Origin of the sequence: Bacillus sp. CGMCC 1.60114 (assembly GCF_042676365.1) — a bacterium.
GTDB classification, from domain to species: domain Bacteria; phylum Bacillota; class Bacilli; order Bacillales; family Bacillaceae_G; genus Bacillus_A; species Bacillus_A rhizoplanae_A.
The window spans coordinates 1-42,703 of sequence record NZ_JBHTHG010000003.1; the positions used below are offsets into that span (position 1 = coordinate 1).

Genomic DNA, 42,703 nt, shown 5'->3' on the forward strand with positions numbered 1-42,703 from the left:
CTCAGGTCGGCTACGCATCGTCGCCTTGGTGAGCCGTTACCTCACCAACTAGCTAATGCGCCGCAGGTCCATCTATAAGTGACAGCCGAAGCCGCCTTTCAATTCCGCACCATGTGGTGCAAAATGTTATCCGGTATTAGCCCCGGTTTCCCGGAGTTATCCCAGTCTTATAGGCAGGTTACCTACGTGTTACTCACCCGTCCGCCGCTAACTTCTTAAGAGCAAGCTCTTAATCGGTTCGCTCGACTTGCATGTATTAGGCACGCCGCCAGCGTTCATCCTGAGCCAGGATCAAACTCTCCAATAAAGTGTTTGTCTAGCATCATAAATAAAAATTGACGTTTCACGTTGTTTGTTTCGTTCAGTTTTCAAAGAACTTGTCTGCCACTTAATTGCGACTTCCTTATGTTAACATCTCTGTTTTTCAATGTCAACATTGTTTTTTATTTCTTTTTTTCGCTTTCTGCTTTCGTGCATCAGCGACGTTTATTAATATAGCATGTTGAAAATCGGAATGCAACACCCTTTTTAATTTTTTTTTATAAAAACTGTCCAACTTTCCTTACTTGTACCATATACATAAAATATAAACTTGTCTGTTACGACAATTTACAGGGAGGGATACAAATGGAACACTTTGATTTATTACTTAAGTTAGGCCTCTCTGCCGTTTTAGGATTTGCGATTGGTTTAGAACGGGAATTAAAACGGAAACCACTAGGTCTCAAAACTTGCTTAGTTATTTCTATTATTAGTTGTTTACTTACTATTGTCTCAATTGAGGCTGCTTATAACTTACCAAGTTCCACCTCAAACAGAATCGGCATGGATCCTCTCCGCTTAGCAGCTCAAGTTGTATCAGGAATCGGTTTTTTGGGAGCAGGTGTTATTTTACGAAGAGGTAACGATAGCATCGCAGGCCTTACCACTGCTGCAATGATATGGGGAGCATCTGGAATTGGCATCGCAGTCGGAGCTGGTTTTTATCTAGAAGCAATCTTTGGTATGTGCTTTCTTATGGTTAGTGTAGAACTTATTCCTTTGGCAATGAGTATTTTAGGACCAAAGTCACTTCGTCAACGCGAGATTGCTGTAAAACTCGTTGTGAATAGTATGGAAAGCATCCCTACAGTTATAGAAGACATCAAAAAAATGGATATAAAAGTTAAAAACATGAAACTCAAAACGTTAGAAAATGAGGCTCATTTTCTCCAAATGAAAATATCTGTTGATCAAAAAATGCATACAGCTGATGTGTACTATGCCATTCAGCACCTTGAAAGTGTACGACAAGCAGAAGTGGAAAGCATGTGAAGACTCCCTCATTCCTATGAGGGGGTTTTTCTTCTTTTTATAATGGTAACACTATAACCATATTGATTTGGGAGGAGCTGCAGACATTGAATGCAAGAAGTAGTATTTTAGACACATTTCGCAACTCTATCATTTTGCGATTGGTCACCTTAATTGGTTTATTCATTCTATTCTTTGGATTTCTCATATACAAATTAGAACCCGTTCACTTTCAAACATGGTTTGATGGTATATGGTGGGCACTTGTTACGACATTCACTGTTGGATACGGCGATTACGTTCCTCATAGTGTACAAGGAAGAATCCTCGCAATTATTCTCATTTTGTTAGGAACCGGATTCGGTTCTTATTATATGGTCTCATTTGCTACAGAAATGATCAGTAAACAATATATGAAAATAAAAGGTGAAGAGGCTGCCTCTTGTCATAAACATATGATTGTTGTCGGTTGGAACGAACGTGTGAAGCATGTAGTAAGTCAACTACACGTATTACAACCAAATCTTGATATTGTTCTTATAGATGAAACGCTTCCTCTACTCCCAAAGTCATTTCATCATTTACAATTTATTAGAGGCTGCCCTCATCATGATCATATTTTACTCAAAGCAAATATTCGTACTGCACATACAATTTTAATTACAGCTGATAAAGAAAAAAGCGAGAGTTCCGCTGATACACAATCTATCCTAACCATTTTAACAGCGAAAGGGTTAAACCCAACTATTTATTGTATCGTCGAAATGCTAACTTCCGACCAAATCCATAACGCCAAACGAGCAGGTGCAACAGAAATTATCGAAGGAAATAAATTAACAAGTTATGTGTTTGCCGCTTCTTTATTATTCCCTTCAATTTCAGAAGTGCTGTTTACAATTTACAATGAAATTACTGCAAATAAATTACAACTCCTGAATATTCCCGAGCAATATGATGGTGAAACATTCGAATATTGTAACTGTGCTTTATTAAAACAAAACATACTCTTACTCGGCCTACAACGTGATGGACACTATCATATAAATCCTAACCATTCATTTACTCTGAAAAAAAATGATTTACTGATTGTAATTAAACATTAAGCAAGTATCCTTCCAATTCCCGAACTAAAGCTTTCCCAATATCAATATATTTTGCTTGAATGTCTCCATCTGGATCTTTCGGTTCTGCAAATTGATCAAAAGACGTTACCCCTGATGTAAATGTATTCACCTCATCATCTAGTTCGTCTTGATACACATGCGACAGGAGGTACGGTGTATCAAGACGAACGATAACTCCATTTACATCGAGCTCTCCTTCAACAGCTGTAAACGGTAATCGTAAAAATTGATACCCTTCCTCTTCATCTATTTTATAATCGAAACATCCTTTCTCATAATCCCAATTCCCGCCGATTGTATAACCGAGCGGCTTTAATATTTCTTCTAACTGGAAAAGAGCGAATGTTTGTCCTTCTAACTTTGAATGAATCCCAATCAAATGTATCATCCTTTCTAGATTTTTTTTAGCATACCCATTTCGCGCTCCATATATCGGTGCTTCGATATGATCAAGTGAAATTTCCATCAGTGGGGTTTTCTTCATCCCCACTGATGGAAAGCCCAACCAATCGGACTTTTACGGGCAGTTGCCCCACCTATCTCCTTCGTTTCTCTCTGCATCTTGAGGTGGGGGGGATTACTACCCGTGAATAGCGAGATACAAAGACCTTGCAACACCATTCGACACACATTCATCAAAAAAAAGCTGTTGGGATGATCCCAACAGCTTTTCTTATTGTCTAGCTCCACCGGCCTAAACAGTCGGCTCCGCTTTTCTACTATCCAGCTTCAATAGCTAGAATGGTCGGTGGCTTCGCTTCTTCCACCGAGGCAAAGAGCGCCTCTATGTCAGAAGCTCCATCCCCCTCCCATTCTGAACGAGCCATTTCCGCTTTCCCTATTTCAAGCGTTCTTCCAGCTCTGCTTTTAGTTCTTCGAATCCTGGTTTTCCAAGTAGAGCAAACATGTTTTTCTTATATGCTTCTACGCCTGGTTGGTCAAATGGATTTACGCCTAATAAGTAGCCGCTCATCGCACATGCTTTCTCGAAGAAGTATACAAGATAACCGAATGTATACTCATTTAGTTCAGGAATATTTACGATTAAGTTTGGTACACCGCCATCGCTATGTGCAAGCAATGTTCCTTCGTATGCTTTTGTATTAACGAAGTCCACTGTTTCACCAGCAAGGTAGTTTAATCCATCTAAGTCGTTCTCATCTAATTCAATTTTTAGTTCATGTGTAGATTTTCCTACTTTTAGAACTGTTTCAAATAGGTCACGGCGTCCTTCTTGAATGTACTGACCTAAAGAGTGCAGATCAGTTGAGAAGTTTGCAGAAGATGGGAAAATACCTTTTTGATCTTTTCCTTCACTCTCACCAAATAATTGTTTCCACCATTCAGCAAAATATTGAAGTGCTGGTTCGTAGTTAACAAGCATTTCAATTGTTTTACCTTTATTGTATAGTGCATTACGTACAACTGCATATTGATAAGCTGGATTTTCTTCAAGCTCTGATTTAGCAAAATCATCACGAGCTACAGCTGCCCCTTGCATCATTTCTTCAATATTTAAACCACTTACTGCAATCGGTAATAAACCAACTGGTGTTAATACAGAGAAACGGCCACCAACATCATCTGGAATCACGAATGTTTCGTATCCTTCTTCGTTAGCTAATGTTTTTAAAGCTCCGCGCGCTTTATCTGTCGTTGCATAAATACGTTTACGTGCTTCTTCTTTTCCGTATTTCTCTTCTAATAGCTTACGGAAAATGCGGAATGCAATTGCAGGCTCTGTTGTTGTACCTGATTTGGAAATAACGTTAATAGAGAAGTCCTTACCTTCTAATACATCCATTAAATCTTTCATATAAGTCGAGCTAATGTTTTGTCCAACAAATAGCACTTGTGGAGTTTTGCGTTGTTCTTTAGACAGCGTATTGTAGAAAGAATGGTTTAACATTTCAATTGCTGCTCGCGCACCTAAATAAGAACCACCAATCCCAATAACAAGTAAAATGTCAGAGTCATTTTTAATTTTCTCAGCGCTTTTTTGAATGCGAGAAAATTCCTCTTTATCGTATGCAAGCGGAAGTTCTACCCAACCTAAGAAGTCATTTCCTGCTCCTGTTTTTTCATGAAGTGCATGGTGTGATACTTTTACTGCATCACGTAAATATGTTAATTCTTGTTCACTGATGAACGATAACGCCTTTGAATAGTCAAACGTTACATGTGTGCTCATCTTTTTCCCTCCAATACAATATGTATATGTATTTCTGTCTTCACTTTAGCGAAACCACAGTTGTAAATCAAGCGAACTACAAATTGTAAGCGTAGCCAATTTGTTTTTTTTACAAAATCGCCATAACTTCCGTTCCTGATGGTATAGACAAGTATACAATAATAAATTTAAATTTTTTTGGTATAAGAACAACAAAAGGTATCCATTCTATAAAGGAAGCTTCATTAAACGAGTGAATATATCTCGTTTTTGCTTCATCATTTAAGGAGGGACTGCTTAAAATGAGTACATTACAACGCATTGCTTTAGTATTTACGATTATCGGAGCAGTAAACTGGGGACTCATTGGCTTCTTTCAATTCGATTTAGTAGCAGCTATCTTCGGAGGGCAAGATACAGCACTTGCTCGAATCATCTACGGTATTGTAGGTATTGCAGGTTTAATTAACCTTGGTTTATTATTTAAACCTTCTGAAGAACTTGGAACACACCCAGAAGCACGTGAAGTACGATAAAGCGAATAGCATTCTAAAATGATACTATAAAACATGCATCTTTACTTGTTTGCAAACAGGTGAAGATGCATGATGCTTTACTAACTTCCGACATACGGACGTTTTTTTATACTGATTAAAATGCAGCAAAAGAAACGTTTGATTATTTTATATCATAATGTATTACATTCACCGACTACTTGGTGAACAAAAAATAAAAGCAGGGAGCTATGCTCCCTGCTTTTATTTTGTAATCTGAGATTCTTCAATCCACTCTTTTAATTTTTCTCGTAGTGTGTTAAATCCATTTGCAGACGGATTCGGTATACGCACTTTTCCTTGTTTACGTTTGGCAGCCTTCAATGATAAACTCATTTTCCCGTTCTCTTTATTAACTGAAAGCACCTTTACTTCTACTTCATCTCCAACTTTTAAAAAATCATGAATATCCTTCACATATCCATTTGTAATTTCAGATATATGCACAAGACCTTGCGTTTCTTCATCTAATGCAACAAATGCACCGTAATCTTGAATTCCTGTCACTTTTCCCCTAACAACCACTCCTGTTGTATATTTGTCTGACATAAGAAACACTCCCATATGTTTTACCTATTGTATTAGTAAATTATACCACTTACTAGCATTTCATTCAAAATTCATGAAAAAATTTCCTTTAACATGTATAAATCTTCAAATATCAGGATAAAATACTAACACATGGCTTTCTAGTATTCCCCCCCTTTTATGGACAAAACGTATTATGTTTTGTCCTTTTTTCATTCTTTATAAAGCGTTTCATACGTTTCATCGCTTCCATAAGCTGTTCAAGTGATGTTGCGTACGAACAGCGAATAAATCCTTCACCGCTCTCCCCAAACACACTTCCAGGTACAACAGCGACTTTTTCCGATAATAATAAACGTTCAGCAAACTCCGCCGAAGATAACCCCGTTGAACGAATGGAAGGAAATACATAGAATGCTCCGCCTGGCATATGACACTCTAATCCCATTTCATTAAGAGAAGTCGTCATAAAGTTTCGACGTTGTTTATAGCTCTCACGCATTCGAACAACTTCTTGTTCTCCAGAGCGAAGTGCTTCTAGTGCTGCAAATTGCGACATCGTCGGGGCACACATCATAGAATATTGATGAATCTTCAACATCAATTCCGAAAAATGTTGAGGAGCTGCAATCAAACCTAGGCGCCAGCCTGTCATCGCAAATCCTTTTGAAAAACCAGAGATTAAAATTGTATGATCACGCATATGTTTCACACTCGCAAAGCTTGTATATGTCTCATCATAGACAAGCTCTGCATAAATCTCATCAGATAGTACGATTAAATTGTATTTCTCTATAATGACCGCAAGTTTTTCTAACTCTTCCTTATTTAAGAGCGTTCCTGTCGGATTGTTTGGCGAACATAATACAACCGCCTTCGTTTTCGCTGTAATTGCAGCTTCAATCTGCTCCGGCTGCACTTTAAATTCGTCGGTTGGAGATGTAGAAACAGGTACAGGTACCCCACCAGCTAGCGTAACAAGCGGTGCATATGATACAAAGCTCGGTTCAATAATAATAACTTCATCACCAGGATTTACAATTGCACGCATCGCAACATCCAACGCCTGGCTTGCTCCAACCGTTACAATAATTTCTTCTTTCGGGTCATAAGATACTGCAAATTGTTTTTCTAAATATTTCGCAATTTCTTCGCGAAGCTCTAATAATCCAGCATTCGCCGTATATGCCGTATACCCTTCTTCTAATGAACGAATGCAAGCTTGTCTTACATTCCAAGGCGTTACAAAGTCAGGCTCTCCAACACCTAGCGAAATAACTCCTTTCATGCCGGCCGCTAAATCAAAGAACTTACGAATACCGGACGGTTGTAAAGATTGTGCAACTTTCGATAATTCAAATTTACTCATGGTGTCACCACAATTCGCTTATCATCATCTTTGTTTTCATATATAATTCCATCATGTTTATACTTTTTCAAAATAAAATGCGTTGTTGTTGATACGACAGATTCAATTGTCGCTAACTTTTCTGCTACAAATGTCGCCACTTCCCCCATCCCTTTTCCTTCTACGGTAATGGAAAGGTCATACGTACCTGACATTAAATAAACCGACTTCACCTCTGGATATCGGTAAATTTGCTCCGCTACTGCGTCAAATCCAACGCCATGCTTCGGTGTAACTTTCACATCAATCATTGCTGTTAAACCTGTATGCTCTTTTACTTTTGTCCAATCAATCAGCGTAACATAATCTACAATCACTTTTTCTTTTTCCAATTTTTCAAGGATCGCGATTACTTCTTCTATATCTATGTTTAACATTTTGGCTAATGTTTCTTCAGATAATCGGCTATTCTTTTCAAGACAAGCTAACAATTCTAATTCTTTTTCTGTCATCATATTTGCCCTTCCCTTTTTGTATATTTTCTAAATTATACAGACTTCTTTTCCTATTTGAAAAGAAGATTTTTTCAGAGAATTATGTAACAATAAAGTGAAACTTCCTTTTGGAGCGTTCTTCTCCAAAAGGCTAGTTGAACCAATCGGGCTCTTACGGACGCTCCTTCCACGAAAAGGCTTTAAGAAATAGCGTCCGTTAGAGCGGGATAAAGTGAAACTTCTATTAGTGGTTTTTTTCTTTATTCCCGACTGATGGAAGACACGCCCAATCAGTCTCTTACTGTCCAAAAGTAGTGAGTAGCGGGATAATATAGAAAGGGGATAAAAGCATGAAACAAAGAGTATACATTGCAGAACAAGTTCCCGCCTTTGTTGAAGAATATATAGCTGAACATTATGAATACGAAGCATGGAATGAAAGCGAAAAAATTCCACGCCATGTACTATTAGAAAAAGTAAAAGATATACATGGACTATTAAATTTCGGGGCAATCATTGATGAAGAATTACTTCAAGCAGCTCCGCAGTTGAAGGTAGTGAGCAATATTTCAGTCGGCTATGACAACTTCGATATCGAAGCTATGAAAAAAAGAAACATAATCGGAACAAATACACCATACGTGTTAGATGATACTGTTGCTGATCTTGTGTTTGCATTAATGCTATCTGCCTCTCGCCGTGTTTGCGAACTTGATCGTTACGTGAAATCTGGAAAATGGAATGCAGAAATTAGTAAAGAGCATTTCGGCTTAGACGTTCACCATCAAACGATTGGAATCATCGGCATGGGCCGCATCGGAGAAGTTGTTGCGAAACGCGCGAAATTCGGATTTGATATGGACGTTTTGTACTACAATCGAAGCCGTAAAGAACAAGCGGAACGAGAGCTCGGTGCAACATATTGTGAATTAGAAACGTTACTGCAAAAAGCAGATTTTATCGTTCTACTTACACCACTAACAGAAGAAACATATCATTTAATTGGGGAAAAAGAATTTGATCTTATGAAAGAAACAGCTGTTTTTATTAATGCATCCCGCGGGAAAACAGTAGATGAAGCGGCATTAATTGAAGCGTTGCAGCAAAAGAAAATTTTTGCAGCAGGTATTGATACATTTACACAAGAACCAATTGAAAAAGATAACCCGTTGTTATCTCTGCAAAATGTCGTTACGCTCCCTCACATCGGTTCCGCAACATTAAAAACGAGACAAACGATGGCAATGACAGCAGCAAAGAACTTAGTAACCGGGTTGCAAGGCGATACACCGCCGAACGTTGTGAATGAACTAAAATCATAATTGATTTTTGAAATAGAGAAGCGCCTGTTTTTTCAAAACAGGCGCTTTCTCATTCATACCCGTACTTTAATCGGTATGTATAAATCCACTTTTGCTTTCCCTTCTGAATCAGTTGCCGGGTTATTCATACAAAATTCAAGGCACGGTTTATCATCCGCATCATACTCACTATTCGGCAGCCATTGTCCAAAAACAACTTGATAAGCAATGGCAAATTTATCGATCGTATCATAAAACTGATACAAAGCGTAAGTACCGCCTTTCAAAGTTTTATATTGTATGTCATCATTCTTTTCTTTATTAAAATCTTTCGGTATTGTTACGCACGCATCATAACGACAAGCATATTCATTAACAAAATTAGGATCATCCAATGAAATTCCAATCGAATATTGACTTTGGTCAATTTCATGTTTATTCGTCCATTCTCCTAATTTACTCCATGCATGAAAAGTTTCTAAATAACTCCCCACATGTCTGACATATGCTACTTCATAGTCAGGTAATTCCTTAATCTTAATATTCATTGTCCATATCCTCCTTAAAAAGTTATTGTTACTATGATTAGCGTAACAAAGAGAATTGGACATCTCTTCTTGTTTCTTGCTTATATGTAATGAAAAATTGCTATTATGAAAATTGTTTTTCCTAACATCAGTAGGAGCGATATGAAAGTGTTTTTTAAATAGTGCATTAAATGTTGAAGCTGATTCAAAACCACAAAGATTCCATATCTCTAATATCGATTTGTTCGTTTCCGTTAAATAGTATACTGATTTTTGAAGACGTTTTTTATTTACAAAAGACATAGGAGTTTCACCCATAATAGATTTAAAAATACAACTAAAATGATACTTGGAAAAATGGGATACTTGAGCTAATGAATCAAGATCAAGTTTTTCGCTATAGTTGTCTTCAATATATCTTATTACGGTTTCCATTCGAGCTTGATAATCATGGTTCATGTAAACTCTCCTATCTTTATCCTTCGTTAATGAAAACTTTTAATTTCCCTCCAAAAATTCCGGCCGATTTTCGGCAATTGGATCCCTACAGTTTATTTTATCTCCCCTTCTTACTCGGGATAATTCCCGCCAAAAAAGGAAATCATATGAACAAAAAATAACGGAGTGATGAAGATGGAAAACGAAGTTCAACTCCCTCACTTCACCTTTTCTACAAGAGGGGTAACAATTCATTATGAGCTTTACCAGTCTTTCAACACAGAAAAAAAGCCAACCTTTGTCTTAATTCACGGTTTTCTCTCTTCAACCTTTAGCTATCGGCGTCTCATCCCACTGCTCGCTCAGCAAGGGGATGTTATCGCTCTAGACTTACCGCCATTTGGAAAAAGCGATAAATCGTATCATTTCACATATTCCTATAAGAACCTCGCAACAATTGTTATTGAACTCATAGAACATTTACAGACAAAAAACGTTATTTTAGTAGGACATTCGATGGGTGGACAAATTGCATTATTTGTAAACAGATTACGTCCTGATTTAATTCAAAAAACCGTTCTTTTATGCAGTTCAAGCTATTTATCGCGAGCAAATTTGCCGCTTATCTACACTTCTTATTTACCGTTCTTTCATTTATACGTAAAAAATTGGATTATACGACGAGGCATCATCCATAATTTAATGAATGTTGTTCATGATCATTCTTTAATCGATGATGAAATGATGCAAGGCTATGCAGCACCTTTTTATGATAATCGTATCTTTCCAGCACTAACTCGCATGATTCGAGATCGCGAAGGAGACTTAACATCAAACGAGCTACAACAAATTAAGACACCCACTTTGCTCATTTGGGGAGAAAAAGATCGTGTTGTTCCTATTGCAGTTGGACACCGATTGCACAATGATCTGCAGCATTCACAATTTATCTCTTATGAAAACACAGGACATCTATTACCAGAAGAAAAGCCGGAACACGTATATGAAGAAATTATGACCTTCTTAGCAAATTGAACATACCTGGCACATACCAGCAGTAAACCCAAAAATAGCAGGATAAAAAAAGAGGCTGATACCAAAAGTCTAACTTCAATGAACTTCTGGATGTCACCCTCTTTCTTCCGCTACTTACAAACACTATAATTAAGATCATTCTCACGGAACAAGCGTCCGTAAGTACCCAGTTGGTTCAACTAACCTTTTGGAGAAGAACACGCCAAAAGGAAGTTTCACTTTATAGCTTACAGCTTCCGCCATCTTTTAATAATAACAATTGTTCTGCTAACCATTGACACTTTTCAATAGGCAATGTTTTTTCAAATGATAGTACATAAATGTGTTGTATTTTCTTTGCAATATATTTCGCATCATCAAATGTACTTACAATGTAGACGATGTCACTTGCTTCTGTTTCATAAAATTCCGGTCCCATTTGAAACGGATCCCAATTCTTCACAAAGTCTACCATCTTCTCATATGTCCCCATGTATTTCCCGCCTTTTTCTTATTTTCCACTTTTCTTTATCGTATCATATCAGCTATGCTAGAAGAAATGGAAGAACATTCAGTATTTTTGAGTTATTATTGAAAGGAGTAACAGATATGGGGAACTTTAACGAAATGATAAATCGCCGTGGGACAGACTCCGTTAAATGGGATACACATAAAAACGAGGAACTTCTTCATGCCTGGATTGCAGACATGGACTTCCCTGTTCCCTCACCAATTCAAGATGCCTTAAAAAACCGTTTACAACACCCTATTTTCGGTTATAACACTTCCAGTGAACAAGTAAAAGAAGCAATTTGTCATTGGGTAAAAACACAATACAATTGGGTCATTGAAAAAGAATGGCTTGTCTTTAGCGCCGGCATCGTTCCTGCACTTAGTGTTTCTGTACAAGCTTTTACTGAAAAGCAAGATTCAGTGCTTGTACAGCCACCTGTATATCCACCATTTTTCGAAATGGTAAAAACGAATGGGCGCCAAGTGCTGACCAATCCACTACGACTAGAAAACGGTGTTTACAAAATGGATTTTGAACAGTTAGAGAAACAATTTCAGCAAGGTGTAAAACTGATGTTTCTGTGCAGTCCTCACAATCCAATTGGACGTGTATGGACAGCAGAAGAGTTAACAAAACTCGGCGCGCTCTGCGAAATATATGATGTAACTGTCATCGCAGACGAAATTCATGCCGATATTATCTTCAATGGCCGTAAACATATACCTCTTGCCTCTTTATCAGCAAACTTAGCAGAGCGAACTGTTACATGCATCGCTCCAAGTAAAACGTTTAATATCGCTGGACTGCAAGCATCGGTTATTATTATTCCAAATGAAAAGCTGCGAGATGCCTTTACCGCTGTGCAGCATCGCCAAGGATTTCATGGCTTAAGCACATTTGCTTATACAGCAATGCAAAGTGCATACACAGAATGCAATGAATGGCTGGCAGATCTGTTAGCTTATATAGAAGAGAATGCACGATTTGCATGTGACTTTATTAAACAGCATATTCCGAAACTATCCGTCATTCAGCCTGATGGTACATTCTTACTTTGGATTGATTGTTCTAAACTTGGGCTGACTCAAAATGAGCGAATGGAATTATTAGAGAAAAAAGGAAAAATCATTGTAGAACCCGGTGAAAAATTTGGTGCTGGCGGCGAGCAACACATTCGTTTAAATATCGGCTGTCCACGCCCTGTATTAGAAGATGCGCTCCGCCGCCTACAATGCGCATTTTCCTGTACTTCCAAGGAAGAGCTATCTATGTGACTTAAGCCTGGTTATTATACACTCCAATATTCTTTGATTGAACTACCCCCACCTACCGCTTTGCGCTTGAGATGGGGGTCTTCTCGCCAGATATGATAAAAATCCGTTGCTGCGCCAAACCAGGATCTATATGGTGATAGATTCATATAAGATCCGACGCAGTAGCGGTAATTAAAATTTTCCGAAGTCAAAAATTATAGCGAGCACAAAAAGCGCAGTAAGGAGAAAAACCAAACTCAAATAAATGAACGTACAGCGTCTGAATGCAGAAAGTGGAACACCAGAAGCTTGCGCATAATGGGAAGCAGTCAAACCAGCCAAAATACCCATAATGACAAACCACGGTTCGTAAAACAAGAGATCCCATATAGCTAAGCTATGGACATCGACTACAGTCCAGCCAGGGAAGTTAATTGTAATGACACCTGCCAAAAGCATAGCTTTTGTAATCATGCCACTGACTCCATGAGCAATTAAAAAGGCAGTTCCGATAAGAGTAGGAATTAATAAAATAAGACGATGGATCTTTCTGCCTCCAATCAACGGCACCCATTTCGGAACAACCTTTCCCCATGGTTTGATAAGTGTAAGCAAGGCAAATCCACATAACATGATGATGACACCAGCGATGTAACTTGCCATGTAAAATGATTTAGGGTCATTAAGTTGGCCCGAAAGGCCTATATTTCCCCCTGCCGCTTCATAAAATCGAACAAAAACTGCATACATAAATGCCGATAGGCAACCAACGTAACCAGGCCATACCGCTTTCTTTGTAAAGCGTTCAAAAGCATTTAATATTTGCATGGAAGATTCCCCATTATTCGTTATTTTGTTCCTATTCATGCAACTCTTTTTTTCTGCTTCAATTTTGATCGTCTCTCCCACAATGCGTACACTTACCACGCCGACGATAATAGTAAGCAATGGCAGCAAGACCAAGTGCTACTCCCCATGGCACCCAGAAAAGCATTGGTCCAATCGTCCACCCTATCTGACTGAGGAGGATGTTGTCGACTGGCATAATGTGAAATGTCACGGCAAAAAAACAAAAGGTAAAGACAAATCCGGCTGCAGTTACAGCAATGGCTACAATAGAAGCTGGAACCACTGCGAGCATGATGGGGACTCTTTTACCGCCAATGAACGGAAACCAACGGGGAAATATTTCACCCCATTTTTGAATCAAGCCAAGTGTAAGAATCCCTCCGCCTACGCAAACAAATCCAAATACCCATGCTGTTATCTGTGCCATGGGATTGACTTTTAAAAAATCGTGTAGGAATTGCGGGTCCATATTAAGTGCCCACGCAAAACGTGTGAGGGCATAAGGAATAGGTGCGAGAGCCGCGATAATGGTTAGCCATCTCCCCCAGCGTACCACTAAAAATGTATTTCCGTTCTCTATCCGCCCGCAATATTCACAAGCATCACGGGTCCTACGTTGATATGCAACAGCAGTCATGATCCAAAGCAGAGCACCTATAATACAAATAATTTGATTGAACATAATCCAGTTAAAAGCAAACTTAAATAAAAAGGCATAAGCCATGACCTCGATTAGACTAATATCAGGAACAAAAAGGAGCAGGGCAGCGGCAAAACCCCAAGCAAAAGTAAGGATTAGCCACCGAGGAAAAACATTTCTCCATGTTTTTTGCATAGCTACACCAATCACTATTCCTAGTAAACAAAGAATAACAAAAATGAGGCCACAGGCTTTGGATGGAAGATAAGTAACCATAGCCGCAAACAAATCCATTTCACCACGTTTGAAGGGATACCCCGCCCCTCCAAGTAACCAATAGAGCTGTACAGCCCCGTAGAGCAGTGACCATCCCACAGCGCCATATCCAATCCATAAGGGCCATCGTGTAAAACCTTTTCTAATCTTTTCTTCAATTATGGGTGATGAAGTCTCCATTGAAATCATCCTCTTTTCTTTACTATTGTAAACACCTACGACCTGAAGCTAAGGAACCATCCAGATAGGGTATTGGTATTTATTTATGTTTCAAAATTTAACCCCACCATCATTCTAATCAGCGAAGATTAAAATGATGGTGGGGTCTAGTTTAAATTTTGTTTAACTTTTGCCAGACGAGCTAATGCATGCCCAGTGCTTATTTCGTTTACATTTCAACTTTTTCATATAGATAAATGCGAGTGCCGTTCGTCGAACTTGTTATTTTCCATTCAAGATTCATTTCTTGGAGCATCAATGAAACAATTGATAAGCCGATCCCAGCTCCTTTTTCATTGGAGACGCTATCCATCCCAGGTCCTTTGTCCTCAATAACAATAGCAGTTCTTCCATCTAACTCTTCCAAACTTACGCCAACATACCGTCCAGCTTTTGCGTGTCTAACAACGTTCTGGAATAGATTATCTAATATACGGGTAAACCAGTGCGGATCAACATTCCACATTAAAGCTTTTTCTGCCAAATGAACTTCTACTTCAAATCCTTCCTTTTCAAATACAGGAAACCACCCTGCAGCGGAAGTCCGGGTTAATCGGATAATATCTGTCTTCTTCTGTTGCAAAGTATATTTTCCCGCCGATAATAACGTGTAGGAAAGAAGGTTTTCGAGCAATTGGCTAAGAGCATCTACCTTTCTTTCAATCAAATGAAGCGATTCTCTCCCTTTAGGAGATAAAGTTTCCTTTTGCAATGAATAGGCATGTCCACGGATGGTGGTGAGCGGCGTCCGTAAATCGTGTGATATATTAGCAATCAATTGTTTACGAAGAGCTTCCTCCTCCAGTTCACGTTTTCTACTGCTTTTCAACTCGTCAATCATATGATTGAATGCCGACCCTAGTTGCGCGATTTCGTCCTTTTTACGAATGAGAATTTTCTGAGGAATGCCGTCCTTATCGACTTCGACCATTGCGGTTTGTAGTTGAACGAGACGCCTGCGAATTTTCGAGAAAAATACCCAAGATGCAATTAAAAAAATTGCAAAGACAAGCACACCATATACTAGCAAAAACTTATCATCAATGAAGGAGAAACTAGGTGGTTGTGTAACGAAAAGAGGAACTTGAAAAACCATAAAGCCTTGGCCCTGGTCACCGCCAATAAAAGCAATAATTGTGAACAGGTCATTATCAACATTTTTTTTCATAAACTTAGTGCTTTCCTGAAACGTCCATTGGTCAGGTATACTCTTTTTTTCGGGAAGCTTGAGCTGTGTTTTTCCCGCGGCGTCAACCCAAAACATTGTCGCCATTGAATATCGTTCTTTTAACGAATGGAGTTGTTTGTCCACTTGATCCGGTGGCGCCCCGTCCAACTTTGCCGCCTCATCATTCCACATTTGTTCCAACTTTTTTGTATCTATATACTTGACCTTTTGTTGCATCTCCTTGTCTAGTGTATATTTCGGCAAGTAATAAAGAGGTAAAACAAACGGCCATAAAACGAGCGCAGCTGTAATGATCAATAAATACCTAACTAACAGCGAATGTCGGAATTTCATTGTTTCACCCTATATCCAATACCGCGAATGGTTTCAACTATTTGTGGCCGACTTGGCTCCTGCTCTATTTTTTCGCGTAAATGGCGGATATGTACCATTAAGGTTTTATCTCCTTCGATATATGGATTTCCCCATACAGCCTCATAAATTTGTTCTTTTGTTAAGATCTGGTTTGGATGACGGAGTAAATAGGTGAAAATTTGAAACTGCTTAGCCGTAAGTATGACATCATTATTCGATCTGGAATCCACAATGCGGTTCTCATTCAAATAAATGCGGAGATGTGATAGTACAATGAGCGGGGAGCATATCTTGTCAAACCGCCTGAGAAGCACTTCCACCCGTGCCGCGAGTTCATCGGGGTGAAAAGGCTTTGTCATATAATCATCTGCAAACTGCAGCCCCTGCAACTTATCATCAATCGATGATCTGGCGGATAGCATTAAAATAGGAGTCTTTGGAAATTCCTTTTTCAATCGCTGTCCAACTGAAAAGCCATCCAATCCTGGAAGCATAATATCAAGGATTACTAGATCGATTTCCGCCATATGTTCAATGGCACCTTCACCTGAAGTAATCCAAGTTACCTGATAGCCCCGTTCGAATAAATCTTCACATACCCAAGCACCAATTTCCTTATTGTCCTCAATATATAGAAGCTTCCTTTTCATGTAATCCCCTTTCTTTATCCCCCACCTAGCTTCTTCGTTTCTCTCTTAATATTGAAGTGGGGGTCTTACTGTCCGTTAATTCGGGATAAAGTGAAACTTCCATTCGAAGATGCATTTCCTTCGAATGGTTAGTTGAACCAATCGGGCTTTTACGAGCAGTTATCCCCCACCTAGCTTCTTTACTTCTCTTTCCATCTTGAGGTGGGGGGCTTACTGCCCGTTAATTCGGGATAAAATGGAAATATTATATATTAATAGGTTATATGAATACAAACTGAGGTATCAAGTAGTAAAACAAATATTTTCAGGTGATAAAGTGAAACTTCCATCAGCGGTGTTTTCTTCATGCCCCACCTAGCTTCTGTAGAAAAGTGGAAGCGGCTCGCCCAGAATCGCAGGACGCCCGCGCCCAAGGCAGAGAGGCGCCTTTTTCCTCGTCCGAGGGGGCGAAACGACGGGAGATTCTAGCCGCTAGAGCTGGACAACGCTTCTCTCAATCTTAGGGTGGGGGTCTTACTGCCCGCGAATAGCGGGATAAAATCATTTCATAATTTCAAAATTATAAAGTGGAATTTCCATGTTCGTTCTTCGACAGCTGCTTATCGTCGTGAAATTGTCCACCGTTGTAAAGGACGTGCCTTAGCGGATGTCGCACGCGAATATGAGTTGCCTTACACGAGGACCAAATTTTGTTGAAACACTTTGTGCTCGCATCCAAGAACTTGTATCGACGATTTTAACATCAAAATATATAAAGGCTGCCGAGACTTTCCCGGCAGCCTTAAAACATTTTTCTTATTTTTCTTTTTCCTTTTTTATATCCGATGCTTTTTTCACAATCACACCGCATGCAATTCGTTTTCCCGAATTTCCAGCTGGTTGTGTCATCCCGTCATCTGCATTTTCTGTAATAATAAGTGATGCACCATCTTTTCTGTGCATCGTTGTTTTCCCCTCTTTCAAAGACACTTGCGGTGCAGTAAGATCCGCTTTAATCTTTCCTTGACCATCTGCAATTACATTTGGTAAATCTCCGTTTTCAGACCCTTTCGGATGCAATAATCCATGCTTCTTTTTTTTCTCGACACTAAAATGATTTCCAGAAGAAATAAAGTCCGGTGCTTTGCATTCACCTACTTCATGAATATGCACTCCGTGTGCACCAGGCGTAAATCCTTCTGCTTTAATAGAAATCTTTACACCGCTTGTCTGCTGAGTGACCTTAGCCGTTCCAACTTTATCTCCAGAAGCATTGTAAAGCTTCACCTCTATTTCTGTCGGTTTCCCTTTCGCACATCCAGCAAAGAGAACAGCTGCGAAACATCCCAATATGAGTTGCTTTTTCATCCGTATTCCCTCCAAACTCATTCTGTTCTTATATTGTCCGAGCCTAGAAGGAAACATACAAAAACAACTCATCCCGTTACTTAGGACGCTATACTTCAGCCAATTCTCGTGGGAAAAGCGCCCATAAGAGCCCGATTGGCTTAACTAACCTTTTGGAGAAGAACACTCCAAAAGGAAGTTTCGCTTTACCGCTTCTCTTGTCCCATAATACGTTTTTCCATCTCTTTTAAATTCTCTGCTTCTCGTTCTGATGATTTAATAAACATACGCCACGTAGCAACTGCTCCGATAAGAAATAATACACATACAATAGCAGGTATAATATATTCTGTCTTGTCTTCTGGAAAGTATAAAGGCATCATAAATCTTCACTCCTTTGTTCATCCCGTTATTCGCGGGTAGTAAAAGATTCAGAGAAAATCAAAGAAGACAGGTGTGGGATAACTGCCCATAAAAGCCCCCCACTGATAGAAGTTTCACCTTATTTCCCTTATACAACCGATTATACAGAACTTTCAGTTAAAATAAAACTTCCTTCTCCTTTGACTCCTTCTCTTCCATTGCTTACTATGAGAAAGAGGTGAAAAACATGAATGAAACATTTCAAATTGGTGATGTCGTAACAGGCATTTACAAAACAGGTAAGTACATTGGCGAAATTACAAACGTTCGTCCACAACATTATCTTGTAAAAGTGCTCGCAGTTGTAAAACACCCAATGCAAGGCGACTTACATAACGTAAAACAAGCTGATGTACCCTTTTTCCATGAACGCCGCGCTTTAGCATTTCGTGAACAAACAAATATCCCGCAGCAAATGGTCAAGCGATATGAAGGGAACGTGCCTGATTATAAAGAATCGCTTCAAACAGCATTAACAGAACAAATACGACAATTACAAGAGGATGACTCTCCATTTGCAAAGCGAAGCTTACAAATGCTAGAACAATTAAAACATGATTATCAATTGTAAATTTGGTAGCGCTGAATAAACAAAACAGCCAAATTACAATTACAATTGTAATTTGGCTGTTATTGTGCACTTACCTTTTTTAATACTTTCGAAAAGTCTACAAGCTCGCCAAGCGTTGGAGGAGCGGGTTTTACTAAGTATTGTTTATCTTTCTCAACAAGTTTAAAAATGTTATATGTCGTCATCGCATCATCTAACGCACAGTGATGCTTACCTGTAGCAACCTTTCCATACGCCTCAATAGCTTTCCATAATCCCGTTTGGTTGCGATCTCCAAAAAAGCGCTTATACTCTAACGATAAATCGCGACACTGTCCCGCAAATGGATACGGAATATTAGCTACTTCGCAATTATGTTTCAGTACTCTCATATCCATATTTCCCCATGTTACAACTGTTGTACTGCAACGTTTATCATAGTTTGCTAGTTTTTCAACAAGTGTTGCAAATGAGGTTCCATTGTCCACTGCTTCTTGCTGAATTCCTAAAAATTTTTTGCACCGATCTGTTAACGATGAAAAAGTTTCCGGTTTTACATAAGAAGAATACGTATCAACTACAACATGATTTACAACCGAGACAATTCCTACTTCAATAATTTCCGGAAAAAATCCTTTTGGCTTTTTTCGATTCTGAGGCATCGTGAACTCAAAATCTAAAAATAACAATTGTTGTTCATCCATACGATCCCTTCCTTATAAATTCTTCCATATTCATCCATTATATCACAACAAATAACCACGAACACGTTTACATACACGAATCCTAATTGAGAAAGGAGAAGCCTTCATAAGAGTCCGATTGGTTCAATAAGATGTATCTTATATATATGTCAAATAGCAGCAAATATTTTCAAAAACAAGAAAATAGCTCAATTCATTTATGCAGAAAATATGACAAAATAAATGCTTTCATTTACATCTTACATTTTTCTACTTTATAATGGCTTTAATTGTGTTTATTACAGAGTTGTATCAAATAATAAGAAAAGCTACTGAGAGGAGATGGGATTTTTGCACGAAACAACACAAGAAATTGCAAACTGGCAATACTATTTTGCAATTGTTGTCTTTTTAGTTACATATGCCATCATCATTTCTGAAAAAGTTAACCGTGCTGTCATCGCGCTGCTTGGTGCGGCGGTAATGGTAATTATAGGAGTGGTTGATTTACATAACGCTTTTACGAAGCATATTGAATGGGGAACGATTACCTTACTCATCGGTATGATGATTTTAGTTAACATTACGAGCAAATCAGGGGTCTTTCAATATGTTGCGATTAAATCTGCTAAAAAAGCGAAAGGAAATCCAATTCGTATTTTAATTATCCTTTCTTTACTAACTGCAGTTGGCTCCGCTTTTTTAGATAATGTAACAACGGTTCTTCTCGTTGTACCGGTTACACTATCTATCACACGTATTTTGCAAGTAAATCCTGTTCCGTATTTACTATCAGAAATTATTTTTTCAAATATCGGTGGAACAGCTACACTTATCGGTGACCCCCCAAATATTATGATTGGTTCTGCAAATAAACATTTAGATTTTAATACTTTCTTATTAAACTTGGCTCCAATTGTAGTCATCATTATTGCAGTGACAGCAGTTATGCTGTATTTCATATATAGAAAACAACTAATAGCTGATCCAATCCAAATTAAAAAATTAATGAGCCTAGACGAAAAGCAATACATTAAAGATCCAGTGCTTATGAAAAAGTCACTAACTGTACTGGGGCTTACAATCATCGGATTCATGACACACTCTATTTTCCACATTGATGCAGCAGTTATTGCCTTAACAGGAGCAACTGTATTAATGTTAATCGGTGTAAAAGAGCATGAAATTGAAGACGTATTTGCTCATGTAGAATGGGTTACAATTTTCTTCTTTGCTGGTTTATTCGTACTTGTTGGCGGTCTTATCGATATTGGTTTAATTAAATCATTAGCACAGCAAGTATTAAATATAACTGGCGGTGACATTTCCTTCGCCGCTGTACTTATCTTATGGGTATCTGGCATCGCTTCTGCAACGATTGATAACATCCCATTCGTTGCAACAATGATCCCGCTTATTAACGATATGGCAGTCGGACTCGGCTTAACACCATCTGATGCACAAGTTGATGTACTCTGGTGGGCGCTAGCACTTGGTGCTTGTTTAGGAGGAAACGGAACATTAATCGGAGCATCCGCAAACGTAATCGTTGCAGGCATTGCAAACCGCGAAGGACATGGCTTTAGCTATATGGAATTCTTAAAGGTCGGCTTCCCAATTACAATTGTTTCATTAATCATTTCGAACATTTATATTTATGTACGTTACTTAATGTAATTGAACTACCCCCACCTACCGCTTCGCGCTTGAGGTGGGGGTCTTCTCTCCAGATATGATAAATATGGAGCTGGATAAGAAAAACGGAAGGAAACCCCTTCCGTTTTTTTCTTATCCTCAATACCTCGGTTCATTATTTCGAATTACAAATAAGTGAATCGGAAGAAAAATAGAACATGTAATAACGTGTAGCACCGTATATATTACTGCATTTGTTGTGTATCTTTCTAATAGTAAATATACGATATAAATACCTAACACAATCAATAGGACTGAAGATATCGTATACAAAAATGGAATCCATCTGATAATAAAGCAGGCAACATACACACCAAATAACTTCCACCCGGATTGAGGTTGCATAAATTGCGGTAATTTCTTTCCAATTAAATCTCCCCATATTTTACAATTTAAAAATGGAATAAACGCAAAGAAGGCATCTTCCAATCCATCTGCTTTTGCCATGTTATACAGCGCGAATGCTGTTAATAAATAAGCAGCTACAACCCAGACTAAAAAGATAATAACAAAAATAAGTCCTAACGCTAAAAAACCGGCTACAATCCCATCACTCGCTGTCCCACTTATTACAACTTGGTCACCCATCTCAATACCCCCTTTTAACTCAGTTCCGTTCTTTTTCTATATATTCGTAACGGAAAGTATTAAGAAGCGGATAAAAAAATTTTTATCTTTTCCAAAAAACGTTACAATTAAATAAAAAAATAAGAATAAGGAGGAGTGAACATATGCATCCATTCACCGAAAGCTTACAAAAACACTTTGAAGCACATCGCAACTGTGCAAAAGCAGAACCAATGGAACGTTATATGAAAAATCACTTTCCGTTTCTCGGCATTCAAACCCCAGAGCGAAAACAGTTATTTCGTGAAGTACTACAAAACAATGAAGCACCAAAAGTAGCAGACCTTCCTGTTATTCTTCATGAACTATGGACATTGCCAGAACGAGAATTCCAAATGCTCGCTTTAACTCTATTAGATAAATATCGCAAACATTTAAATGAAACGCATTTACCACTGTTAGAAGAGCTCATTACTACAAAACCATGGTGGGATTCTGTGGATATGCTTGCAAGTCATTTTGTCGGCCTCATCTTGGCGGCGCATCCTCATTTAATCGAACCATATGTGCAAAAGTGGATGGCGTCTAACAATATGTGGTTGCAGCGAACATGCCTTTTATTCCAGCTTAAGTACAAAGAAAAAACAGATACGGAACTCCTCTTCTCGTTAACCCGACAACTCAGTCACTCTAAAGAATTTTTCATTCAAAAAGCAATCGGCTGGGTACTTCGTGAATACGCAAAAACAAATCCGCAAGCTGTATGGGAATTCGTACAAACACATCATCTTGCACCGCTTAGTAAACGTGAAGCGATTAAACATATCAAAAATGTATTCGAGCAGTAAATTTTGGGCTATACTACATACTAAATACTGCATATAATACGCTAAACATGTCTCTCTATTGTGAATTAGAAAAGAACATGATAGAATATGGTCATCTATTTTTTAAATATAGTAGCGATGAAGGACAAATAAGTACTTGCAAAAATGAAGCGATTCAGGGATGGTGAAAGCCTGAAACTGCAAGGAAAAAGGCAGTCCCGAGCAATACAATATAAAGTGGACATACAATTTTGTGTGTCAACTAGGGTGGAACCGCGGGCAAACGCTCGTCCCTAGGCTGAATAAGCCTTGGGACGAGCGTTTTTTTATTGAAAAGCGGAAGCGGCTCGCTCAGAACAGGAGGACGTTGGAGCTCCTGACGTAGAGGTGCTTTTTACCTCGCAGGAAGGCGCGAAACGCCCGACTGTTCTAGCCGCTGGAGCTGGATCTATTGAAAAGCGGAAGCGGCTCGCTCAGAACAGGAGGACGTTGGAGCTCCTGACGTAGAGGTGCTTTTTACCTCGCAGGAAGGCGCGAAACGCCCGACTGTTCTAGCCGCTGGAGCTGGATCTATTGAAAAGCGGAAGCGGCTCGCTCTCCTAATCACTTCCACAAGTACTACTCTATCTTTCATCGCCAATACGTTACCTTTCAAGGAGGAATGGAAAATGGCTTCAATGGAACAAATCGTAAACTTAGCAAAGCATCGTGGTTTTGTTTTCCCTGGTTCTGAAATTTACGGCGGTCTTGCAAATACTTGGGATTACGGTCCACTTGGTATCGAATTAAAAAACAACGTTAAAAAAGCTTGGTGGAAAAAATTCATTCAAGAATCTCCGTATAACGTAGGTTTAGACGCAGCAATTTTAATGAACCCAAAAACTTGGGTAGCATCTGGCCACGTTGGAAACTTCAACGACCCAATGATCGATTGTAAAAAATGTAAAGCGCGCCACCGTGCTGACAAATTAATCGAAGATGCTTTAGATGCAAAAGGCATCGAAATGATCGTTGATGGTCTTACTTTCGATCAAATGGCTGGATTAATGAAAGAACACGAAGTAAAATGTCCAGATTGCGGCAGCGAAGACTTCACAGAAATTCGCCAGTTCAACTTAATGTTTAAAACATTCCAAGGTGTTACAGAATCTAGCACAAACGAAATTTTCCTTCGTCCTGAAACAGCACAAGGTATTTTCGTAAACTTCAAAAACGTTCAACGTTCTATGCGTAAAAAACTTCCATTCGGTATCGGCCAAATCGGTAAAAGTTTCCGTAACGAAATTACACCTGGTAACTTTACATTCCGTACGCGTGAGTTTGAACAAATGGAGCTTGAATTCTTCTGCAAACCTGGCGACGATTTAGAGTGGTTCACATTCTGGCGCAACACTTGTAAAAACTGGCTTCTTTCACTTGGTATGAACGAAGAAAGCATGCGTCTTCGCGACCACGGTGAAGAAGAATTATCTCATTACAGTAACGCAACAACTGATATCGAATTTAAATTTCCATTTGGCTGGGGCGAACTTTGGGGCATCGCGTCTCGTACGGACTTTGACTTAAACCGTCATATGGAGCACTCTACTGAAGACTTCAACTACGTAGACCCACAAACAAACGAACGTTACGTACCATATTGCATCGAGCCATCTCTTGGCGCAGACCGCGTAACATTAGCATTCTTATGTGATGCATACGAAGAAGAGCAATTAGAAAACGATTCTCGTACAGTTCTTCGTTTCCACCCAGCATTAGCGCCATTTAAAGCAGCAATCCTGCCGCTTTCTAAAAAGCTATCTGAAGGTGCACAAGAAGTGTTCGCAGAACTTGCAAAAGACTTCATGGTGGACTTCGACGAAACAGGTTCTATCGGTAAACGTTACCGCCGTCAAGACGAAATCGGTACACCATTCTGTATCACTTACGACTTCGACTCTGTTGAAGACAAAGCAGTTACAGTACGTGACCGTGACACAATGGAACAAGTACGTATGCCAATTAGCGAATTAAAAGGTTTCTTAGAGAAGAAAATCCAGTTTTAATGAGAAAACGACTGCTTGAAGCAGTCGTTTTTTTCTCTTCTCAATATGAATGCAGCACGAAAAATAAAAACGATTGCCCATATCGGCAATCGTTTTTATTTTTTCGCTTTCACTGCAACTGTACATCTTGAAATACAAATTAAAGTATTGTCTTCATCAATAATTCGAATATCCCACACCATTGTCGTCTTTCCTTTATGAAGCGGGGTTCCGATTGCTGTTACAATTCCTTCTCGTTTTGAATGTAAATGATTTGCATTAATTTCAAGACCAAAGCACAAATATTTATCTTGATCAATTAAATTATATGTACCAACACTTGCAACTGTTTCTGCTAGAGCGACAGATGCTCCTCCGTGTAAAAAGCCAAATGGTTGATGCGTACTTCCGTGTACTGGCATTGTCGCTACAACCTTCTCCTCTGTCATTTCTAATAATTCAATACCTAATGCTTCCATTAATGTTTTAGGCATACGACTATCCCCTTTCGAATTACCAAAAAATGCATAATATTATCTATTTCTTTTCAAACTATCAGTGAGTCTATAATACATGGAGGTACATTTCATGAAGAAACTATTATATATTATATTATTTTTTTGCTTCTCTATAGCTATTGTACCAAAAAGTGCAATAGCAGCCCAACCATCTAACCTTACAATTAAAATTCATACTATGACCCAAAAAGGTAAGAATCCTTATTTTGAATATCAACTCAATTATCCACAATTTCATAACATTCCTAATGAACAATTTCAAAAGAAATTAAATACCTATTATGAGAAAAGTACAAACCAGTTTAAAAAGAACTTAGAAAAAGATGCGAAAACCTATTATGAACAATCAAAAGAGACAGACGCTCCGTTCCATCCATATATCGCAAATGTTGACTACAAGGTAGGCTTAAATAAATTCCCATTGCTCAGCCTATATGTAAATCGCTATCAATATACAGGCGGCGCTCATGGTATGTACGAATGGAAAGCAAATACATTCGATGTAGAGAAAAATAAACCTCTTCGCTTAGCAGATTTATTTCAAAAAGATAGTCAATATGAAACAATCATTAAGACAGAAATCGTTAGACAAATTGAGCAAAATAAAGCAAACTTTTTCCCAGATGCTGCGGAGAAAGTAATGAACGAAAAAAAACTCAAATACGTTTTAGAGCAAGGCCATCTCATGATTTATTTTCCGCTGTACGAAATTGCACCGTACGTAAGCGGCATTCCACAATTTCGTATTCCTTATACGCTGCTTCGCGAGGTGTTAAAGCCAAAGTATCAAAATATTCTAATTGACAATGCATAGATACATTCAGTACGATAATGTTAACTACAAAACAACCAGAGGTTAACATTATGAGTAAACTTCGTGCATCAGATTTAGCTTTAGCCGCAATGTTTGTCGCACTTATGGCGATTGGAGCAAATATTACATCCTGGGCACCATTTCTACAAGTTGGAGGTGTTCCGCTTTCTATGCAACCATTCTTTGCTATTTTAGCTGGTCTCCTTCTTGGAAGCAGAATCGGAGCCTTATCTATGATTGTTTATGCACTGGTTGGAGTTGCAGGAGCACCTATATTTGCTGGCTTTCAAGCTGGATTTAGTACCCTATTGAGCCCGACTGGCGGATTTATTTTTGCTTTCATTATTGTTGCCTATGTAACAGGGAAAATCGTTGAGCAAGTCAAAAACCCAAAATTCGGTACATTTGCTACTGCTTCTGCTGTCGGAATCATTCTTGTCTATATCATTGGAACGACTTACATGTACTTAGCTATAAATAATTGGGTAGGCGGTCATATTAGCTATGCAGCCGCTTGGAAAGTTATGATGTGGTTTGCTGTAAAAGATATTGCCTTCACTGCACTTGGAGCAATGATTGCACCGCGCATTTATTACGCTGTGCGCCGCTCAGCTTATCAGCATTCCCATACTACAGTTTCTTAAGAAAAACGCCTTGTTTAGCACTGAAGCTTTTACAAGTCCTTAATTCAAAAAATCCCTTAGCCATTTAGCTAAGGGATTTTCTATCTTATGATTCTTTTGTTTGTTCTTCTAAAATCTTTCTCATCATCTCAAGCATATCATCTTTTAATTCATGATGCTGAAGCGCCATTTCAATTGTTGTCTGTACGAAGCCTAGTTTTTCTCCAACGTCATAACGCTTTCCTTCGAAATCATATGCAAATACACGCTGAATTTCATTTAATCGTTGAATAGCATCTGTTAATTGAATTTCGCCGCCCGCTCCAATTTGCTGCTCTTCTAAGAACATAAAAATTTCTGGTGTTAACACGTAACGTCCCATAATCGCTAAATTAGATGGTGCCGTTCCTTGTGCAGGTTTCTCAACGAATTGTCTTACTTGATAACGACGTCCTTCTTGCTCAAGCGGATCAATAATACCATAGCGATGTGTTTCCTGCTCTGGAACTGTTTGCACACCAATTACAGAAGAAAGTGTTTTTTCATATTCATCCATTAATTGACGTAAACATGGTTTTTCAGCTTGTACAATATCATCACCTAATAATACTGCAAACGGCTCATCGCCGATAAATTTACGTGCACACCATACCGCATGCCCAAGTCCTTTTGGCTCTTTTTGACGAATATAGTGAATATCAACCATTTTAGACGAAGCTTGTACTTTTTCAAGAAGTTCATACTTTTTCTTCTCTAATAAGTTTTGTTCAAGTTCAAACGCGTTATCGAAATGATCTTCGATTGCACGTTTCCCTTTCCCTGTAACAATAATAATATCTTCAATACCAGATTTAACGGCTTCTTCTACAATATATTGAATCGTTGGTTTATCAACAATTGGGAGCATTTCTTTCGGCATCGCTTTTGTTGCTGGTAAAAAGCGTGTTCCTAAACCAGCTGCAGGAATAATCGCTTTTCTTACTTTTTTCATGTAAGGTAACCTCTTTTCTGTTTTATTTCCTCAAACATCTCTTTCTATTATATATGTACATGTTCTAATAGTCCTATAAAAAATTTGTCATTCTAAGCATAAAAATCCATTCATTAAACCGCTTTCTTTTCTAGGAGCGAAAAGAGGAGATCGTATATATCCGCTCTCCTCTCACTTATTTACCTCTATTTTATCCCGCTATTCGCGGGCAGTAAGACCCCCGCCTCAAGGTGTAGAGAGAAGCGAAGAAGATAGGTGGGGGCTAACTGCCCGTAAAATCCCGATTGGTGAGAGCTTTCCATCAGTGGGGAATGAAGCCCCCCCACTAATGGAAGTTTCACTTTATCACAGAAGATTCATAACAGCTTCTTTAATCGCTGCTAGCTTTTCTTCACTATGTTGCAGGGAATCGCTCTTTACACCAAAATAGAACTTAATTTTCGGCTCTGTTCCAGATGGGCGTAGGCAGAACCAAGAACCATCACCAAGCTGGTATTTTAATACGTTTGATTTTGGTAAGTGAATCTCTGTTACATGACCATCTTGCAAAGATGTTGCCACGCTTGCTTTATAGTCTTCTACCGCTGTTACTGTAATACCAGCTACTTCTTTCGGTGCACTTTCACGGAATGATGTCATCATCTGTTGAATCTTCTCCGCACCATCTTTTCCTTTTAACGTAAGCGATACAAGATCCTCACGGAAATAGCCATACTTGTCAAACACCTCTAATAAACCATCATACAGTGTTTTTCCTTGCGATTTATAGTATGCTGCTACTTCACAAGCAAAGAGCACAGATTGGACTGCATCTTTATCGCGGCAGAATGGACGAATTAAATATCCGTAGCTTTCTTCATATCCGAACTGGAACTCATATTGTCCGCTTTCTTCGTATTGTCTAATTTTTTCACCAATAAATTTAAAACCTGTTAATGTATCAACTGTATCTAAACCGTATGCTTCTGCAATTGTACGACCAATTTCAGAAGTTACAATTGTCTTTAACACAACACCATTACTTGGTAATGTTCCATTCTCTTTCTTTTGCGATAATAAGTAATCAAGCATTAATGCACCTGTCTGGTTTCCAGTTAACACTTGATATTCACCGTTATGATCACGAACAGCAACACCAAGACGGTCTGCATCTGGATCTGTCGCAATTAACACATCTGCATCCGCTTCCAAACCGTAGCGAATCGCAAGTTCAAATGCCGCATGCTCTTCTGGATTTGGTGATTTTACTGTAGAGAAATTCGGATCTGGTAATTCTTGTTCTTTCACAACCATTACATTTGTAAAACCCGCTTCCTCTAAACCGCGGCGCGCTGGGATGTTCGATGTTCCATGAAGCGGTGAAAATACAATTTTTAAGTCTTTGCCAACTTCTTGTACAAGCTCTTTGTTAATGATGACAGTTTGTAACTGCTCGGCATACGCATCATCAACTTCTTGTCCAACTATTTGCAATAAACCATCTGCCTTTAATTGTTCCACATCCGCAACTGCTACCGTTAACTCATCTTCTACTTCATTAACATAATCGATAAGCTCATCAGCTTCTTTCGGTGGAAGCTGTCCACCATCTTCTCCGTATACTTTATATCCGTTATATTCTGGAGGATTATGACTTGCTGTAAGAACAATCCCACTTACTGTATGTAAATAACGTACTGCAAATGACAGCTCTGGCGTTGGACGCAAGCTTTCAAATACATATGTTTTAATACCATGTGCTCCAAGTGTTGCTGCAACTTCCATTGCAAATTCAGGAGATTTATGACGAGAATCATAAGCAACGACAACACCGCGTCTTTTCGCTTCTTCCCCTTGCTTAACAATAAAACGTGCTAATCCTTCCGTCGCTTTACGAACTGTATATACATTCAAGCGATTTGTACCGGCACCAATTTCACCGCGCATACCGCCTGTACCAAACTCTAAGTTTTTATAGAAGCTATCTTCTATTTTCTTTTCATCGTGCTGCATCGCTTCTAATTGTTCCTTCAGTTCTGCATCTAAATTTGCAAATGACATCCAGCGACTATATTCTTGTTTCCAATCCATGTTGTCCTCTCCCCTCGATTAACATACTCCCATTATATGAAAAAAACTACACCATCCTCAATATGTTTTGACATTTAGAAAGGATTTACCTTTTATATTTCTACATTTTGTGCACACTAACGATTAGAATCAATACTTCTCAAAAAGGGGATTACCATGGAAGAATGGACACTATCAGAAAAACTAAAACGTCAAATTAAAGAATCCATTCAAAATGTTGAAGTGGAATTAACAAAAATAAAACAAGCCTTAGATAATGAGCATGAATGTATTTTATGTAAAGTCGAAGGAATTCAACATATGCTCATGCACGTTCAAGCAAATGCTGCTTCTTATTATATGAAAACATACTTATCACCATTTACCGATTGTTACATCGCCTTAACAACAGCTATGCAACACCTAGCAGAAAAAAAACACGGTGCTTTAATTGCCATTGAACGACAAGACGCGCTCGATAACTTTATTCAATCTGGAACACCTCTCACTGCACAACTGACGTCCCCTTTATTAGAATCCATATTCTATCCAGGCAATCCTTTACATGACGGGGCTGTACTAATCAAGGAGAACCATATCATTTCTGCCGCTAACATTCTTCCGTTATCGCAGCATGTAACAAAGGAACGAAAATTAGGTACTCGACACCGGGCTGCGATTGGATTATCAGAAGTAAGCGATGCCCTTGTATTAGTTGTATCAGAAGAGACTGGGCGTACTTCTTTTGCTATGGATGGTACATTATATACTCTTTCTTTGTAAAAAAATGACGTGCAAACCTTTTATCTGCTTGCACGTCATTCTTTATATTATCTATAAGCATTAATTTCTGATCTTACTCTTGTCCAAAACGCTCAACAAATGTTGCTAATGTACGCACCATCGCTCCTGTTCCACCAACTGGACCTAAGTCGTGTACGCCCTTTGTATCAGATGTTCCTGCAATATCTAAATGCACCCAAGGTGTTTCTTCTGCAAACTCTCCAAGGAATGTTCCTGCCATAATTGCATGACCATCGCGTCCTGGTGAGTTATTTAAATCTGCAAATTTACTGTTACGAACACGCTCTTTATCACGTTCAAAAATCGGTAATTGCCAAATTGGCTCATCCGTTTCCATCGCTGCTTCTAACATTTGCTCATAAAATGCTTCGTTATTTGTCATTGCACCTGTTGTATGGTTTCCAAGAGCAACGATAATACCGCCTGTCAATGTCGCAACATCAACAAGATAATTTGCACCAAGCTTTTTCGCATACGTAATACCGTCAGCTAATGCTAAGCGGCCTTCTGCATCTGTATTTAATACTTCAATTGTTTTACCGCTCATTGAGGTAATCACATCATCTGGTTTAAATGCAGTTGCGCTCACCATATTGTCCGTAGAAGGAATAATCGCAACTACGTTTTGCTCTGGGCGAAGCTCACCGATAATTTCCATTGCTCCAAGAACAGCTGCTGCGCCACCCATATCGCCTTTCATACCAACCATGCTTTCGCGCGGTTTCAAAGAATAACCACCTGTATCATATGTAATACCTTTACCAACTAAGCCAATTACATCTGTCCACTCTTCTTTACCTTTATATAAAAGAGCAATCATTTTTGGCGGTTCTACGGAGCCTTGGTTGACAGCCAAAAGCGCACCCATTCCAAGCTCTTCCATCTCTTCTTTCTCAAGCACTTTATAGTCCATATCATATTTTTCTGCCAGATCAACTGCATAGTCTGCTAAAGCTGTTGCCGTTAATACGTTTGGTGGCAAATTCACAAGCGTACGCGCAGAGTTTGTAGCACGTCCATGTACATAACCAACCGTTAATGCTGCTTCAATCTCTTGCGGATCTTCTTCTGTAACAACAACAAAGCTTTCTAATTGATGCGCTTCTTTTTTATCCGTTTTATATGTTACTAACTCATATGTACCAAGTAAATAAGTTTCTGCTGCAATATGCGCTACATCAATTGCATCCATTTTTTTAGTAACGAATGAATCCAATACAAATGCGACATTTTTTACTTTTGCACCGTGTAACGTTTTCGCTAACTTTCCAAGTGCACCGCGCAATGTTTCTGTTGTACATCTGTCTTTTTTGCCAAGACCAACAAAATAGTAACGCTTTACATTTGTTTTCCCTAAGCTATGTACTTTAGAAATCACTTTTTTCTTCGGAGAAATTTCTTTTTCGTCTAATAGCACTTGTACATGTCCACCAAACGCTTGATCTAATTCTTTTACAAAACTACTCATTACCTCATCTTCAAATAAAGCTACAACTACCGCTTCATGACTTGCTAGTTCTTTTTGTACTTGAAACATGCTAGCACCCCCAGATTTTTTCTGCTTCTATTATAGCTTTATTTTCGTGAAAATGCGACAATTCAAACTTCTTCCATATATAAAATAAACTCTGGGAGCTGCGGGAAATTCTGCACTTGCTCGTATGGAATTCGATTTATCTCTTTCGGTAAAATTTTGCGACACAATTGAATAAAGTGTACGACCTTTTCAACATTCAAATTCCAATAAACAGGACAATATGGAGTTAAATACTCTTCTGCTACTTCCATCATCATTCGTGCTCCCTTTATATTTCCATAGCTATAATGATACTGAGCGACTACCATTTGCAATAAACCTTTTAAAAACAAATTCCCCCGGTCTTCGAGCCACATTTCTTCCAATAAGTCATGACACGTATAATAATCACCTTCGTTATACTTTATGAAAAACTCATAATACGCTAAAGGATAGTCTTCCATTATTTCTCTCCCTTCGCTGCGTTTTTTCCTTCATTTCATCTTATGATTGCAAGAGAATAAAAAAAAGTCCAGCGCTATAAGCGTCTAGACTATCGTTCATTTAAATATTGTCCGCGAAACACTTGCATTGTTTCATCTTCATTTAAAAGTGTTAAATCTTGTTCAGTAAGTTTTCCATTTCCCATTTTCACAATGTAAACATTCAATTTTTTCTTTCCCCATTGATTATATACATCTCGCACAGTTTCATAATATAAATCAAGGCGATTCCCTTTAATCGCACCGCCTTTATCTGCTACAACACCGTAGCCGTAGCCAGGAACAAACAAAATCGTTCCAATCGGGAATACTCGCAAATCAGCCGCGATTGTCGAATATAAATCCCGCTTTACTTTCACACCGGAATATGTAATCCCGTACTCAGGATGTCCTTTTGTCTTCCCAGTTGACTCCCTACCTGCTGTATATCCTGTTGCCGTAACTTCCATCGAACGATATTTTGACCAATCCTTTGCACTCTCGAGAGCACGAATGACCTCCGTACTTGGAATTGCCCGCTTGTCCTGTTCAGCTGCGTGTACTTCTTTCACTTCATTTTTCTTATACATATGAATCATTTCAGAAAGAGAAATTCCTGACACAGCTTGCCAAGTTACACATAATGCAGCTAAAAATAAACAAACCATCATCATGCGAATGCTATATCGTTTTATCATTTTTATTTTCCACACTCCTTCATCATTATTGTTCCCCAACTGATGAAGAAAATACTCACAAGAAAAGCGTAAGCGCCCTGCTTAGCCTCAAAAAGCGCTGAAGCTAGACATCTCTAAAAAAAAAGCCCCTACGAAAGGAGCTTCAAAACATTTGATATCCACGTTGACGTAATGATTTAATCACAACACCAGATAAAGCTGCACCAACTAAGCCAGTTGATAAAATCATAATATCAGCTTGTCCAAGATGAAGAAAACTTGTTCCTAATAAAGAGAATGCTTTTTTCGGCTGTACAAAGTAATCGAAGAAATTGACTTTATCAATAATAAACACACAAATAAGCGGATATACAACGACCATCACCCATGTTGCTCGTAAAATCATATTTAATAAAAAACCAATTCCAAAAAATAAGACTAAAAATAACATCATCGAAATTAATAAAACAGGTATGCTCATGATTTCTTCATCCTTTCTTACTTATCGTTTTACACTCCCTACAAAAACGTTATATACCGTATAACCGAACTGTTCCCCTGGATTTAATGTCTCGTCCATTTTTAAAAGCGGAGCCGGCATCGCTTCTAATAAATAACGAATTAAAACTGAGGTATTTTCATCATTTACAATATCCTCTGGAAATACGAACGCTCCTTCATACAATTCTCGCTCTTGAATGACAATGTCTTCTCCTTTTGGCTCCAAGAGAAAAATGATCATATTATCACTAATCTCACCGCGTATAACGCCAGATCGTGCACCCATTATTCCTTTTACACTTGTTTCAATTCCTGTTTCTTCCAATACTTCACGTTGCACCGCTTGATCAATTGTTTCTCCTTCATTCACAAAACCAGCAGGCAATGACCATTTCCCTTTTAATCCACCATACTTCTTCTTAACGACAAGCCATCTTCCATCTTCTGTGATAACGAGACCACTTACTGCTATCCATACCTTTCCTCGTTTACTCATCGCTGCAAACCCCTTCCAATTAAACGAACAGAATATTCATTCTTTTCTTTCATTATACTATAAAGTGAAACTTCCGTCAGTGGGGGTCTTACTGCCCGCGAATAGCGGGATAAAACCTTCAAAAGGAGAATGTTGAGAAATGTGTGTCCATTGTAAAAAAGCACTTTATAATCTTTAGGATATTCAGTAAAATAAACTTGAGGTATATCAAAAAAGGCGAATATATAACTGATTCATTATTAGTAGGAGTAACCGCTGTCTTTTTAATAGGATTTTCAAGCAAATATCGATCTTATTGAAACAACTAGTAAAACAGCAAAATCAAACTAAAAATAAAAAAGCAGAAACAGCTTATCGCCATTTCTGCTTATGGTTACATATTAAAATAATTTTAATTTACCTTTTTTAAGAACTAATAAAGGTCCGCCAAGCATGAATAGGTAACGGTTATCAATTACTTTCTTCATGAATGAAGCTTTCCAACCAGTTAATTTTTTGCCCATTACAACGCCCATTGCATCATCATGACCTAATGAACATACAGAACCTTTGTTATCAAATACAAACTTCTGCATTTCACCTTTACCACGAACAAGAACAGCTAAGTTATGTGCAATGTTGTAACCTTGTTGAATTGCAATTTGTGCTGTTGGTGGGTATGGACGGTTAATTTCTTCGTTAATGATTAACGCTGCATCACCAACCATGAATACTTCTTCATGACCTGGAGCATGCATGTACTCGTCCACTTTTACACGGCCGCGCATTGCTTCAAAGCCAGACTCTTCTACAATACCGTTACCGCGAACACCTGCAGCCCAAACTACAGTTGCAGATTTCAGTAATTCTACATCGTCACCGTTTGCAACAAGAATACCTTCTTCAGTTCCTTCTTTAATTGCTGTACCGATGCGGAATTCTACACCTTTTTTCTCTAATTGTTTTACAGCGTACTCAACTAGCTCTGGATCGAAACCAGGAAGCGCTGTTGGAGCAGCCTCAACACAGATGATGCGTGCTTTTTCACGAGGAACATCGTACTCTTTGCAAAGCTCAGGAATACGGTTTGCAAGTTCACCTACATACTCGATACCTGTAAATCCAGCACCACCGACAACGATTGTAACTAACTCGTCACGTTTTTCTGAAGCATATAGAGAGAACATGTACTCCATATGCTCACGGATTTGACGAGTTGCATTAATGTTAGCGATAGAGAATGCATGCTCTTTTAATCCTTTAATACCAAACGTTTCAGATTCGAAACCAAGACCGATTACTAAGTAATCATACTCTAGCTCGCCATTCTTTAAAATAACGCGCTTTTCAGCTGCTTTAATTTCTACAACTGTGTCTTGTACGAAGTTTACTTTATTTGTGTCGATTACATCTTTGATGTCTAAGCGAACTTTGTCATGATGCAACGTACCAGCTGCACTTTCATGTAACCAAGTTGCTTGATAATGATAGCTGTTGTTATTTACTAATGTGATTTCAGCTTCACTTACAGATAATGTTTTTTGCAGACGAACAGTAGTAATCATTCCGCCATAACCTGCACCTAGAACCACGATTTTTGGCTTCTTCACCCTAATCACAACCCTCTTCTTTATATAGATAGTAAAAATAATGCTAAGAATGTAGAATTTCTCACAATCTAGACAAAATAAAAAAATTAATCTTCTTTATATAGATAGTAAAAATAATAAAAATAATGCTAAAACTATTTAAATGCTAAGAATGTAGACTTTTTCACAATCTAGACAAAATAAAAAAATTAAGTTTAAAAAATGTTACGAAATTTGTCACAAAAAATTAATACATTCACTTTCCTATATTATTCGTTTTCTCTTTACTTTTCAAGCAGTTGTAGAATTATCAATATTTTAAAATAACGAGGTCTTTTTACGTTTTTTGACATCCCCTTATTTGCTCAGCATGTAACGAACAATTACAGCCTTTTCACCTTCAAATACGGAACCATAATCTATAATTTTATTTAACCAATCGCAAATGGTTATAATTACCAAAAATTGTATACTTCACTTATTTGGATATTCTTTTCTAACAGGTCTATACAAATCGTATACACAATTCAGTCGTTTTCTAACGATTTTTTTTATAAAATATGATATTATTTGTCTTGAGTGCCCTTGCACTCCGTTCACAGAAGTGCCGTATAACATACATACGAGTGTATATAGGAGAATCACGAAAAATTTCCTAATTATAGGGGGAGTAAACAGTGACAGAAAATCAAAAGGTATACGACATCACTATTATTGGTGGAGGCCCAACTGGATTATTCACAGCTTTTTATGGCGGTATGAGACAAGCAAGCGTAAAAATTATCGAAAGCTTGCCACAACTCGGTGGTCAATTATCTGCATTATATCCTGAAAAATACATATATGATATCGCAGGTTTTCCTAAAATTCGTGCACAAGAACTCATTAACAACTTAAAAGAACAAATGAGCAAGTTCGAACCAACTGTTTGCTTAGAAGAAGCTGTTCAAACGTTGGAAAAACAAGCAGATGGCGTGTTCAAGCTTGTAACAAGTAAAGAAACTCACTACTCTAAATCGGTTATCATTACAGCTGGAAATGGTGCGTTCCAACCACGCCGTTTAGAATTAGAAGGTTCAGAGAAATTCGAAAAAGCAAACTTACACTATTTCGTTGAGGATATGAATAAATTTGCTGGCAAACGCGTTGTCGTGTTTGGTGGCGGCGACTCTGCGGTAGACTGGACAATGATGTTAGAACCAATCGCAGAAGAAGTAACAATTGTTCACCGTCGTGATAAATTCCGCGCACATGAGCATAGCGTTGAAACGTTAATGAACTCTCGCGCACAAGTCAAAACACCATACGTTCCGGCTGAACTAATCGGTAAAGAGAAAATTGAACAAGTTGTACTTCAACATGTGAAAACAGAAGAAAAGATTGTTATTGATGTTGATGATGTGATTGTAAACTACGGCTTCGTCTCTTCTCTTGGTCCAATTAAAGACTGGGGTTTAGATATTCAAAAGAACAGCATCGTTGTAAACTCCAAAATGGAAACAAACATCCCTGGCATTTACGCAGCTGGTGATATTTGCACATACGAAGGAAAAGTAAAACTGATTGCATGCGGCTTTGGCGAAGCTCCAACAGCAGTAAACAATGCAAAAGCGTACTTCGATCCAAATGCGAAACTGCAACCAATGCATAGTTCTAGTATGTTTTAATTGAAATAGATACGTTGAAGAACTCCTTTCTAATGGAAAGGAGTTCTTTTTATGAAGAAATAACCATTTCGAAGTATCTTCTCTTTGGATAATTATGGTATAATTAAAACGGAACATTTGTTCCAGAACGAGGAGGATGATACGATGATTCAACCTACAATTGTGAAAAAAGAAGCTTTTCAAGCCACCGGTATTTCCATTACTACAAACAACGAAATTGAAATGTCCAGAGATGGAAAAATCCCTCATCTATGGACACAATACTTCCAAGAACAAATCACCCATCACATTCCAAATAAAGCTACACAAACAGAAACGATGGCACTATATTCAAACTATGAATCCGATGAAACAGGTAACTACACGTATACAATCGGGATTCCAGTTTCCACTGATGGTGATACACCGAAAAATATGACAGCACTCACTATACCTGCCGCGACATATGCTGTATTTACAACTCGCAAAGGCCCATTATCAGAAATTATCGCAGAAACATGGCAAGACATTTGGAAATGGTCAAAAGAAAACAACCGTGCATTCACAACAGATTTCGAGCTGTACGATGAACGAACTTTCGATCCAGATGATGCACAAGTTGATATTTATATTGCATTAGTTTAAAGTATAAATAAGAAGATGCCTCGGCACCTTCTTATTTTTATGCTTCAACAATCTGCTAGGCAAATTCCGCTTTTTTGAATACAATGAAAAGTATCTGTATAGAAAGATTAGAAACTGTTAACAAAGATAAAAAGACATATGACAGAAAGGGATTCATATGGAGGAATTACATAAAAGTAAACTTGCTGTAAAAGAAATGGGAACGCCTTTATTAAAAAATACAAACTTCCTGTTTCTTTGGGGCGCTACCCTATGTTCAAGCTTTGCCTTAGCATTTTTTACGTTTTCGCAAACGTGGTACATAGCAAAAACATTAAACTTAGAAGCATCACTTGGAGTTGTATTTGTTGCCCTTAGTGTTCCACGCCTGATCTTCATGATTATCGGCGGAGCCGTTGCAGACAAATTCCCCAAAAAGAACATCATGTTTTATTCTAATATTGTGCGCGCGCTTCTTGTAACGATCATTCTCATTTGGTTCATCATTGGGCACGTTACATTATACACATTTGCTTTCTTTGCGCTCTTCTTTGGTTTAGCTGATGCCTTTTTCTGGTCAGCTGATGGCTCTATCTTACCGGATCTCGTAGAGAAGCACCGCCTTACACAAGCAAATTCACTCACGCAAATGACAAACCAAGCATCTGTTATTCTTGGTCCTGTCCTTGGCGGGATACTAATTAAATTCAGTAATTATGAAACAATCTTTGCGATAGCGATTTTATTATTACTTATTGCTGCCATACTCATCCAAAAAGTTCACACAAGTACAGTGCAAGAAGAAACAAACCAAAACAAAGGCATGTTCACTTCTATTAAAGAAGGCATCCTTTATGTGAAAGAATCACCATTTTTATCAACGTTTCTTATTTGCAGCGCCTTTTTGAATTTATTTTTAATCGGACCGATGCAAGTCGGTTTTCCGCTGTTCATTAAAGATGTACTGCACGGTGACTCGCTCCACTTTAGTTACTTAGAAGCTGCTGTTGGCGGGGGAATGGCCATTGGTGCAGTTATCGTCGGGCTGCGAAATATTAATCGGCGACGCGGTTTATTTTGCATTATTATGATGCTGCTATCCGGTGTTTTCTTCTTATCTATTAACTTTAGTACAACACTTTGGCAAGCAGTTCTGGCAGGCTGCTTTTACGGCATTGCAATCGCAATGGCCATCGTACCGTTAATGGCCATGATTCAATCAACTGTGAAGGAAGAAATGATGGGCCGAGTTATGAGTTTACTCATGTTATCGTCGATGGGCTTTATCCCTATTTCTTATGCCCTTACCTCACTTGCATTAGCTGCCGGGATACCGATTGTCACGATTATGAAAAGTGGTGCAATTGCTGTCATTCTATTTGTGTTATTTATCGCAATTCGCGTTCCGATTGTACGAAAATTTGATTAAAAGTAGAGAGTTATGCTTCATAAGCATGACTCTTTTCTTTTTTCACTTTCAAATGGATTATATAAAACAATCCCGCTGTTCCTCCTCACTGCCGCCCCCCACTCTAATGCGACATCTAAAAATAACGCCTGCATCGTACCATATAAAAGTGCACCAAAATCTTTGCGAATCTCACCGTACTTATACGCCCTTATAACACTTTTTGTCCGCCGAATGATTTGCATTTGTATATCAGCATGCTTCATAATCTGTTCCCACAACAACCCTAGCTCAAATAAACCGCTCTTTTTATAAGCGAGTTCCACTTTACTCCAAGCAAAATTAATTGTTTGCGGATGACGTGACATTGGTGAAATCGCATCTACAAATTGCACTGGAATATCATGACGACAATACGTTTCGTCCATATCATACGTTTTTATTTTCTGTTGTATCTTTAAATTGTTTTCATAAACACTAGTTTCCGTTTCCTCATTCACCTGCTCCTTCTTACACTCTCCTGCACTCTCGCCACTTTCACATGCGGTCATTTGCATACGGTCACTCATGCGGTCAACTGCCCGTTTACAAAACACATACAAATTCGCACTATATCTCCCGCGCTTATATCTTTCCTTTGTAAACACACGTTTAATAATACTAAGCTGCTCAAGCTTTGCGACAGAACGGCGTACAGTTCGTATACTTTTCCCTAATTTCACTGCAATTGTTTCCATTAACGGACATGCAACACCAACCGTTTTTTGCTTTTCGTTTATCGCATACCTTCCTAACAAACGGATTACGAGAAAATCTGTTTTATTCATATGAGCTTGATAGCGCGCTAAAATTCGCTGTTGATATATATTAAACTCTTGTTTACTTTGAAACTCGCTATATTCTCTCATTAACGTATACAATTTACTCATGCTTATCCCCCTGTTTGTCCCGCATTAACGCGGCAGTAAAACCCCCACCGATGGAAGTTTCACTTTATAAATAAGAGGAAAAACATAAAAGTGGCGAAAGATTTTGTTGTATGATAGAAGTAAATTCATCAAACTGAGGTGAAAACATGATCGTAATCAGTGCATGTTTAGCAGGAATTGCTTGTCGTTATGACGGAAATGATAATCTCGTTACAAAGATTCAAGAACTTCTAGAAAAAGAAGAAACGATTCTTATTTGTCCGGAAGTATTAGGCGGATTGCCAACACCTCGTACACCAGCTGAAATTGTCGGTGGAAACGGTGACGATGTATTGAACGGAACTGCAAAAGTAATAGACCAAAACGGAAATGACGTAACGGAAATCTTTATTGCGGGTGCTTATGAAGCATTGAATCAAATCAAAGATTTAAACCCAGAATATATAATTTTGAAAGAACGCAGTCCATCTTGCGGAAGTTCCGTCATTTATACAGGTGAATTTAATGGTGAAAAACAAGATGGTTACGGTGTTACAACTGCATTATTCAGACGATACGGTTTTACGGTTATTTCGGAAGACGATTTTGTAAAAAAAATAAGGAGATAGCTTTTCAGCTATCCCCTTATTTCACACCTAACTTTTTTTTCGCTTTTGCTGGAAGATCATCTTTCTTTACTTCTTCCCAAGACGTTACACCTTTTTTATCAGAGTAATATACGCGTAAAAATGCTTCCTTGCGAAGATTTTTCGGAGCTGTAAATTCCATTGTTTTTTCTTTACCGCCTTCATCAAATCCTGATAATTTATATTCAAATAATTTAAATGGCGTACCATTATCAGCTTTTTCATTTTTCTCTAGTCCATCAGCTGTAATTTGAACATAGTATTGATCTTTCCCCATACGGTTAAAGTTACAACCAGCTAACATCGTTGTAACTACGACTAGAATACTAAAAAGTGCAATATGTCGCTTCACATCATTCACCTCGTGTGCGTTTTATTATATCGCTATCATAATGCGTTTTTGCAAAAGGTAAAATTTAAGAACATGACATAAACATTACACTTTTGTAATTTACAACTTGTATAACAATTTCATAAATGAAAAAACCAGCCGTTATGAGGCTGGTTTTGTAATTATATAACGTTGTTCAATTCTTTGTTCAATTCTTTCCAACTCTTGTTTATCGTTAAGTATCTTTTGTTTATTTTCTTGCACTAATTCTTTAAATGATTTACTGAGTAACTTACGGTGTTTATTTGTCATAATCATTCCTCCTTATTTTCTTTGGCTTCAAAGATATAGAATGAAAAATATAACCACAAAACTTCTCACGCTTTATAAAAAATTTGTCTTAATTTGTCGAAAAGTTCGACTTACCTAAATAATACTACAACTTTTAGTTTTTCAAATGTTATTTATTTGAACTTTCTGTGAAAAATCATTTTTTACAAGTTACTGTTAATCATCTGAAATTTTTTGCAAAAACATCATGTTAGCTAATCATGTATGGAATACACATTCTAGTGAATAACCCCTCCTTATCCACCTTACGATCTGATTGAAGAAGGGGCTTCCTGTTTCATAGACCGTTGCATAGTGGGGTGTCCCACTGCGTCTTACACAGTCTCCTCAGGCGTAGATTATACTGTTCGGACATAACCTTGCCCTACAGTTTGTAGACTTTAGTTTGTTATAAGCAATTCTTCTAATCCTTTTTGTAAGATGTTCCGGCTCGCGTTATAGTCTCTATCCAATACCGTTCCACACTTTGTACAAATGTGAGTACGAATAGAGAGAGACTTCTTCACACGATTCCCACAAAAAGAACAGTCTTGTGAAGTATACCTTGGTTCTACTTTGATGAGTACACCGCCATGATTTTCGCATTTGTAAGCAAGCATGTTTCGAAACATTCCCCACCCTGCATCAGAAATAGACTTTGATAATTTTCTGTTTCCAACCATGTTTCGAATGTTTAGATTTTCTACAACGATAACGGAATAATCTTTCGCTAGATTGTAACTTAGTTTATGAAGAAAATCTCTGCGTTGGTTCGCTACTTTTTCATGTAGCTTGCGAACGCGCTCGACTTGTTTTATGAAGTTAGCAGAACCTTTTTTCTTCTTAGAAAGTTTTCGCTGTGCTTTCTTTAGTTGTTTTTCTTTTTCACGGAGAAATCTAGGGTTTTCAAACTCTGAACCATTAGAAAGAACGGCATACT

General features: G+C 38.2%; 45 protein-coding genes and 1 rRNA gene. 17 read left to right on the forward strand and 29 right to left on the reverse strand.

The genetic code is table 11. The features are described from left to right. Positions 1-307 (reverse strand): 16S ribosomal RNA (locus ACFQZ1_RS00105); the annotation flags it as partial. 320 nt (positions 308-627) lie between these two features. Between ACFQZ1_RS00105 and ACFQZ1_RS00110 the strand changes: the two genes are divergently transcribed. Both ACFQZ1_RS00110 and ACFQZ1_RS00115 read left to right on the forward strand, forming a co-directional pair. Continuing rightward, positions 628-1,314 (forward strand): MgtC/SapB family protein, encoded by a 687-nt coding sequence (locus ACFQZ1_RS00110; RefSeq protein ID WP_336482505.1) that lies wholly within the window; start codon positions 628-630, stop codon positions 1,312-1,314. A gap of 86 nt (positions 1,315-1,400) precedes the next feature. Continuing rightward, positions 1,401-2,396 (forward strand): potassium channel family protein, encoded by a 996-nt coding sequence (locus ACFQZ1_RS00115; protein WP_377880072.1) that lies wholly within the window; start codon positions 1,401-1,403, stop codon positions 2,394-2,396. Here ACFQZ1_RS00115 and ACFQZ1_RS00120 read toward each other — a convergent pair. Both ACFQZ1_RS00120 and ACFQZ1_RS00125 read right to left on the reverse strand, forming a co-directional pair. Then, the gene (locus ACFQZ1_RS00120; protein WP_377880073.1) at positions 2,386-2,796 is read right to left on the reverse strand and encodes a YugN-like family protein; all 411 of its coding nucleotides are present in this window, start codon (positions 2,794-2,796) and stop codon (positions 2,386-2,388) included. The two genes, ACFQZ1_RS00115 and ACFQZ1_RS00120, sit on opposite strands and share 11 nt — an antisense overlap. A 459-nt stretch (positions 2,797-3,255) precedes the next feature. Further along, positions 3,256-4,608: a glucose-6-phosphate isomerase gene (locus ACFQZ1_RS00125; protein WP_377880075.1), complete on the reverse strand. Its 1,353-nt coding sequence runs from the start codon at positions 4,606-4,608 to the stop codon at positions 3,256-3,258. A 281-nt stretch (positions 4,609-4,889) separates the two neighbouring features. Here ACFQZ1_RS00125 and ACFQZ1_RS00130 point away from each other — a divergent pair, with 281 nt between their 5' ends. Then, on the forward strand, positions 4,890-5,123 hold the full coding sequence (locus tag ACFQZ1_RS00130) for a DUF378 domain-containing protein (RefSeq protein WP_377880077.1): 234 nt from the start codon (positions 4,890-4,892) through the stop codon (positions 5,121-5,123). 222 nt (positions 5,124-5,345) lie between these two features. On the opposite strand, the gene yugI is transcribed toward ACFQZ1_RS00130, so the two are convergent. The 3 genes from yugI to ACFQZ1_RS00145 form a co-directional block, all read right to left on the reverse strand. Beyond that, the gene (gene yugI / locus ACFQZ1_RS00135; protein ID WP_377880078.1) at positions 5,346-5,690 is read right to left on the reverse strand and encodes a S1 domain-containing post-transcriptional regulator GSP13; all 345 of its coding nucleotides are present in this window, start codon (positions 5,688-5,690) and stop codon (positions 5,346-5,348) included. Positions 5,691-5,847: 157 nt separating this feature from the next. Next, positions 5,848-7,038, reverse strand: coding sequence for an aminotransferase (locus ACFQZ1_RS00140; RefSeq protein WP_377880079.1), 1,191 nt, complete (start codon positions 7,036-7,038; stop codon positions 5,848-5,850). Next, complete coding sequence (locus tag ACFQZ1_RS00145; protein ID WP_377880080.1) at positions 7,035-7,532, reverse strand: Lrp/AsnC family transcriptional regulator; 498 nt, start codon at positions 7,530-7,532, stop codon at positions 7,035-7,037. The genes ACFQZ1_RS00140 and ACFQZ1_RS00145 overlap by 4 nt, the downstream gene beginning before the upstream one ends. A gap of 329 nt (positions 7,533-7,861) precedes the next feature. Between ACFQZ1_RS00145 and ACFQZ1_RS00150 the strand changes: the two genes are divergently transcribed. Continuing rightward, entirely contained in the window at positions 7,862-8,833 is a 972-nt protein-coding gene (locus tag ACFQZ1_RS00150) for a 2-hydroxyacid dehydrogenase (RefSeq protein WP_377880081.1), read from the forward strand. Between the two features lie 53 nt (positions 8,834-8,886). Here ACFQZ1_RS00150 and ACFQZ1_RS00155 read toward each other — a convergent pair whose 3' ends face one another. Continuing rightward, a complete protein-coding gene (locus ACFQZ1_RS00155; RefSeq protein ID WP_377880082.1) occupies positions 8,887-9,798 on the reverse strand; it encodes an AraC family transcriptional regulator in 912 nt (303 codons plus the stop codon). 174 nt (positions 9,799-9,972) lie between these two features. Between ACFQZ1_RS00155 and ACFQZ1_RS00160 the strand changes: the two genes are divergently transcribed. After that, positions 9,973-10,812, forward strand: coding sequence for an alpha/beta fold hydrolase (locus ACFQZ1_RS00160; RefSeq protein ID WP_377880083.1), 840 nt, complete (start codon positions 9,973-9,975; stop codon positions 10,810-10,812). A gap of 220 nt (positions 10,813-11,032) precedes the next feature. Here ACFQZ1_RS00160 and ACFQZ1_RS00165 read toward each other — a convergent pair whose 3' ends face one another. Then, on the reverse strand, positions 11,033-11,284 hold the full coding sequence (locus tag ACFQZ1_RS00165; RefSeq protein ID WP_377880084.1) for a DUF1871 family protein: 252 nt from the start codon (positions 11,282-11,284) through the stop codon (positions 11,033-11,035). Between the two features lie 116 nt (positions 11,285-11,400). Here ACFQZ1_RS00165 and ACFQZ1_RS00170 point away from each other — a divergent pair, with 116 nt between their 5' ends. Further along, on the forward strand, positions 11,401-12,579 hold the full coding sequence (locus tag ACFQZ1_RS00170; RefSeq protein ID WP_377880085.1) for a MalY/PatB family protein: 1,179 nt from the start codon (positions 11,401-11,403) through the stop codon (positions 12,577-12,579). Between the two features lie 171 nt (positions 12,580-12,750). Here ACFQZ1_RS00170 and ACFQZ1_RS00175 read toward each other — a convergent pair whose 3' ends face one another. The 6 genes from ACFQZ1_RS00175 to ACFQZ1_RS00200 form a co-directional block, all read right to left on the reverse strand. Next, positions 12,751-13,467: a DUF3995 domain-containing protein gene (locus ACFQZ1_RS00175; RefSeq protein ID WP_377880086.1), complete on the reverse strand. Its 717-nt coding sequence runs from the start codon at positions 13,465-13,467 to the stop codon at positions 12,751-12,753. Beyond that, entirely contained in the window at positions 13,445-14,503 is a 1,059-nt protein-coding gene (locus ACFQZ1_RS00180) for a hypothetical protein (RefSeq protein ID WP_377880087.1), read from the reverse strand. Before ACFQZ1_RS00180 ends, ACFQZ1_RS00175 begins: the two co-directional genes overlap by 23 nt. 208 nt (positions 14,504-14,711) lie before the next feature. After that, positions 14,712-16,064, reverse strand: coding sequence for a HAMP domain-containing sensor histidine kinase (locus tag ACFQZ1_RS00185; RefSeq protein ID WP_377880088.1), 1,353 nt, complete (start codon positions 16,062-16,064; stop codon positions 14,712-14,714). Beyond that, positions 16,061-16,735: a response regulator transcription factor gene (locus ACFQZ1_RS00190; protein ID WP_377880089.1), complete on the reverse strand. Its 675-nt coding sequence runs from the start codon at positions 16,733-16,735 to the stop codon at positions 16,061-16,063. Before ACFQZ1_RS00190 ends, ACFQZ1_RS00185 begins: the two co-directional genes overlap by 4 nt. 795 nt (positions 16,736-17,530) lie before the next feature. Continuing rightward, complete coding sequence (locus ACFQZ1_RS00195; RefSeq protein ID WP_377880090.1) at positions 17,531-18,082, reverse strand: superoxide dismutase family protein; 552 nt, start codon at positions 18,080-18,082, stop codon at positions 17,531-17,533. A 185-nt stretch (positions 18,083-18,267) separates the two neighbouring features. Then, a complete protein-coding gene (locus ACFQZ1_RS00200) occupies positions 18,268-18,444 on the reverse strand; it encodes a hypothetical protein (RefSeq protein ID WP_377880091.1) in 177 nt (58 codons plus the stop codon). Positions 18,445-18,671: 227 nt separating this feature from the next. Between ACFQZ1_RS00200 and kapB the strand changes: the two genes are divergently transcribed. Next, on the forward strand, positions 18,672-19,055 hold the full coding sequence (gene kapB / locus ACFQZ1_RS00205; protein WP_377880092.1) for a kinase-associated lipoprotein KapB: 384 nt from the start codon (positions 18,672-18,674) through the stop codon (positions 19,053-19,055). A 59-nt stretch (positions 19,056-19,114) separates the two neighbouring features. Here kapB and kapD read toward each other — a convergent pair whose 3' ends face one another. Further along, entirely contained in the window at positions 19,115-19,738 is a 624-nt protein-coding gene (kapD, locus tag ACFQZ1_RS00210) for a 3'-5' exonuclease KapD (protein ID WP_377880093.1), read from the reverse strand. Between the two features lie 330 nt (positions 19,739-20,068). Between kapD and ACFQZ1_RS00215 the strand changes: the two genes are divergently transcribed. After that, positions 20,069-21,394 (forward strand): ArsB/NhaD family transporter, encoded by a 1,326-nt coding sequence (locus ACFQZ1_RS00215; protein ID WP_377880094.1) that lies wholly within the window; start codon positions 20,069-20,071, stop codon positions 21,392-21,394. 117 nt (positions 21,395-21,511) lie between these two features. Here the strand turns inward: ACFQZ1_RS00215 and ACFQZ1_RS00220 are convergent, their stop codons facing one another. Next, positions 21,512-22,000, reverse strand: a complete 489-nt coding sequence (locus ACFQZ1_RS00220) for a hypothetical protein (protein WP_377880095.1) — start codon at positions 21,998-22,000, stop codon at positions 21,512-21,514. A 143-nt stretch (positions 22,001-22,143) separates the two neighbouring features. Here ACFQZ1_RS00220 and ACFQZ1_RS00225 point away from each other — a divergent pair, with 143 nt between their 5' ends. Both ACFQZ1_RS00225 and ACFQZ1_RS00230 read left to right on the forward strand, forming a co-directional pair. Continuing rightward, complete coding sequence (locus ACFQZ1_RS00225; protein WP_377880096.1) at positions 22,144-22,827, forward strand: DNA alkylation repair protein; 684 nt, start codon at positions 22,144-22,146, stop codon at positions 22,825-22,827. Positions 22,828-23,474: 647 nt separating this feature from the next. Beyond that, positions 23,475-24,851 carry a glycine--tRNA ligase gene (locus ACFQZ1_RS00230; RefSeq protein WP_377880097.1) on the forward strand — a complete coding sequence of 459 codons (1,377 nt, stop codon included), beginning with the start codon at positions 23,475-23,477 and terminating at the stop codon, positions 24,849-24,851. Between the two features lie 95 nt (positions 24,852-24,946). Here ACFQZ1_RS00230 and ACFQZ1_RS00235 read toward each other — a convergent pair whose 3' ends face one another. Continuing rightward, positions 24,947-25,324, reverse strand: coding sequence for a hotdog fold thioesterase (locus ACFQZ1_RS00235; protein ID WP_377880098.1), 378 nt, complete (start codon positions 25,322-25,324; stop codon positions 24,947-24,949). Between the two features lie 94 nt (positions 25,325-25,418). Between ACFQZ1_RS00235 and ACFQZ1_RS00240 the strand changes: the two genes are divergently transcribed. Beyond that, positions 25,419-26,162: a DUF3298 and DUF4163 domain-containing protein gene (locus tag ACFQZ1_RS00240; RefSeq protein ID WP_377880099.1), complete on the forward strand. Its 744-nt coding sequence runs from the start codon at positions 25,419-25,421 to the stop codon at positions 26,160-26,162. Between the two features lie 50 nt (positions 26,163-26,212). Continuing rightward, positions 26,213-26,806, forward strand: a complete 594-nt coding sequence (locus ACFQZ1_RS00245; protein ID WP_377880100.1) for a biotin transporter BioY — start codon at positions 26,213-26,215, stop codon at positions 26,804-26,806. 85 nt (positions 26,807-26,891) lie between these two features. On the opposite strand, the gene galU is transcribed toward ACFQZ1_RS00245, so the two are convergent. Continuing rightward, positions 26,892-27,776 carry a UTP--glucose-1-phosphate uridylyltransferase GalU gene (gene galU, locus ACFQZ1_RS00250; RefSeq protein WP_377880101.1) on the reverse strand — a complete coding sequence of 295 codons (885 nt, stop codon included), beginning with the start codon at positions 27,774-27,776 and terminating at the stop codon, positions 26,892-26,894. A gap of 345 nt (positions 27,777-28,121) precedes the next feature. Continuing rightward, positions 28,122-29,846 carry a phospho-sugar mutase gene (locus ACFQZ1_RS00255; protein ID WP_377880102.1) on the reverse strand — a complete coding sequence of 575 codons (1,725 nt, stop codon included), beginning with the start codon at positions 29,844-29,846 and terminating at the stop codon, positions 28,122-28,124. A gap of 156 nt (positions 29,847-30,002) precedes the next feature. On the opposite strand from ACFQZ1_RS00255, the gene cdaS reads away from it, so the two are divergent. Continuing rightward, positions 30,003-30,608, forward strand: a complete 606-nt coding sequence (cdaS, locus tag ACFQZ1_RS00260; protein WP_377880103.1) for a sporulation-specific diadenylate cyclase CdaS — start codon at positions 30,003-30,005, stop codon at positions 30,606-30,608. Positions 30,609-30,681: 73 nt separating this feature from the next. Here the strand turns inward: cdaS and ACFQZ1_RS00265 are convergent, their stop codons facing one another. The 6 genes from ACFQZ1_RS00265 to ACFQZ1_RS00290 all read right to left on the reverse strand — a co-directional run bounded on the left by ACFQZ1_RS00265 (position 30,682) and on the right by ACFQZ1_RS00290 (position 35,890). Continuing rightward, positions 30,682-32,166, reverse strand: coding sequence for a leucyl aminopeptidase (locus tag ACFQZ1_RS00265; RefSeq protein ID WP_377880104.1), 1,485 nt, complete (start codon positions 32,164-32,166; stop codon positions 30,682-30,684). A 62-nt stretch (positions 32,167-32,228) separates the two neighbouring features. Next, positions 32,229-32,609: a DUF309 domain-containing protein gene (locus ACFQZ1_RS00270; protein WP_377880105.1), complete on the reverse strand. Its 381-nt coding sequence runs from the start codon at positions 32,607-32,609 to the stop codon at positions 32,229-32,231. An 89-nt stretch (positions 32,610-32,698) separates the two neighbouring features. After that, positions 32,699-33,325 (reverse strand): 3D domain-containing protein, encoded by a 627-nt coding sequence (locus ACFQZ1_RS00275; protein ID WP_377880106.1) that lies wholly within the window; start codon positions 33,323-33,325, stop codon positions 32,699-32,701. 142 nt (positions 33,326-33,467) lie between these two features. Beyond that, on the reverse strand, positions 33,468-33,785 hold the full coding sequence (locus ACFQZ1_RS00280; RefSeq protein WP_377880107.1) for a YuiB family protein: 318 nt from the start codon (positions 33,783-33,785) through the stop codon (positions 33,468-33,470). A gap of 21 nt (positions 33,786-33,806) precedes the next feature. After that, a complete protein-coding gene (locus tag ACFQZ1_RS00285; RefSeq protein ID WP_377880108.1) occupies positions 33,807-34,301 on the reverse strand; it encodes an NUDIX domain-containing protein in 495 nt (164 codons plus the stop codon). A gap of 380 nt (positions 34,302-34,681) precedes the next feature. Beyond that, positions 34,682-35,890, reverse strand: coding sequence for an NAD(P)/FAD-dependent oxidoreductase (locus ACFQZ1_RS00290; RefSeq protein WP_336482472.1), 1,209 nt, complete (start codon positions 35,888-35,890; stop codon positions 34,682-34,684). A gap of 656 nt (positions 35,891-36,546) precedes the next feature. On the opposite strand from ACFQZ1_RS00290, the gene ACFQZ1_RS00295 reads away from it, so the two are divergent. The 3 genes from ACFQZ1_RS00295 (at position 36,547) to ACFQZ1_RS00305 (ending at position 39,568) form a co-directional block, all read left to right on the forward strand. After that, complete coding sequence (locus tag ACFQZ1_RS00295; RefSeq protein ID WP_377880109.1) at positions 36,547-37,536, forward strand: NAD(P)/FAD-dependent oxidoreductase; 990 nt, start codon at positions 36,547-36,549, stop codon at positions 37,534-37,536. Between the two features lie 144 nt (positions 37,537-37,680). Next, positions 37,681-38,160, forward strand: coding sequence for a GyrI-like domain-containing protein (locus ACFQZ1_RS00300; RefSeq protein ID WP_377880110.1), 480 nt, complete (start codon positions 37,681-37,683; stop codon positions 38,158-38,160). A gap of 157 nt (positions 38,161-38,317) precedes the next feature. Then, on the forward strand, positions 38,318-39,568 hold the full coding sequence (locus ACFQZ1_RS00305; protein ID WP_377880111.1) for an MFS transporter: 1,251 nt from the start codon (positions 38,318-38,320) through the stop codon (positions 39,566-39,568). A 17-nt stretch (positions 39,569-39,585) separates the two neighbouring features. Here the strand turns inward: ACFQZ1_RS00305 and ACFQZ1_RS00310 are convergent, their stop codons facing one another. Further along, a complete protein-coding gene (locus ACFQZ1_RS00310) occupies positions 39,586-40,476 on the reverse strand; it encodes a helix-turn-helix domain-containing protein (protein WP_377880112.1) in 891 nt (296 codons plus the stop codon). 146 nt (positions 40,477-40,622) lie between these two features. On the opposite strand from ACFQZ1_RS00310, the gene ACFQZ1_RS00315 reads away from it, so the two are divergent. Beyond that, complete coding sequence (locus ACFQZ1_RS00315) at positions 40,623-41,084, forward strand: 2-thiouracil desulfurase family protein (protein ID WP_377880113.1); 462 nt, start codon at positions 40,623-40,625, stop codon at positions 41,082-41,084. A gap of 16 nt (positions 41,085-41,100) precedes the next feature. Here the strand turns inward: ACFQZ1_RS00315 and ACFQZ1_RS00320 are convergent, their stop codons facing one another. From ACFQZ1_RS00320 to ACFQZ1_RS00330, 3 genes are all read right to left on the reverse strand, one after another. Then, positions 41,101-41,454 carry a YxeA family protein gene (locus tag ACFQZ1_RS00320; RefSeq protein ID WP_377880115.1) on the reverse strand — a complete coding sequence of 118 codons (354 nt, stop codon included), beginning with the start codon at positions 41,452-41,454 and terminating at the stop codon, positions 41,101-41,103. A 141-nt stretch (positions 41,455-41,595) separates the two neighbouring features. After that, positions 41,596-41,745 (reverse strand): FbpB family small basic protein, encoded by a 150-nt coding sequence (locus tag ACFQZ1_RS00325; RefSeq protein WP_377880116.1) that lies wholly within the window; start codon positions 41,743-41,745, stop codon positions 41,596-41,598. A gap of 419 nt (positions 41,746-42,164) precedes the next feature. After that, positions 42,165-42,703: RNA-guided endonuclease InsQ/TnpB family protein (locus tag ACFQZ1_RS00330; RefSeq protein ID WP_377880117.1), on the reverse strand; the 539-nt coding region annotated here is incomplete at its 5' end.

Excerpts from the sequence above, each read along its gene's own strand:
- ACFQZ1_RS00185 (WP_377880088.1), bottom strand. The coding sequence starts at position 16,064 with ATGAAATTCCGACATTCGCTGTTAGTTAGGTATTTATTGATCATTACA.
- ACFQZ1_RS00280 (WP_377880107.1), bottom strand. The coding sequence starts at position 33,785 with ATGAGCATACCTGTTTTATTAATTTCGATGATGTTATTTTTAGTCTTA.
- ACFQZ1_RS00170 (WP_377880085.1), top strand. The coding sequence starts at position 11,401 with ATGGGGAACTTTAACGAAATGATAAATCGCCGTGGGACAGACTCCGTT.
- ACFQZ1_RS00160 (WP_377880083.1), top strand. The coding sequence starts at position 9,973 with ATGGAAAACGAAGTTCAACTCCCTCACTTCACCTTTTCTACAAGAGGG.
- kapD (WP_377880093.1), bottom strand. The coding sequence starts at position 19,738 with ATGGATGAACAACAATTGTTATTTTTAGATTTTGAGTTCACGATGCCT.
- ACFQZ1_RS00140 (WP_377880079.1), bottom strand. The coding sequence starts at position 7,038 with ATGAGTAAATTTGAATTATCGAAAGTTGCACAATCTTTACAACCGTCC.
- ACFQZ1_RS00265 (WP_377880104.1), bottom strand. The coding sequence starts at position 32,166 with ATGTTTCAAGTACAAAAAGAACTAGCAAGTCATGAAGCGGTAGTTGTA.
- ACFQZ1_RS00190 (WP_377880089.1), bottom strand. The coding sequence starts at position 16,735 with ATGAAAAGGAAGCTTCTATATATTGAGGACAATAAGGAAATTGGTGCT.
- ACFQZ1_RS00200 (WP_377880091.1), bottom strand. The coding sequence starts at position 18,444 with ATGATGCCTTTATACTTTCCAGAAGACAAGACAGAATATATTATACCT.
- kapB (WP_377880092.1), top strand. The coding sequence starts at position 18,672 with ATGAATGAAACATTTCAAATTGGTGATGTCGTAACAGGCATTTACAAA.
- ACFQZ1_RS00300 (WP_377880110.1), top strand. The coding sequence starts at position 37,681 with ATGATTCAACCTACAATTGTGAAAAAAGAAGCTTTTCAAGCCACCGGT.
- ACFQZ1_RS00275 (WP_377880106.1), bottom strand. The coding sequence starts at position 33,325 with ATGATAAAACGATATAGCATTCGCATGATGATGGTTTGTTTATTTTTA.
- yugI (WP_377880078.1), bottom strand. The coding sequence starts at position 5,690 with ATGTCAGACAAATATACAACAGGAGTGGTTGTTAGGGGAAAAGTGACA.
- ACFQZ1_RS00180 (WP_377880087.1), bottom strand. The coding sequence starts at position 14,503 with ATGGAGACTTCATCACCCATAATTGAAGAAAAGATTAGAAAAGGTTTT.
- ACFQZ1_RS00155 (WP_377880082.1), bottom strand. The coding sequence starts at position 9,798 with ATGAACCATGATTATCAAGCTCGAATGGAAACCGTAATAAGATATATT.
- ACFQZ1_RS00245 (WP_377880100.1), top strand. The coding sequence starts at position 26,213 with ATGAGTAAACTTCGTGCATCAGATTTAGCTTTAGCCGCAATGTTTGTC.
- ACFQZ1_RS00195 (WP_377880090.1), bottom strand. The coding sequence starts at position 18,082 with ATGAAAAAGCAACTCATATTGGGATGTTTCGCAGCTGTTCTCTTTGCT.
- ACFQZ1_RS00315 (WP_377880113.1), top strand. The coding sequence starts at position 40,623 with ATGATCGTAATCAGTGCATGTTTAGCAGGAATTGCTTGTCGTTATGAC.
- ACFQZ1_RS00110 (WP_336482505.1), top strand. The coding sequence starts at position 628 with ATGGAACACTTTGATTTATTACTTAAGTTAGGCCTCTCTGCCGTTTTA.
- ACFQZ1_RS00305 (WP_377880111.1), top strand. The coding sequence starts at position 38,318 with ATGGAGGAATTACATAAAAGTAAACTTGCTGTAAAAGAAATGGGAACG.
- ACFQZ1_RS00325 (WP_377880116.1), bottom strand. The coding sequence starts at position 41,745 with ATGACAAATAAACACCGTAAGTTACTCAGTAAATCATTTAAAGAATTA.
- ACFQZ1_RS00150 (WP_377880081.1), top strand. The coding sequence starts at position 7,862 with ATGAAACAAAGAGTATACATTGCAGAACAAGTTCCCGCCTTTGTTGAA.
- ACFQZ1_RS00285 (WP_377880108.1), bottom strand. The coding sequence starts at position 34,301 with ATGAGTAAACGAGGAAAGGTATGGATAGCAGTAAGTGGTCTCGTTATC.
- ACFQZ1_RS00220 (WP_377880095.1), bottom strand. The coding sequence starts at position 22,000 with ATGGGTGACCAAGTTGTAATAAGTGGGACAGCGAGTGATGGGATTGTA.
- ACFQZ1_RS00225 (WP_377880096.1), top strand. The coding sequence starts at position 22,144 with ATGCATCCATTCACCGAAAGCTTACAAAAACACTTTGAAGCACATCGC.
- ACFQZ1_RS00240 (WP_377880099.1), top strand. The coding sequence starts at position 25,419 with ATGAAGAAACTATTATATATTATATTATTTTTTTGCTTCTCTATAGCT.
- ACFQZ1_RS00255 (WP_377880102.1), bottom strand. The coding sequence starts at position 29,846 with ATGGATTGGAAACAAGAATATAGTCGCTGGATGTCATTTGCAAATTTA.
- ACFQZ1_RS00235 (WP_377880098.1), bottom strand. The coding sequence starts at position 25,324 with ATGCCTAAAACATTAATGGAAGCATTAGGTATTGAATTATTAGAAATG.
- ACFQZ1_RS00310 (WP_377880112.1), bottom strand. The coding sequence starts at position 40,476 with ATGAGTAAATTGTATACGTTAATGAGAGAATATAGCGAGTTTCAAAGT.
- ACFQZ1_RS00230 (WP_377880097.1), top strand. The coding sequence starts at position 23,475 with ATGGCTTCAATGGAACAAATCGTAAACTTAGCAAAGCATCGTGGTTTT.
- cdaS (WP_377880103.1), top strand. The coding sequence starts at position 30,003 with ATGGAAGAATGGACACTATCAGAAAAACTAAAACGTCAAATTAAAGAA.
- ACFQZ1_RS00130 (WP_377880077.1), top strand. The coding sequence starts at position 4,890 with ATGAGTACATTACAACGCATTGCTTTAGTATTTACGATTATCGGAGCA.
- ACFQZ1_RS00270 (WP_377880105.1), bottom strand. The coding sequence starts at position 32,609 with ATGGAAGACTATCCTTTAGCGTATTATGAGTTTTTCATAAAGTATAAC.
- ACFQZ1_RS00165 (WP_377880084.1), bottom strand. The coding sequence starts at position 11,284 with ATGGGGACATATGAGAAGATGGTAGACTTTGTGAAGAATTGGGATCCG.
- galU (WP_377880101.1), bottom strand. The coding sequence starts at position 27,776 with ATGAAAAAAGTAAGAAAAGCGATTATTCCTGCAGCTGGTTTAGGAACA.
- ACFQZ1_RS00145 (WP_377880080.1), bottom strand. The coding sequence starts at position 7,532 with ATGATGACAGAAAAAGAATTAGAATTGTTAGCTTGTCTTGAAAAGAAT.
- ACFQZ1_RS00125 (WP_377880075.1), bottom strand. The coding sequence starts at position 4,608 with ATGAGCACACATGTAACGTTTGACTATTCAAAGGCGTTATCGTTCATC.